This window comes from Rhizobium sp. M10 (genome assembly GCF_002531955.1).
In the GTDB taxonomy this organism is placed as follows: domain Bacteria; phylum Pseudomonadota; class Alphaproteobacteria; order Rhizobiales; family Rhizobiaceae; genus Rhizobium; species Rhizobium etli_C.
In genome coordinates this window covers 1-51,394 of sequence record NZ_NWTA01000032.1, presented here as the reverse complement: position 1 = coordinate 51,394, position 51,394 = coordinate 1, and the positions used below count along the sequence as shown (strand labels likewise).

At 58.6% G+C, this 51,394-nt stretch carries 38 protein-coding genes and 14 pseudogenes; 25 read left to right on the top strand and 27 right to left on the bottom strand.

Features of this window, described 5'->3' with window-relative positions:
- Window positions 1-859: 859 nt before the first annotated feature.
- From CO671_RS30330 to CO671_RS30310, 3 genes and pseudogenes are all read right to left on the bottom strand, one after another.
- On the bottom strand, window positions 860-1,570 hold the full coding sequence (locus CO671_RS30330; protein WP_097608936.1) for a nitrogen fixation protein NifQ: 711 nt from the start codon (window positions 1,568-1,570) through the stop codon (window positions 860-862).
- A gap of 517 nt (window positions 1,571-2,087) precedes the next feature.
- Window positions 2,088-2,684, bottom strand: coding sequence for a hypothetical protein (locus CO671_RS30320; RefSeq protein ID WP_011053448.1), 597 nt, complete (start codon window positions 2,682-2,684; stop codon window positions 2,088-2,090).
- A 1,264-nt stretch (window positions 2,685-3,948) separates the two neighbouring features.
- Window positions 3,949-5,138: pseudogene (locus CO671_RS30310) on the bottom strand (IS3 family transposase).
- Window positions 5,139-6,362: 1,224 nt separating this feature from the next.
- Between CO671_RS30310 and CO671_RS30305 the strand changes: the two are divergent.
- The 8 genes from CO671_RS30305 (at window position 6,363) to fni (ending at window position 16,049) form a co-directional block, all read left to right on the top strand.
- Window positions 6,363-6,542, top strand: a complete 180-nt coding sequence (locus CO671_RS30305; RefSeq protein ID WP_008536508.1) for a cytochrome P450 — start codon at window positions 6,363-6,365, stop codon at window positions 6,540-6,542.
- Between the two features lie 68 nt (window positions 6,543-6,610).
- Entirely contained in the window at window positions 6,611-7,891 is a 1,281-nt protein-coding gene (locus tag CO671_RS30300; protein WP_011053445.1) for a cytochrome P450, read from the top strand.
- 5 nt (window positions 7,892-7,896) lie between these two features.
- Window positions 7,897-9,498, top strand: coding sequence for a cytochrome P450 (locus CO671_RS30295; RefSeq protein ID WP_029875528.1), 1,602 nt, complete (start codon window positions 7,897-7,899; stop codon window positions 9,496-9,498).
- The gene (locus CO671_RS30290) at window positions 9,485-10,327 is read left to right on the top strand and encodes an SDR family oxidoreductase (protein WP_008536513.1); all 843 of its coding nucleotides are present in this window, start codon (window positions 9,485-9,487) and stop codon (window positions 10,325-10,327) included. Before CO671_RS30295 ends, CO671_RS30290 begins: the two co-directional genes overlap by 14 nt.
- Window positions 10,327-11,670: a cytochrome P450 gene (locus CO671_RS30285; RefSeq protein WP_029875527.1), complete on the top strand. Its 1,344-nt coding sequence runs from the start codon at window positions 10,327-10,329 to the stop codon at window positions 11,668-11,670. Before CO671_RS30290 ends, CO671_RS30285 begins: the two co-directional genes overlap by 1 nt.
- A 773-nt stretch (window positions 11,671-12,443) precedes the next feature.
- The gene (locus CO671_RS30275) at window positions 12,444-13,997 is read left to right on the top strand and encodes a hypothetical protein (RefSeq protein WP_011053441.1); all 1,554 of its coding nucleotides are present in this window, start codon (window positions 12,444-12,446) and stop codon (window positions 13,995-13,997) included.
- Window positions 13,994-14,896: a hypothetical protein gene (locus CO671_RS30270; RefSeq protein WP_008536520.1), complete on the top strand. Its 903-nt coding sequence runs from the start codon at window positions 13,994-13,996 to the stop codon at window positions 14,894-14,896. Before CO671_RS30275 ends, CO671_RS30270 begins: the two co-directional genes overlap by 4 nt.
- Entirely contained in the window at window positions 14,883-16,049 is a 1,167-nt protein-coding gene (gene fni, locus CO671_RS30265) for a type 2 isopentenyl-diphosphate Delta-isomerase (protein ID WP_016737499.1), read from the top strand. Before CO671_RS30270 ends, fni begins: the two co-directional genes overlap by 14 nt.
- A 188-nt stretch (window positions 16,050-16,237) precedes the next feature.
- On the opposite strand, the gene CO671_RS30260 is transcribed toward fni, so the two are convergent.
- Entirely contained in the window at window positions 16,238-17,167 is a 930-nt protein-coding gene (locus CO671_RS30260; protein ID WP_008536525.1) for a polyprenyl synthetase family protein, read from the bottom strand.
- A 251-nt stretch (window positions 17,168-17,418) separates the two neighbouring features.
- Between CO671_RS30260 and CO671_RS34380 the strand changes: the two are divergent.
- Window positions 17,419-17,628 (top strand): annotated as a pseudogene (locus tag CO671_RS34380) (IS6 family transposase); the annotation flags it as partial.
- Between the two features lie 603 nt (window positions 17,629-18,231).
- Here CO671_RS34380 and CO671_RS33510 read toward each other — a convergent pair.
- The gene (locus CO671_RS33510) at window positions 18,232-18,348 is read right to left on the bottom strand and encodes a transposase (RefSeq protein WP_008536526.1); all 117 of its coding nucleotides are present in this window, start codon (window positions 18,346-18,348) and stop codon (window positions 18,232-18,234) included.
- 32 nt (window positions 18,349-18,380) lie between these two features.
- Window positions 18,381-18,671, bottom strand: a complete 291-nt coding sequence (locus tag CO671_RS30255; RefSeq protein ID WP_008536527.1) for a hypothetical protein — start codon at window positions 18,669-18,671, stop codon at window positions 18,381-18,383.
- On the opposite strand from CO671_RS30255, the pseudogene CO671_RS34375 reads away from it, so the two are divergent.
- The 3 genes and pseudogenes from CO671_RS34375 to CO671_RS30240 all read left to right on the top strand — a co-directional run.
- Window positions 18,622-18,828 (top strand): annotated as a pseudogene (locus CO671_RS34375) (transposase); the annotation flags it as partial. The gene CO671_RS30255 and the pseudogene CO671_RS34375 overlap by 50 nt on opposite strands.
- 218 nt (window positions 18,829-19,046) lie before the next feature.
- The gene (tnpB, locus tag CO671_RS30245; protein ID WP_016737501.1) at window positions 19,047-19,397 is read left to right on the top strand and encodes an IS66 family insertion sequence element accessory protein TnpB; all 351 of its coding nucleotides are present in this window, start codon (window positions 19,047-19,049) and stop codon (window positions 19,395-19,397) included.
- A 59-nt stretch (window positions 19,398-19,456) separates the two neighbouring features.
- Window positions 19,457-20,871: pseudogene (locus tag CO671_RS30240) on the top strand (IS66-like element ISRel24 family transposase); the annotation flags it as partial.
- A 27-nt stretch (window positions 20,872-20,898) separates the two neighbouring features.
- On the opposite strand, the pseudogene CO671_RS30235 reads toward CO671_RS30240, so the two are convergent.
- Window positions 20,899-22,969: pseudogene (locus CO671_RS30235) on the bottom strand (recombinase family protein).
- Between the two features lie 376 nt (window positions 22,970-23,345).
- On the opposite strand from CO671_RS30235, the pseudogene CO671_RS30225 reads away from it, so the two are divergent.
- Both CO671_RS30225 and CO671_RS30220 read left to right on the top strand, forming a co-directional pair.
- Window positions 23,346-23,576: pseudogene (locus CO671_RS30225) on the top strand (transposase domain-containing protein); the annotation flags it as partial.
- Window positions 23,576-23,876: pseudogene (locus CO671_RS30220) on the top strand (hypothetical protein). The pseudogenes CO671_RS30225 and CO671_RS30220, both read left to right, overlap by 1 nt.
- Here the strand turns inward: CO671_RS30220 and CO671_RS33930 are convergent.
- Entirely contained in the window at window positions 23,851-24,042 is a 192-nt protein-coding gene (locus tag CO671_RS33930; RefSeq protein WP_170965075.1) for a hypothetical protein, read from the bottom strand. The pseudogene CO671_RS30220 and the gene CO671_RS33930 overlap by 26 nt on opposite strands.
- Before the next feature lie 1,555 nt (window positions 24,043-25,597).
- Here CO671_RS33930 and CO671_RS30210 point away from each other — a divergent pair.
- Window positions 25,598-26,101: a helix-turn-helix transcriptional regulator gene (locus tag CO671_RS30210; RefSeq protein WP_010069248.1), complete on the top strand. Its 504-nt coding sequence runs from the start codon at window positions 25,598-25,600 to the stop codon at window positions 26,099-26,101.
- A 517-nt stretch (window positions 26,102-26,618) separates the two neighbouring features.
- Here the strand turns inward: CO671_RS30210 and CO671_RS30200 are convergent.
- Window positions 26,619-27,562, bottom strand: a pseudogene (locus CO671_RS30200) (IS481 family transposase).
- 442 nt (window positions 27,563-28,004) lie between these two features.
- Between CO671_RS30200 and CO671_RS30195 the strand changes: the two are divergent.
- The 4 genes and pseudogenes from CO671_RS30195 (at window position 28,005) to hisC (ending at window position 30,932) form a co-directional block, all read left to right on the top strand.
- Window positions 28,005-28,511, top strand: a complete 507-nt coding sequence (locus CO671_RS30195) for a helix-turn-helix transcriptional regulator (RefSeq protein ID WP_004671987.1) — start codon at window positions 28,005-28,007, stop codon at window positions 28,509-28,511.
- Window positions 28,512-28,843: 332 nt separating this feature from the next.
- Window positions 28,844-29,086, top strand: a pseudogene (locus tag CO671_RS34610) (hypothetical protein); the annotation flags it as partial.
- Window positions 29,087-29,125: 39 nt separating this feature from the next.
- Window positions 29,126-29,670 (top strand): annotated as a pseudogene (locus CO671_RS30190) (adenylyl-sulfate kinase); the annotation flags it as partial.
- Window positions 29,671-29,828: 158 nt separating this feature from the next.
- Window positions 29,829-30,932 carry a histidinol-phosphate transaminase gene (hisC, locus tag CO671_RS30185; protein ID WP_008536542.1) on the top strand — a complete coding sequence of 368 codons (1,104 nt, stop codon included), beginning with the start codon at window positions 29,829-29,831 and terminating at the stop codon, window positions 30,930-30,932.
- A 431-nt stretch (window positions 30,933-31,363) separates the two neighbouring features.
- Here the strand turns inward: hisC and CO671_RS30180 are convergent, their stop codons facing one another.
- From CO671_RS30180 to CO671_RS30100, 15 genes are all read right to left on the bottom strand, one after another.
- Entirely contained in the window at window positions 31,364-32,302 is a 939-nt protein-coding gene (locus tag CO671_RS30180; RefSeq protein WP_008536543.1) for an SIR2 family protein, read from the bottom strand.
- Window positions 32,303-32,332: 30 nt separating this feature from the next.
- A complete protein-coding gene (gene nifT / locus CO671_RS30175) occupies window positions 32,333-32,545 on the bottom strand; it encodes a putative nitrogen fixation protein NifT (RefSeq protein WP_004678514.1) in 213 nt (70 codons plus the stop codon).
- Between the two features lie 4 nt (window positions 32,546-32,549).
- Window positions 32,550-32,867 carry a nitrogen fixation protein NifZ gene (locus CO671_RS30170; protein ID WP_008536544.1) on the bottom strand — a complete coding sequence of 106 codons (318 nt, stop codon included), beginning with the start codon at window positions 32,865-32,867 and terminating at the stop codon, window positions 32,550-32,552.
- A gap of 64 nt (window positions 32,868-32,931) precedes the next feature.
- On the bottom strand, window positions 32,932-33,138 hold the full coding sequence (locus CO671_RS30165) for a 4Fe-4S binding protein (RefSeq protein ID WP_008536545.1): 207 nt from the start codon (window positions 33,136-33,138) through the stop codon (window positions 32,932-32,934).
- 34 nt (window positions 33,139-33,172) lie between these two features.
- Window positions 33,173-34,651, bottom strand: a complete 1,479-nt coding sequence (gene nifB / locus CO671_RS30160; protein ID WP_096765018.1) for a nitrogenase cofactor biosynthesis protein NifB — start codon at window positions 34,649-34,651, stop codon at window positions 33,173-33,175.
- Between the two features lie 213 nt (window positions 34,652-34,864).
- A complete protein-coding gene (gene nifA / locus CO671_RS30155; protein WP_011053431.1) occupies window positions 34,865-36,553 on the bottom strand; it encodes a nif-specific transcriptional activator NifA in 1,689 nt (562 codons plus the stop codon).
- Window positions 36,554-36,773: 220 nt separating this feature from the next.
- A complete protein-coding gene (locus tag CO671_RS30150) occupies window positions 36,774-37,073 on the bottom strand; it encodes a ferredoxin family protein (RefSeq protein ID WP_004678523.1) in 300 nt (99 codons plus the stop codon).
- 12 nt (window positions 37,074-37,085) lie between these two features.
- The gene (locus tag CO671_RS30145; protein WP_008536548.1) at window positions 37,086-38,393 is read right to left on the bottom strand and encodes an FAD-binding protein; all 1,308 of its coding nucleotides are present in this window, start codon (window positions 38,391-38,393) and stop codon (window positions 37,086-37,088) included.
- A gap of 9 nt (window positions 38,394-38,402) precedes the next feature.
- The gene (locus CO671_RS30140) at window positions 38,403-39,512 is read right to left on the bottom strand and encodes an electron transfer flavoprotein subunit alpha/FixB family protein (RefSeq protein WP_008536549.1); all 1,110 of its coding nucleotides are present in this window, start codon (window positions 39,510-39,512) and stop codon (window positions 38,403-38,405) included.
- A gap of 15 nt (window positions 39,513-39,527) precedes the next feature.
- Complete coding sequence (locus CO671_RS30135) at window positions 39,528-40,376, bottom strand: electron transfer flavoprotein subunit beta/FixA family protein (RefSeq protein ID WP_004678528.1); 849 nt, start codon at window positions 40,374-40,376, stop codon at window positions 39,528-39,530.
- Window positions 40,377-40,552: 176 nt separating this feature from the next.
- Window positions 40,553-40,936 carry a nitrogenase stabilizing/protective protein NifW gene (gene nifW / locus CO671_RS30130; RefSeq protein WP_004678534.1) on the bottom strand — a complete coding sequence of 128 codons (384 nt, stop codon included), beginning with the start codon at window positions 40,934-40,936 and terminating at the stop codon, window positions 40,553-40,555.
- A gap of 339 nt (window positions 40,937-41,275) precedes the next feature.
- Window positions 41,276-42,472, bottom strand: coding sequence for a cysteine desulfurase NifS (nifS, locus tag CO671_RS30125; RefSeq protein WP_004678544.1), 1,197 nt, complete (start codon window positions 42,470-42,472; stop codon window positions 41,276-41,278).
- A gap of 969 nt (window positions 42,473-43,441) precedes the next feature.
- Window positions 43,442-43,759, bottom strand: coding sequence for an iron-sulfur cluster assembly accessory protein (locus CO671_RS30115; RefSeq protein WP_004678546.1), 318 nt, complete (start codon window positions 43,757-43,759; stop codon window positions 43,442-43,444).
- Window positions 43,760-44,287: 528 nt separating this feature from the next.
- Window positions 44,288-45,739, bottom strand: a complete 1,452-nt coding sequence (rpoN, locus tag CO671_RS30105; RefSeq protein ID WP_097608935.1) for an RNA polymerase factor sigma-54 — start codon at window positions 45,737-45,739, stop codon at window positions 44,288-44,290.
- A 75-nt stretch (window positions 45,740-45,814) separates the two neighbouring features.
- Entirely contained in the window at window positions 45,815-46,354 is a 540-nt protein-coding gene (locus CO671_RS30100; protein ID WP_004678566.1) for a peroxiredoxin, read from the bottom strand.
- A gap of 527 nt (window positions 46,355-46,881) precedes the next feature.
- Here CO671_RS30100 and CO671_RS34365 point away from each other — a divergent pair.
- Window positions 46,882-47,100: pseudogene (locus CO671_RS34365) on the top strand (cobyrinic acid a,c-diamide synthase); the annotation flags it as partial.
- Between the two features lie 57 nt (window positions 47,101-47,157).
- Window positions 47,158-47,247: pseudogene (locus CO671_RS33505) on the top strand (L,D-transpeptidase); the annotation flags it as partial.
- On the opposite strand, the gene CO671_RS30095 reads toward CO671_RS33505, so the two are convergent.
- Both CO671_RS30095 and CO671_RS33925 read right to left on the bottom strand, forming a co-directional pair.
- Complete coding sequence (locus CO671_RS30095) at window positions 47,237-47,953, bottom strand: Crp/Fnr family transcriptional regulator (protein WP_097608937.1); 717 nt, start codon at window positions 47,951-47,953, stop codon at window positions 47,237-47,239. The pseudogene CO671_RS33505 and the gene CO671_RS30095 overlap by 11 nt on opposite strands.
- Before the next feature lie 596 nt (window positions 47,954-48,549).
- A complete protein-coding gene (locus CO671_RS33925) occupies window positions 48,550-48,723 on the bottom strand; it encodes a hypothetical protein (protein WP_010009909.1) in 174 nt (57 codons plus the stop codon).
- A gap of 306 nt (window positions 48,724-49,029) precedes the next feature.
- Here CO671_RS33925 and CO671_RS30090 point away from each other — a divergent pair, with 306 nt between their 5' ends.
- The 4 genes and pseudogenes from CO671_RS30090 to CO671_RS30075 form a co-directional block, all read left to right on the top strand.
- On the top strand, window positions 49,030-50,208 hold the full coding sequence (locus CO671_RS30090; RefSeq protein ID WP_010009913.1) for a cytochrome P450: 1,179 nt from the start codon (window positions 49,030-49,032) through the stop codon (window positions 50,206-50,208).
- Window positions 50,209-50,228: 20 nt separating this feature from the next.
- Complete coding sequence (locus CO671_RS30085; protein WP_004678571.1) at window positions 50,229-50,483, top strand: ferredoxin; 255 nt, start codon at window positions 50,229-50,231, stop codon at window positions 50,481-50,483.
- Between the two features lie 204 nt (window positions 50,484-50,687).
- Window positions 50,688-50,930: pseudogene (locus CO671_RS30080) on the top strand (nuclear transport factor 2 family protein); the annotation flags it as partial.
- 1 nt (window position 50,931) lies between these two features.
- A pseudogene (locus tag CO671_RS30075) lies at window positions 50,932-51,144 on the top strand (transposase); the annotation flags it as partial.
- On the opposite strand, the gene CO671_RS34040 reads toward CO671_RS30075, so the two are convergent.
- On the bottom strand, window positions 51,072-51,394 hold a 323-nt coding region (locus CO671_RS34040), incomplete at its 5' end, for a hypothetical protein (protein WP_210201926.1). The pseudogene CO671_RS30075 and the gene CO671_RS34040 sit on opposite strands and share 73 nt — an antisense overlap.

Here is a 51,394-nt window from a genome sequence, read left to right as displayed (position 1 = left end):
TCGCTGAGTAAAAGGCAGGCAGCTCGCGCCGCCTCGCATGGCAATCTTCAAAACCCGTGCCATGTGGGCAGCAGCATATAAAACAGCTGTTTTGCTGATCTTCAGCTATTTAGTTCCGAACTTTCGAAGGCGGGATCGACAAACTCTTGTCTCGAAACCGCCAAACTGGACGAAGCGGCTGCGAGGTCTTGTCGGTTGGAAATCGCTTGCGTCAAAGATCAACAAATCTCGTCCGTATCCTTACATCTCAGGCGAGGGACAGAAGTAGTGTGGCAAGTCGTAGAGCCAAGCAGATCGGTACCGTCTTGACGGCCGATCGGCTTCGCACCACGCGTCGAATCAAGGCCGGATGATCAGCAGAACGCATATGAAGGCACAGTAGAGATTGTCGCTTACAACAAACTCGCTGTTATGCTGTCTCCATGAACAAATAGGGGGAATGCCGACAGCTTGGCAGCTGCAGTCTTGCAGGCCCGGATTGTTTCGCCATTGGCTGAGATTGACAACGGAGCCGGTTTCGATCGTCAGCGGGCCAGATTCTGAGGAAATGCTCGAAGGCTACAGCAAAGATCGTGAGCAAGCTATCAAGTTAAAGCGCTAGTCGCGGACGCTTTTTTCCGGCCATACGCTCAGCTCCGACAAATTGTGGATCGCGTAGTCGAATACGGCGAAGAGCTTAAGGCAATTTTAGTAGGTGCTATCAGAATTGACCGATGATCATTATCCGACGACGACATCACCGCTCATCTTTAGGAAAGTGGCATTTGCGCGTGCCCGCACAGTCGTAATATCGGGAGCAATAATCCCCCGTATCGGTTCAACGTCGCCGGACAAGCCCGCCAAGTTGCATCTGTGGCCTTCACGTTTTCAAGATCTCGCGCCCGACGAACTCTGCCGCTCCAGAAAGACTTCCGCTTTCCTCAGGGAGAAAGCATTCATTAAAATCGCCGCATTCCTTGCAGCTGGGAGCGCTACAAAGGGAAAAGCCTTCAGCTTCGCAAATCTTGCGGTAAAAATACTTCTTCCACCTCATGTTGTTGGTGTTGCCTGCCACCAGCGCCGGAAAATGCGCGAACAGCAATCTCCTAAGTTCGGCTTTGTCAAGCAAGCCGAGATCCCGCCAGAGGTGGTCTTCGCGCATGGAACGTCGCGCAATGATCTTAGCAAAACGCACGCCCTCAGGGTCGCCTGGCCGCACATGCCCTAGGAGCATATCGCGCAACAGTTGCTCCTCCGCATCAGGCACGCAATCACTCGCCTCTTGCAGGGCAAAAGCGCGGATAAGCCTTGCCGGGAAACTGCGGGCTGGTATATCCCGCAGCTCCCTAAGCGAAAGGCCGGTTGCCTCGGTCGCGGTGGCAGTCCCCATCTCAATTTCTTCAAGTGCGCGCGAAAAAACGCGGAAGAGCACATAGTCATCAAAATATAACTTGAGACCCATCTGGCATGGTCGGCTGAAATAGCGTGTTTGGCAATCGTCGCAGTGGTCGACGGCTATGCCGGTTTGACGTGCGGCGTCCGCAGCTGGCACCGCCACCGTCGAGACCCCGATGTGATGCACATTTGGCATGCGCTTCGTCGCTTTCTCCAATAATCGAATTCAGTTGGCTGCTTTGATCCCCGCAAGGCGAGCATTCAAAGGTTGTGCCAGCTTGAGCAAGTGACAGTTGAAGCCGGCTTTTCAATCACTCGATCGCCCGTGCAGCGGGGAGGCGATCCCGCCTCCCAGTTATCGCCAAACGGACAAACGCAGGCTTTCAATCTGCGGCGCCGATCGAGCAGTCTGAGTGTAGCAATCTGAGGGAAGATCAAAGATCAATTGCTGCGCAACGACGTGTTAGCCGCCGATAGAGTTATCATATGTCTCTTCGATAGTCCTCAGAGTAGTTGGAGACCGGCACTGAACGTCTTCCGACCTTCAGTGTTGACCTTTGTCCAGTTGAACGGGAGGCCTTCGGCAACGTAGTAAACGCCGCTTTGAGGCGTCAGCTTTCCGTTTCTCGAGCCCATGTCGCCACGCTCGCGGACTCTCAGCGAATCGGCGCGATAGAGTTCATTCTCCTGGATCCTATCATTCGTCATTGCGCTCATAGGAGCACCGGGGAGCGGCGATCAATACGCACTTGCAGGCCTTCCAGTGCGCCCGCAACGATGAGGCCCTTGTTCGCCACTCGGTCCATCGGAACAAACACAGGATCAAGCACCGGCCGGCAACATTCAAAACGTCGCGCGGCTTCCGTCATCGTTATTGACGGCGAACGATAAGGTTTACTACCATCGCCTCCCAAAAGCGCTATCTGCCCGGCAAGAGGGATCGGGTACCCGTCAAAGATCGTAAAGGCGGTTAACCCAACTCGCAAAGCTTCTTCGCCAACAAATAGCGAGTGCATGTCGTCGAAGCGGATCATCTGAATAAGATCACTGCCAATTAAACCGGCGATCGATGCAATGCTGTTGCGATCAGGGAGCTCAGCGGCGCGAAAGATCGCACTTTCTGGCTCCAACAGATACACAAAATTTTCCATATCCTTGCCTTCTAAATTCTTGAAAAGAGCTCGTGCCCAGCTGCTTTTGACGGGAGCGAAAGCGACTCGTGCATCAACTTGGGATAGCGACAACGCGCGGCAATATGCAGATTTCAGCGTGCTGTGTAAATGGTCCTGCGCCAATTCGGTTCGGTTCAATTCAAGCCAGGCTCCGGACGCGTCGCTCCGATGTCGCCCAGCCAGTTGATTCTATTGAGATATTTTAATGGGCGTGTTTTTATTCCGGCCAGCCCCCATACCAACTCCGGGCCAAACATGAACGCGACGATGTTAGACCATACCGGCAGCCGCGAGTCGACTAAGCGGGTTCAGCAATCGAACGCGGCGGCCATCGGCGTCGCCGCACGTATGGCTCGAATTTGTCCCAAATTTGCGGAACGGATCCCGACCTTGGGCAAACTATGCAAACGGGTGCGTGTTCCAAGTTTGACGAGATCTGTACGTTGTACGAATACCCGGCAGAATTAGAAATCATTTCCCATGCTGCAGACGCGAGAGCCTGAACTCGAAGCTAACGAGTGGAGCTTCTATCAAGGCACCCCTTACGACGTATAAAGCAGAAAGAAAATTTGCAATCGGCGAGTTCCATCCGAGCATCACGACATTTGGCTAGCGCAACCGGGGCAACAGCCGCGCTCACTGTTGGCTGACTTAAAGTGTGCTGAAAGCCGCGGTCGCGAGTTCGCGCTCGGTCCCCAGGCGTTTTCGGTGCCGCGTTTTTAGCGTTATTCAAAACGCGGATGATGGCATCCAATCAATCTATTTTGCCTGATTAGCGACCTTGGTGCATGACCAAGGTGTCTCACCAAACAAGCCGATCGCGACCTCAGCGGAGAACGTACAAAAATGCAATAGATAGGAAGCGGCAGATTTTATTGCGTATCCCGGAGAGATACTGGCGCCGCCTTGTTGCTCGCTATGGCGGCGGCCTTCGGAGTCTGGCGAACAGGATTTGCCGAGTCGGAAGCCGCGAAAGAAGAAGTCGTCACTTTGGCGTATTCGCGCTGACCCAACTTTTGGCAACCTATGGCACTCACGGCGAAGTCATGCACGTTCATAGCGTGGACGAATCGGGCGAAACGTCAGCGTCGACGCAGTTCAAGTATTGGACGAACGAACGGGAGCAAGGCTTTGTCCTTTAGAACTTTTTTTTGCATCCTGCTACTGGTCACGTGCACCAGCGCTGTTTCGGCCTACGCCGCGTCGCTTTCCATCTTCAAAGCGTTCGCCGTAACACTAGCGGCTTCGGTTTTCCTTCAGGTCGTTTATTTCTTGAGCCTGCTATTTATGTCCTTCCGGCCCACGCGCGAGAGCGACAGGTCGATACATTCAGGAACTCGGCAGGCAAACCAGCCACAAAAACATGATCGCGATGAAACTGAGCTGACCTGCCACTGAATTTTCATCCGGCGGCGATTAGAGCCTCGGCGGTTTTGAATACGCCAAGTGGCGCGGTGTGAGCAACCGGCGGAAACGCGAAGCCTTCATCTTGCGCAGCGTTGGAGCCGGTTGCGGCGATGGTCCCGGCATAATCTGCCGGGGTCTGATATCCGAGCGATTAGTGCGGCCGGAAATTATTGTGATCGTCCGCCCATTCGGCAATGGCGCTTCGGGCATGATTGAGGCCAAAGAACAGGCTTTCGTTGAGCAGTTCGTCGCGCATCCGACCATTGAAGCTCTCGGCATAGCCGTTCTGCATCGGCTTTCCCGGCGCGATGTAGTGCCAGTCGACTTTGTGATCCTTCGACCACGCGAGGATCGCATTCGAGGTGAGTTCAGTGCCGTTGTCGGAGACGATCATCCCCGGCTTGCCGCGTCGTTCGATCAGCGTCGTCAGTTCTCTGGCGACACGGCGGCCGGAGATCGACGTGTCCGGGATCGCCGCCAGGCATTCGCGCGTTACGTCATCGACGATGTTGAGCACGCGAAACCTCCTTCCGCAAGCGAACTGGTCGTGCACGAAGTCTAGCGACCATCGGGCATTGGCCTTAGCTTCGACCAGAAATCGGAGCACGCGTGCGGACAGCACGGCGTCTGGCTTTGCGCTTGCGGACAGAGAGACCCTCCTCCCGATAAAGGCGATAGATGCGATTGACCCCGGACGGTTCTCCCTCCCGCCGAAGCAGGACGAACAGTCGCCGGTAGCCGAAACGCCGCCGCTCATTGGCGAGGTCGCGCAGCTTCGCTCGCAACTCGGTTTCCGGCGGTCGGTTCGACTGATAGCGGATCGTCTTGCGGTCGGCGGATATGATCTGGCAGGCCCGCCGTTCCGAAAGACCCATGACGGTCTTCAGATGCGTGACGGCGTCACGCTTCGCGACAGGCCCTACCATTTTTTTGAAAGAAGCTCGCGGAGTGCTGCTGCGTCCAACATCTGCTCGGCGAGCAGCTTCTTCAGCCTGGCATTCTCATCTTCAAGCGCCTTCAGCCGCTTGGCCTCGGAGACTTCCAGGCCGCCGTATTTGGCTTTCCAGTTGTAAAACGTCGCTTCTGAAATCCGTGCTTGCGGCAAAGGTCGGCCGCCTTCGCACCAGCCTCCTGCTCCTTCAGCACCGCAATTATCTGCTCTTCGGTAAATCTCTGCTTCTTCATTCGTCCGTCCTTTGATGGGCCGGACTCTAATCAATTCTGGAGGAAATTCGCAGGGGCAGGTCAGAGCAGTCCAACGTCCCCCAGCTTGACCTAAGGCGTAAACGGCGCACCCCTTAGTTAGCGGTGTAGGTATTGACCCAATTCATCAGGCTAAAGCTCAATTCGATGTCATGGAACTACTCAACAACCTCCAGCAACCGAGGACCGCTTTCTTCACCACGGTGCGGCGGTCCATGAGATGCTGCATTGGTCTCCCGATTGCTTCATCTTCGGCAGGAGGCTTCTGGATTGGGCATCGTCTGGTTTAGAAAGCACCTCCGACTCAGGCGACTGTTGCCGACCGCCGCTCCTGATTAGATGACATGTTTCCGGAAGAGAACATGCTTCGAAATTTGAGCGTTTCCCGTTGCCTTTTCTACCTACGCCGATCGAGAAGCTCGACCGTCTCGGTAAGCGCGGGGGTGGAAACATTAAGAACAACGTCAACGAGATGACTACAAGCTCAGAACTTGCATTTGGCGGAAATAAGCTCCGCAAACTTTACTACCGGAGGGTCGAGGCGGGTCCAGTCTGATTTGCCCAGAGCCGGCGCTTTTAACGCGGCGGCCTCGGCGCAGTCGACGACGTTCCCGCCCATCGGACGAAAACTGGCGGGGCAACTTCGACGTCGAAGATGGCGCGGATTGTTGCACGAAAGCCCGCCGCGAGGGCATCCCATGCAGGTCGCCGACTATCGGACGCAGACCGGCTTAGAGCAGTCTTTTGTCAGACATGTACTCCGCGGTTGTCGGCATTGAGACTGAATGGCGGGAGCTTGACACTACGCGCTGCTACGAAACGCCTGCTGAACCCACGAATTCACTTCGGCACGCGATTTGCTCTGGTCACGGTATGTCGCCAATCGCAGCGCGATGGTCTTCGGGCGGCGCATCGCTGTTCGCGTCTCGTGAGTTCCGATGGTTTGCTGGGCAATGATAGTGGCTCGGTTGTGTGTGCCGGGAAAATGTGAGGAGTGTTAGATGCGATCTAGAGTTCTTCGTTTGCGACCCACAACAATCGCCCACGTCGCGAGCGGTACAGCCAAAGCGGCAGACCTTGAGCCAGGCGGGAAGCCGGGGGTGTGGGACTGGACTGGAAGTTCTGTTTGCGGACGGGTCGGTGGGCGGGTGCGGTCGAACCTGCTGCGCCAATTCCTACGGTCGGCCGACCTATGGCGATACCGACATGTTCGATTTCAACCGGCTGCAAAACCCGCACCTGCCGCTCGGCCAGGGGCCGCATCTGTGCCTGGGCGCTGCGCTGGCGCGCCTGGAATTGGGAAGTGTCTTCCCCCCGCCGTTCGTGCGGCCGGAGGATCTGGCGCTGGCAATCGCCGCAGAGGGCGTGGTCTACACGTTGCCTTAACTCATTTGCTGCCCGCAGTCTGCCCATCATCTTCCGCCCCTTCCGGGCTTAAAGAGTGAAGCGTCACCATGTCCGAACAATCCTTGCCGACGCTGCCGATGTGGCGGGTCGATCACATCGAGCCCTCGCCCGAGATGTTAGCGCTACGCGCCAAAGGTCCGATCCACCGCGTGCGCCTTCCGTCCGGGCACGAATGCTGGTGGGTGACAGGCTATGACGAGGCCAAGGCGGTGCTGTCTGACGCGGCATTCCTGCCCGCGGGAATGCCTCCGGCGGATTTCACCCCCGATTCGGTCATTCTCGGTTCGCCGGGATGGCTGGTCTCGCACGAAGGGGACGAGCATGCTCGGTTACGCACGATCGTGGCGCCGGCCTTCAGCAACAGCAGGGTGAAGCTGCTTACGCAGCAGGTCGAGGCGATCACCGTGCAGTTGTTCGATACGCTGGCGGTTCAGCCCCAGCCCGCAGACTTGCGACGCCATCTCTCCTTTCCGCTTCCGGCCAAGGTAATCAGCGCGCTGATGGGCGTGCCCTTCGAGGAACACGCCTTTTTCGCAGGGCTCTCCGACGAGGTGATGACGCACCAGCATGAAAGCGGCCCGCGCAGCGCGTCCGGCCTGGCCTGGGAAGAGCTCCGCGCCTACATCCACGGCAAAATACGGGGCAAGCGACAGGATCCGGGCGATAACCTGCTGACGGATCTGCTAGCCGCGGTCGACCAGGGCAAAGCGACCGAGGAAGAGGCGATCGGCCTCGCGGCGGGCGTGCTGGTGGCGGGGCACGAGAGCACCGTCGCGCAGATCGAATTCGGCCTGCTGGCCATGTTTCGCCATCCGCAACAGCGCGAACGCCTGGTCCGCGATCCTTCCCTGGTTGACAAGGCGGTGGAAGAAATACTGCGCATGTATTCGCCTGGCGCGGGGTGGGACGGCATCATGCGCTATCCCCGGACCGACGTTACCATCGCGGGCGTGCATATACCCGCGGAGAGCAAAGTACTGGTCGGCCTGCCGGCGACCTCGTTTGATCCGTGCCATTTCAAAGACCCGGAAGTCTTCGACATCGGACGCGACGCAAATCCCCACCTGGCGTTCTCCTACGGGCAGCACAATTGCATCGGGGCGGCGCTGGCGAGGCTGGAACTGAAGGCCATATTCGGTTCGATCTTCCAGCGCTTTCCCGCGTTGCGCCTGGCCGTGGCGCCCGAAGAACTGAAGTTGCGCAAGGAGATCATCACCGGCGGGTTCGAGGAGATGCCGGTGCTCTGGTGCGGACGCCCCCCGGCATCGCAATCTTCTCATTTGGCGGCGCCTGGCGCGCACCGGTCAGATCAGCCACTCGACAGGTAATCAAGATGGACGTGCAAGACACCACGGCAGCATGCCACGACGCCTTCGCCGAGCTGGCGTCGCCAGCATGCATCCAAGACCCGTACCCGTTCATGCGGTGGTTGCGAGAGCACGATCCGGTGCACCGCGCGGCGTCGGGCCTCTTTCTGTTGAGCCGCCACGCCGACATCTACTGGGCGTTCAAGGCTACGGGCGATGCGTTTCGGGGGCCGGCGCCATCCGAACTGGCGCGCTATTTCCCGCGTGCGGCGAGCAGCCTGTCGCTCAATCTGCTGGCGTCTACGCTAGCCATGAAGGAACCACCGACGCATACGCGTCTGCGCCGGCTGATTTCGCGCGATTTCACCGTGGGCCAGATCGACAACCTGCGGCCGAGCATCGCGCGCATCGTCGCAGCTCGCCTGGATGGCATGGCGCCCGCACTGGAGCGAGGAGAGGCGGTGGACCTGCATCGGGAATTCGCACTGGCCTTGCCCATGCTTGTCTTCGCTGAATTGTTCGGCATGCCCCAAGACGACGTTTTCGAGCTCTCAGCGATCGTCAGCGCCATTCTAGAAGGCCTGAGCCCGCACGCCAGCGATCCACAGCTCGCCGCGGCGGACGTGGCCAGCGCCAGGGTGAAGGCCTATTTCGGCGACCTCATACTGCGCAAGCGCGCCGATCCCCGCCGCGACATCGTGTCGACACTGGTCGGCGCACACACCGACGACGCCGATACGCTCTCGGACGCGGAGTTGATCAGCATGCTGTGGGGCATGTTGCTGGGCGGCTTCGCCACCACTGCTGCGACTATCGACCATGCGGTGCTGGCGATGCTGGCCTACCCCGAGGAGCGGCACTGGCTGCAGGGAGACGCCGCAGGGGTGGAGGCATTTGTAGAAGAAGTACTGCGCTGCGAGGCGCCCGCCATGTTCAGCTCCATTCCGCGTATCGCCCAGCGCGACATCGAACTGCATGGCGTGGTGATCCCGAAGGACGCGGACGTGCGCGTGCTGATCGCGGCCGGCAATCGCGACCCGGACGCTTTCGCTGATCCCGACCGCTTCGATCCGGTGCGGTTCTACGGCACCAGGCCTGGCATGTCGAGCGACGGAAAGATTATGCTGAGCTTCGGCCACGGCATCCACTTCTGCCTAGGTGCTCAACTCGCCAGGGTGCAACTGGCCGAGAGCCTGCCGCAGATCCAGGCTCGCTTCCCCACGTCGGCCTTGGCCGAGCAGCCGACCCGGGAGCCCTCAGCGTTCCTTAGGACGTTCCGCGCGCTGCCGGTGCGGCTGCACGCGCAGGCGGCGGCTGAGGTTCGCGTCGTGGTCGACCAGGACCTGTGCGGAACCACTGGTCAGTGCGTGTTGACGCTGCCGGGCACCTTTCGTCAGCGCGAGCCGGACGGCGTGGCGGAAGTGTGCATGGCGACGGTCCCGCAGGCGCTGCACGCCGCCGTGCGCCTAGCAGCCAGCCAGTGCCCGGTCGCGGCCATTCGGGTGATCGAAAGCGAAGCCGGCGATGACCATTGCACCAACCCCGGCCCTACGCCCTCTCCGGCAGACGCTGAGCGACATGCAGCGAAAGACCTACGCAATCCAGGAGAACATGATGGAACGATTTAAAGGCAAGGTGGCCGTGGTGACCGGCGCCGGCGCCGGGATCGGCAAGGCATGCGCCCTCGCCATCGCGCGCGAGGGCGGCAGAGTGGTGGTGGCCGACATTGATGGCCCCGCTGCCATCGCCTGCACCGCACAGATCGCAGCCGAAGCGGGCCAAGCGCTGGCCGTGGCCATGGACATCGCAGATGCGCAGGCGGTGGCAGAGCTGTTCAAAACGGCGAAGCGGCGCTTCGGTGGGGTCGACGTGCTTGTGAACAATGCGAGCGCCATGCATTTGACTCCGCACGACCGCGCGATCCTCGACCTGGACGTGGCGGTCTGGGACCAGACCATGGCGACCAATTTGCGCGGCACGCTCCTTTGCTGCCGGCAGGCCATCCCACAAATGATCGGCCGTGGTGGTGGCGCGATCGTGAACATGTCATCGTGCCAAGGGCTCAGCGGCGACACCGCACTGACGTCATACGCCGCGTCGAAGGCCGCAATGAACATGCTGTCGGCCTCGCTTGCCACCCAATACGGACACGCGAAGATCCGCTGCAACGCGGTTGCGCCAGGTCTTGTCATGACCGAACGTCTCTTCGCCAAGCTGGACGAGTGCATGCAACGGCATCTACACCGGCACCAGCTCCTGCCGCACGTCGGCCGCCCCGAGGACGTAGCCGCGCTGGTCGCGTTCCTGCTCTCGGAGGAGGCTGCGTTCATCACCGGCCAGGTGGTGTGCATCGACGGCGGCATGTTGGCGCATGTTCCAACCTACGCCGACGGTGGCAACAGCGCGGCTCGGCCGGCCGGTGACGCCGCCGAAGCAGCCGCAGCGTCGCATTGGTGATGGACATGCTGCTCAACCCGCTGAACCGCTGGCGCCGGCTACGGGACGACATCCCGGTCATGCCTGGCGCTTTCCCCCTGGTCGGGCATCTTCCCGCCATCGTCTGCGATCTGCCGCGCCTGCTGCGGCGCGCGGAAAGGACCCTAGGCAGCCACTTCTGGCTGGACTTCGGCCCGGCCGGACACCTGATGACATGCCTGGATCCAGATGCGCTCGCATTGCTCCGGCACAAGGAAGTGTCCTCGGCACTGATCGAAGAGATCGCGCCCGACATCCTTGGCGGAACGTTGGTCACTTTGGACGGTAGCGCGCACCGGCAGGCGCGCGATGGGATAAAAGCGGCGTTTCTGCCGAGGGGTCTGACCGAGGCCGGCATTGGCGAGCTGTTCGAACCAATTATTAGGGCTCAGGTCAAGGCGTGGCGCGACCGCGGTGAAGTCGCTATCCTGCCAGACACCCGCAACCTGATGCTCAAACTCACCTTCAGTCTCATGGGCATCCCCGCCCAAGACCTGTCGGAGTGGCATCGCAAGTATCGGCAACTGCTACAATTGATGGTCGCGCCCCCGATCGACCTGCCGGGGATGCCCTTGCGACGCGGCCGCGCCGCCCGCGATTGGATCGACGCGCAGTCGCGCCAGTTCATCCGGGACGCGCGCGCGCGCGCCGCGCGCACCGGGTTGATCAACGACATGGTGAGCGCCTTCGATTGCAGCGATGGCGCGCTCTCCGATGACGTCCTGGTCGCCAATATCCGCTTGCTGCTGCTTGCCGGCCACGAGACCTCCGCCTCGACGATAGCCTGGATGGTGATCGAGCTGGCGCAGCATCCAGAGCTGTGGGACGCCCTGGTCGAAGAGGCGCAACGCGTGGGCGCGGTGCCGACCGGGCACGAGGACCTGGCGCAATGTCCGGTCGCAGAGGCGCTGTTTCGGGAGACGCTACGAATGCATCCGGCTTCCTCGCTCGTACCGCGTCGCGCGATGCAGGAATTACAACTCGGCCAGCGGCGCATTCCTTCGGGCACTCATTTGTGCATCCCACTACTGCATTTCTCGACCTCGCCGCTGCTGCACGAAGCGCCCGATCAGTTCCGTCTGGGGCGGTGGCTGCAACGCACGGAGCCGATCCGGCCGGTGGACATGCTGCAGTTCGGTGCCGGCCCACACGTCTGCATGGGCTATCACCTTGTATGGCTGGAGCTGGTGCAGTTCAGCATCGCCTTGGCATTGACCATGCAGGAGGCCGGGGTGCGGCCGCGATTGATGAGCGGCGTCGAAAAAGGCCGGCGCTATTACCCGACCGCACATCCGTCCATGACAGTCCGCATCGGATTCTCATGAGCTGGGATCCTCTGCCCCGTGTCAAGAGGCAGCGGCGACGACGATGGGCGGCATTGCTGCACTCGGCGCGCGCGCGCGGTGCGACGCCGGCAGCACCGCGGCGGCTCGCCGCTCGCCGCGGCATTCTCTGTCAGGTAGAAGGAGATGAACAACATGCAGAAGGGTTCCACGCTAAACGACGACCGAACTGGCGTTTCCCCGTTCGGCGGATCGGGCGCGCAGGCGTGCGGCGGATTGCCGGTGCGCGCGTCCATAGGCATTGGCGCGCTATGCGCCGTCGCGGAGGATGCCGCGCTTTACTCTGTACCGCGCACTGGATCGCTATCGCGCCTGTTTCGGCCTTGTATTGTAGGTGGTCGAGGATGACACGCCAGCGGATGACGCGACGCTGGGCAAGCCCCCGGCAAGCATGCGGCGGAGAAGAAAGCAACCGGCGTGCCGATCACGAAGCTGCATGCAGCGCCCCAGTCAGTGCCGGGCCTATGGCCAGAGGCCGAGGAAGCCATCACCTCGCTGCGCCCGCGTGCGGAGCGGTTGGCGCAGGCCGTGCAGCGGGCCAAAAGGGTATCTGTTCAAGCACGCGCCGTGCGCATTGGCGCCGGTCCGCACGGAGGCGCCGCCGTACCGCTGCGATCGGCCGGCGGCACCGCTAGATGCTACATTGTGTTCGATTCCACGGCGCAGATCGGAGCGGTTGCCCACCGCGGACCGCCGCCAGCATAGGTGCGCTTCGCCGCGCTTCTCGTCAACTGCCTGCAGAGGGAACATCCCGCATGAGTGCGCTGTCCGAACAGATCCTTTCTGAATTGCGCCACTTGCTGAACGAGACGCGCGATGGCGGCAGCGTGAGTCCGTCCGTTTACGACACGGCGCGCGTTTTGCAGTTCAGCGGCAACGTCACCGGTCGGCAGAACGGATACGCGTGGCTCATGGCGCAGCAACAGGCCGATGGCGGGTGGGGAAGTGCTGACTTCCCACTGTTCCGCCATGTACCCACGTGGGCGGCGTTGCTTGCATTGCGGCGTGCCGATCCTCTTCCCGGCGCTGCGGACGCAGTTCAGGCTGCAACGCGGTTCCTCGAGCGCCAGCCGGATCCCTACGCGGATGCGGTGCCGGAAGACGCGCCGGTAGGCGCGGAGCTGATCCTGCCGCAGATCTCCGGCGAGGCCACATCCTTGGTGGGCGACGTGGTGTTTCCGCGCTACCCGGCGCTGTTGCCGTTGCGGCAAGCGTGCCTGGTTAAGTTGGGGACGGTGGGACCGCTGCCGAGCGGCCATCCGTTGTTGCACTCCTGGGAAGCCTGGGGGACGTCGCCGACCACGGCATGCCTGGACGACGACGGCAGCATCGGCATCAGCCCGGCGGCAACCGCCGCGTGGCGTGCGCACGCCCTCACACAGGCGAGCGCGCCACAGGTCGAGCGTGCCGACAGGTATCTTCAGGCCGCATCGCGCGCGGCGCGCAGCGGCATCGAAGGTGTCGTTCCCAGCGTCTGGCCGATCAACGTGTTCGAGCCATGCTGGTCGCTGTACACTCTGCATCTGGCCGGGTTGTTTTCGCATCCCGCGCTCGCCGAGGCGGTGCGCGTGATCGTCGCGCAGCTCGATGCCTGTCTGGGCGTGCGCGGTCTGGGTCCGGCCTTGCACTTCGCGGCCGATGCGGACGACACTGCTGTTGCGTTGTGCATCCTGCACCTAGCAGGACGCAACCCGGCTGCCAACGCGTTGCGCCACTTCGAAATCGGCGGGCTGTTCGTTACCTTCCCCGGCGAGCGCAATGCCTCGGTGTCGACCAACATCCACGCCCTGCATGCGTTCAGACTGTTGGGAAAGCCCACCGCCGGTACCAGCGCTTACCTTGAGGCCAATCGCAACGCGGACGGTCTATGGGACAATGACAAATGGCATGTTTCGTGGCTGTATCCCACCGCGCATGCAATCGCTGCGCTCGCGCAAGGCGCGCCCCAGTGGCGCGACGAGCGCGCGCTGGCGGCGCTGTTGCAGGCGCAGCGCGACGACGGCGGCTGGGGCGCGGGTCGCGCGTCAACATTTGAGGAAACCGCCTATGCGCTGTTCGCGTTGCACGTGATGGATGGGCGCGAAGAGCCGACAGGGCGCGCCCGCATCGCGCTGGCGGTCGCGCACGCGCTGGAGTGGATGCTCGCTCGCCATGAGGCGCATGAATTGCCGCAGACGCCGCTGTGGATCGGCAAGGAATTGTATTGCCCGACCCGGGTCGTGCGCGTGATCGAACTCGCCGGCTTGTGGCTGGCTCTTCGTTGGGGGCGGCGCATCCCGACCGAGGGAGCAGGAGGAATGGCGCAATGATCCCGACGGAAAGCGCGCTGCAGCAAGTACTGGAGTGGGGGCGTTCCCTGACCGGATTCGCCGACGAGCATGCCGTAGAAGCAGTTAGGGGCGGACAGTACATCCTGCAGTGTATCCAACCGAGCTTGCACGATATCAGCGCCCGCACCGGCCGAGATCCGCAGGACGAAAAGCTGATCGTGGCGTTTTATCGCGAGTTGGCGCTACTGTTTTGGCTCGACGATTGCAACGACCTTGGCCTGATCGCGCCGGAGCAGCTGGCCGCGGTGGAGCAGGCGCTGGGGCAGGGCGTGCCATGCGCGGTCCCCGGTTTCGAGGGCTGCGCTGTGCTGCGCGCTTCCCTGGCCGCGCTCGCCTACGATAGGCGCGACTATACTGAGCTTCTAAACGATACCCGGTGCTACTGCGCGGCGCTGCGCGCCGGACCCGCGCAGGCGGCGGGGGCTGAACGCTGGTCGTACGCCGAATACTTGCACAATTCCATCGATTCGATCGCCTACGCGAACGTGTTCTGTTGCCTGTCGTTGCTATGGGGGCTGGACATGGCGACCCTGCGCGCGCGTCCGGCGTTTCGCCAGGTGCTGCGGCTCATCTCCACGATAGGGCGCCTGCAGAACGATCTGCATGGATGCGCCAAGGATAGGGCGGCGGGAGAAGCCGACAACGCTGCCATCCTGCTCCTGCAGCGTTATCCGGCTATGCCTGTGGAGGATTTCCTCAACGACGAGCTGGTCGGCCATGCGCGCATGCTGCACCGAGTGATGGTGAAAGAACGCTTTCCTGCACCATGGGGACCGTTAATCGAGGCCATGGCGGTCATTCGCGCGAAGTACTACCAGACCTCGATCAGCCGCTACGGCAACGATGCGGCGGGGGGAGGCCAGCGTGCGCCGGCGTGAACGCGCGGGAGGCGGCGGCGTGCGCGCGGCGCCCTCGGTCCGATCCGACGCAACGCCAACGCCCAATACGGCGGATCGAGCGAGCGGGTGCGACGACGCCCTGACCCGGCGCAAGGACGACCATCTGGACCTCGTGCTGGATCGGCGAACGGCGCCAGCCACGGTCGCTGCCGGCTGGGAGCAAATCCGGTTCGAACACTGCGCACTGCCCGAGCTGGACCTGACGCAGATCGAACTGCGCACATCGCTGTTAGGCAAGCCCATACGTGCGCCGCTGCTGATCAGTTCCATGACCGGCGGAATGCCACGCGCAAAGGCCATCAATCGGCACCTGAGCGAGGCGGCGCAAGCCTTGGGGATCGCCATGTGCGTCGGTTCGCAGCGCGTGAGCCTCCAATCGCGCAATTCCCAGGGGCTGACGCGCGCCCTACGCCGCCTGGCGCCTGACATTCCCTTGCTGGCCAATATCGGCGCTGCGCAACTGCGCGAGGCCGACGGCCTTGATCTGGCGCGCCGGGCTGTCGATGCGCTGGAGGCTGATGGGCTGATCGTCCATCTCAATCCGCTGCAGGAAGTGCTACAGCCGGATGGCGACCGCGACTGGCACGGCGTACTGGCGCAGGTGGCTCGCGCCGCGCGTAGCGTGGGCGTGCCTATCGTGGCCAAAGAAGTCGGGTGGGGCCTGTCCGCCTCGGTGGCCTGCGCGCTCGTCGAGGCGGGTGTTGAGGTGATTGATGTCGCCGGAGCCGGCGGCACCAGTTGGGCCGCGGTGGAGGGCGAGCGCGCCCGCGATGCCGCCGGCCGTGCAGTGGCGATGGCGTTTGCCGATTGGGGGATCCCGACACCGGCCAGCTTGCAGGCGGTCCGTCGGGCACTGCCAACGGTGAAGCTTATCGCGTCCGGCGGGATCCGCGACGGCGTCGACGTGGCCAAGGCCATTCGCCTGGGTGCGGACATTGCCGGGCAGGCAGCCGGCGTGCTGCCGGCGGCTACGGTATCGACCGAAGCGGTCGTTGCGCATTTCGAGGTCGTCATCCGCCAGTTGGCCGTCGCCTGCTTTTGCACCGGCTCACCTGATCTGGCGACGTTGCGCCAGGCGCGCTTGTTGCCCTCCGCGCACTTGTTGCCCTCCGCGCATCCGCCAGTCGGATGATGCCGGCGTCGCCCGCTCTGTCGGCCGGCCCTCCAAGCTGGTTGCAAAAACCGTTAACGCTAAAGCTAGACCTCTAATCCACCTTGGCCCAGCGGTTCGATGCAGGGAACGAAATGTTCATGAAGCAGCTGTTGACGATGAAGCGGTAATGATGCCGCCGGCTAGGTTATGCGTACCGTAACTCGGGCTTACAAAGGCGCGCAATCCAGCGCCGTTTGTTGAATCAGACCGGCTTTTCCCGGTCCAGCCACGCCTTTGCAAAGTGCATGATTAAGCCAGTCAACGAAGGACCGTTTTTGAGGGCTGGCAGGAATGGTGTCACCTATCTGTTCGAGATACGCATAAAATCTGGCGGCTGCGCTGTCCAATCCTTGGCCGCGAACGATACTGGGTCGATTCAGCTGCGTGTCCACGGCAGGCAATTTGCCAAGCACTTCTGCGCGGCCGACTGTATCTGCGATGTCGTCGGCGATCTGATACGCGTGCCCGAGCAATTCCCCCACCTTAGACCATGGGGCCGGATCTGCACCACTTGCCAGGGCACCGCAAGTGGCCGCCGCGACAAAGAGGGAGCCGGTCTTGTAATGGTGATAGCGGTCGATTGGGACGTGCGTCATTGCCTCCATCGACTGTCCGGCGATCAGTCCGTGACTGGGGCCGACCGCCTCCGCAACCACCTCGATCATGCGCGCGCCCAACTCAGGTGTTAGCGCAGCCTGCAAGCTGAGGTATTTGAAAGCCATCACAATCAAGGCATCGCCGGTCAAAACGGCGATAGGCTCTCCGAAAAGCCGGTGCACCGTTGGTCTGCCGCGGCGTAGCGCCGCGTTATCGAAGCAAGGCAAGTCGTCATGCACCAACGAGGCACAGTGCAGCAATTCAATTGCTGCCGCGGCTCTTGTCGCCAGCTCAGGATCTTTTTCGCCGCACACATAGGAGACTTTCAAGCAGAGCTTGGGGCGCATCCGGGAGCCCCCTGGAAACACTGCCGCGTCCAGCGCTCCACGCAGGTGAGCCGGCGCAGCCGGACTTAGAGCAGTATCCATGGCAGCTCGCAGCGCTTGCTCGATGAGCTTGTCGCTATCGCCAACCACGTCGGCTTGGTGATTCGAAATCATATCGCATCTCCACTTTTGAGACGAAAACGAAAACGGGCCTAGTCCAACCGGTGCCAAACAAAAGGCCGATTTCGCTGTGTCTCTTCAGGTTCTAAGGCACCGTTAAGTTTAGCGGATTGCGGCGGCCAACATGCGGCACCGGCGTGACCAATGAAACCGTGTGCCAGTGGGAGCCTTAACTCGGCAAGGCGATCTCCCACTGGAATCCCTTGAAGCAGTCTCATTCGTGGCGACCTGACATCTGAACGTCGGTTACTTCGATCGCGCGCGAAGAACATTGGCTCCGGCGGCGCTGTCGGCCAGAATGGCATCGCTCTCAACGTCTTGGTCCAAAGCTGAAGAGGCTCCCGCGCTGAGCAGTGGCTGGTGACAAAGCTCTTTGGATCGGCTGCACGCCGCCGCGCGTGATGATCGCTGACGAGCTCCGTTCGTACGGTACGACATGGGCGAAGATGGGCCTTACATCTAAAGGTGTTGGTCATCGTCGATAGTAGCCACTGGAGCTTGGACCGGAACCATTGCTGGCAGAGATCTGGGCTCCTACAAGCAATTGGTGTGCCACCAGATCATTGTTAGTGAATGTTTCAATGGCGACAGAAGGCGTCTTCCGGTGCTCACCGTGTGTCGGGAGTCGCGGATTGTGCCACTCCGCCTAGTATTTGAACAGCGTCAACCTTGCGAGCGATCCGTCCGAAGGCCAACCCAGCATTGGAGTGATTTGGGTTGAGGTCACAATGCACGTCGGCGCTTGCATCATGCCAGCCTGTCAATGTGCGCGATCGCACACGACTGTCAGCTTTGCGTCAATTACGATCGAACCGATGCTTTTGACGTTTCACGAGGTTACGCTGCCGATAGACCCAGCGTGAGAAGACGACTGAGCCTTCCAGTTGTTCTTCGGCGCGATGTTGCCGAAGCCTTACACTCGACCGGCTTGGCGAGGATTTCAGCGCTGCCGTAGCCCTTGTCGGCCGGCAGGAAACCGCTTCGAAAAGTCGGTCCCCTACCGCCTTTTGCTAGCGGACTAAAAGGGCGGAGCAGGTGGATCTATACAGCGCTTTCTTTCAAAGCCCTGGTTGCGCCTTGTGTTCGTCAGCGATCAGGAGCGCCTTCGGCTCCACATGCTTGGCGACGGCCGCCCATGCATCCTTGCCGTTCTCGTCCAGGATCACCCGCGTCACCGTTCTGTTCGGTGCATGGCGGTTGGCCTCCCTCAGCGCCAGAACTCACATACGCTTGCCGTTCTGATTTTCCTTCTTGCGCCCGTCCTTGCGCTCTTCCTTCTTGTCACCTTGCGGAGGACGCCGCCCACATACTTGCCGTCGATCTGCACCGTACCGTGCAGCTTGATCGCATCACGGCGAAGGTCGGCTGCCTCCCGGAGCTTCTGCAGCAGGAAGTAGGCGGTCTTGTACGTACCCATCCGGCGAAGGCCGTCTGTCCTGACTTGCTGATTGGCTTTAAGTCCATGCCTTATGTCATGCGCTACAATCATTTCCCCCATTGAGGTCTTGTCCGTCGACGATCTTGGTCGCCGACGGGATTGGTCGGACGAAGAGAAGGTTCGGATCGTCGAGGAAAGTCTACAAGGCTTTCGGAAAGGCTCGGTGACGGCGCGGCGATATGGATTGTCACGGTCATTGTTGACCCGTTGGCGTCGGGAATACCGTAGTGGTCTTCTGAGCAGTTCCGCTACAACGGGCTTCGTGCCACTTACGATTTCGCCACCGGCGGCGGCATCTTGCGAGGTAGCCTCACGGCCGCGATTTGAAGACGACATGACGATCGAGATCGGCCTGCCGAATGGCCGACGGCTGACGATCCCAGCCTCGCTTGATCCGACCATTCTTGCCCGCCTGTTGCCCGTCGTGGATGGGTCATGATCGCGTTTCCCGCGGGGGTAAAGGTGTGGATCGCGGGCGGGGTGACGGACATGCGTTGCGGCATGAACAGCCTGGCGCTGAAGGTTCAGCAAGGTCTTGGCCGCGATCCTCATGGCGGCGAAGTCTTCTGCTTCCGGGGTCGCAAGGGTGACCTGATCAAGGTCCTCTGGCATGACGGCGTCGGCATGTCGCTTTACCTGAAGCGGCTGGAAGCTGGAAAGTTCATCTGGCCGGTCAGCCAGAATGGCTCCGCCGTGCCTGTATCGTCGGCGCAGCTCGGCTATCTCCTGGAAGGGATCGACTGGCGCAACCCGCGCTGGACGCAGCGGCCTTCGAAGGCAGGCTGACCGCCTGCATTCCTCTGTTTTTGTTGGGCTTTCGGCATGCGGCATGGTAGCTTTCGGCCATGGATGATGCTGCTTCGGAGATAGCCAGTCTGCGCGCCGCGCTTGCGGCATCGGAAGCGCGTGCCGCCTCTGCCGAGGCCGACCTCGCACAGGTGCGCGCGGTCGTGACGACGTCTGAGGCGATGATCCGGCATCTCAAGCTCGAGATCGCCAAGATACGTCGCGAGCAGTACGGCCAGAGCTCGGAGCGCCGCGCCCGGCTGATCGAGCAAATGGAATTGCAGCTCGAAGAACTTGAAGCCGACGCCACCGAAGACGAGATCGCTGCGGAACGCGTGGCGACGAGAATCACAAATGTCTCCGCTTTCGAACGCCGCCGGCCGGCCCGCAAGCCGTTTCCCGAGCACCTGCCGCGCGAGCGCCTGGTCATCGATGCCCCGTCGACCTGCACCTGCTGCGGCTCGCACCGCATCGTGAAGATGGGCGAAGACATCACCGAGACGCTGGAGATCATTCCGCGCCAGTGGAAGGTGATCCAGACGGTGCGCGAGAAGTTCACCTGCCGGGACTGCGAGAAGATCAGCCAGCCACCGGCCCCTTTCCATGCGACACGCGGGGATGGGCAGGACCGCACCTGCTGGCGACGATCCTGTTCGAGAAGTTCGGCCAACATCAGCCATTGAACCGCCAGGCTGAGCGCTACGCCAGGGAAGGCGTCGCTCTCAGTCTCTCCACACTGGCCGATCAGGTCGGAGCCTGCACGACGGCCCTGCAGCCGATCCATGACCTGATCCGTGCCCATGTTCTGGCCGCCGAGCGGCTGCATGGTGACGACACCACCGTGCCGCTTCTGGCCAGGGGAGCAACAAAGCAGGCGAGACTCTGGACTTACGTCCGCGATGACCGCCCTTTCGCGGGCGGCGCGCCTCCCGCCGCACTCTTCCACTTCTCTCCCGATCGCGAGAAGACCCACCCCAACACGCATCTCGCCGGATGGCACGGCACCCTGCAAGCCGATGCCTATGGCGGCTACAACGACCTCTATCGTGCCGACCGCCGCCCCGCGCTGGTGATCAGCGCACTTTGCTGGAGCCACGCGCGGCGCAAATTCTTCGAACTCGCTGACATCGCCGGCAACGTGCGCAAGGGCAAACCTGCCCACGAGATATCGCCCGTCGCGCTTGAGGCCGTTGCCCGCATCGACGCGCTCTTCGACATCGAGCGCGGCATAAACGGAATGCCTGCCGAGGATAGGCTCGCAGCGAGGCTGCAACATGCTCGCCCGCTCGTCGAAGAACTGCACGATTGGCTCATGGCCCAGCGCGGGCAAATGTCGAAGCACAACCCCGTCGCCAAGGCGATCAACTACATGTTCGAGAAGGAGGGTCGCTGGGAAGCCTTCGCCCGGTTCCTCGACGACGGCAGACTGTGTCTGACGAACAATGCCGCCGAACGAGCCCTGCGCGGCGTTGCCGGACCTGAGTCATTGTGCACTCCCTCTTTAAGTATCTGTAAACATTGGAAGCGTCTCGGTGTCAGCAATACGACACGGGCGGCCCTTTCGGGCTATCGCGGCTTGGACGGTTGCCGAAGTCAGATTGCTGGCCCGGATTTGATACGGCGCGCCGGGAACCACCTGCTCGGCAGACAACACGTTCGTCTTGATCAGGTGGCGTATTCGGTGGTTGGTCACGCCCAAAACCGCCGCCGCCTCTGTCATGGTCAGCCATTCGCCCTCTTTATCGGCTGATTTGTACGCGTGAATGGCCCGGACCCGCCTTACTGAAGCGACCCGGTGTGCAGTCCAGGTTTTTCCTTGCCCCGTGGGCATTCCCATTCGATTGAGCGACGCGGCGATATGTTCATCGGACCAGCGTCCTGCCATGCTCCGCATCACTGCCAAAGCATCTTCCGTTGTGGCGCACCCGTGTTCAACCGTCTGGGGCTTGCGAACCTTGAGCTCCGAATGCTGACCGCCTTTCCAATGGATGGTCAGCACCACGTCGCGCACCTCATCATCGACATCGACAACAATGTCGGCGATCAATGTACGTAGCAGTTGCTGGCGCACGCGCATGGTGACATCCGGCGACTCCCAGGCCGCCTGCAGATTGTCGGCGAGGTTTGCGAAAGTGGCCTGGGTCAACTTCGATGGTTGAAGGACTTTCGGTAGGCCTGCGCACTTCCAGATCACGGACGCGGCGTAGCGCCGTTTCCCAATTCTTCTCAAGCTGTGCAGCTATCAGGCGGTTGTCGGGATCGCATGCCGCATAGCGGCGCTCGGCGAGGCTAGCCTCGTAGCGGGCCTGTTGTAGCTCCAGATCGTGAATGTGGCGCTGGTCTTCCTGTCGCTCCCGGTGCATCCGCTCTGCTTTAAAAGTCGCCTCGATCGCTAATGGTTCTACCGCGCGCAACAACTCGCGCGCAACCGCCGCATCGACCTTCGAGCCGCCGAACGTCATGCAACGGGGCAAGCCCATCATCAGGTTCTGTTTATAGCAGCGATAGACAGGATTTTGTGGATTTCCCGTATAGGCAACACTCAGTCGCCGTCCAGACCGTCCGCAGGTCAGGAGACCTGATAATAATGCTTTGCCGCCGCGGCCCGATTTAGTCCCACCCGATCGGCCATAATTATTGAGGGCCAGTTGCTGTTGGTTACGCTCGTATTCGCCCCAACTAATTTAACCTTCGTGATGGTCCCGGATCATCACCTCCCAGGTACCGACGGGCTTGCCGTGCCCGTAACTGCGCCGAGCCCATCCATCGACGATGGCAGTCCGCTTCTCGCTCTTCCCATAGACGTAAACGCCGGCGTAGAAGGGGTTTTTGAGGATGCCGATCACATTGCGATAACGTACTGGCATCCATACGAAGTTGGTCATGCGCCCTTCATCCGACGGCCGAGGGAAGTGAATGTGATCTTTCGTCATCGACAGCAGCACCTGACGCGCGCTTCCAAGGTCGTGGAAGCGGGCGAAGATGGATCGAATTACCTCTTGCAGACGCAGATCAGGATCGAGCCCAAGCCCGGCCTCCCGATGCCAAATGTAGCCGAACGGAACAGAAAGTCGCAGTTCGCCACGGCGCGCCTTCGACCTGGCGGCATCGAGCATCCGGGCTCTCAGCACGCCCAGTTCGAACTCGCTGATACTGCCCTTCATTCCCAGCAGCAGCCGATCGTTGGGTCGACATGGATTGTAGACGCCGTCATGGTCAATGACGCGGGCTTCGACCAGGCCGCACAGTTCGAGCAGGTGATGCCAGTCCCGACCGTTGCGCGCAAGCCGTGAAGCATCGAAGCAGAAAACGGCACCAACTTTGCCGGCGCACAGTAGGGCGACGAGACGATCGAAGCCCGGACGGGCGACGGTTCCGCTGGCAGAGCGCCCGAGGTCGTCGTCGATCACCTCGACGTGGCTGAAGCCGTGGTGTCGCGCAATGTCAACAAGATCATACTGCCGTCGCTGGCTTTCCAGATTGGTTATAACCTGCGACTGAGTGGATTGCCGCACATAAACGACGGCCTTGCGCGCGAGCAGCGCTGTCGGAATCAAATCAGTGATGGTCATCGTTGAGCTCCTCGAATATCAGGTCGAGCTGCCGGCCCGACGCCGGCACCAGCGTATTGCGGGATCTCATCATGGTCCTCCTGAGTGATTCTACGTCCACTTCGGAAGGGTGCCGCTTTGCTGCCGCCAGAGACCAGCCTGTTCAATTCGATTAGCGTCGCAAGATCGACGCGTGGCGTTCCCATGGTCATGCCGCGGCAGACCACGGGATCGATCATCCACCCTGAGATCGCGATGACGACACCTGTCGGCCCCAGAACCTTCAAAAACCGGCCTGTCGCTCGTTCTTCGACGCGACGAATGGAAACCTTCTGGCCAAAATATGGATGCCAGCGATAGTGAACCTCGACTTCATCGCCGACATGGGCAGAATGAACGGGGCATTGCTCTCGGAAGAAAGGCATGGCTATTCGCCGGTTCCCAGCGCGGAGGCGAGCGTGCTGCCTTCATGTATTCCCTAATCGTCACGGCAAAGACGAACGATATCGATCCGCAGGCCTGGTTGGCGGACGTGCTCGCCCGCATGCCTGGCATTCCCGTATCACGGCTGCCGGAACTGCTGCCGTGGAACTGGCCCGCCGGAAGCGCCCGGCAGATGGCGGCCTGATGGCGCGCCCGACGCATGTCTACACGATCAACTACGTCGCCACGCTGATTGGCGAGAACCTCGAACTCATCCAGGAGGTCGCCAGCAACTCCGACAACATCGACTGTGGTGAGATGATCCATGCCCATGACGGCAGCGAAGAGGGCATCACGACCTTCACCGACCGGGGCATCGAAAGCTTGAAGGAGTTCCTCGCCGATATCCGCACCTGGGAAGGAGGTGTTCGGCAGTTCCTTGTCGACGAGCAATGCGATCGCGACAAGATTCGAACGCATCATGGCAGACGAGCCGAAATCATAAGTGCCGCGGCCTTCGCCGGATGGATACTCTTGTACTGGACGTTGACCTTGCGGCTCAGATGGAGCGCCGCCATGCCCTTGGCGGCCGTGATTCCTCCCAGATTGCCATGATGATCTTCTTGAATGAAAGCTTGCGGTCGGCGAAAACCGAAAATTCGGCGCGGCATTCCGGCTCCGAGCATCAGAACGACGACGCCGTACGGCGCCAGGCAGCCACAGCGAGGGCAATATGGCTTCCCGACGTTCTTGGGCCAACGGAAGTCGACGAACAGGCCGTAGGTGTCGTCCTCGGCTGCCCGAAGCCTCTCTCGGGTCAGGCCAGGCGCACTGGTCGTATTTCGAACCTCCGGTCTCCTGCGGAGAAAGCGTCGTAGGAATTCGGTCTCAGGATGGAATTCGCTCCTGCAGCATGTTCAGGCTTCCGGTCCATACGCGAGACATAAGCAGACAACTCCGTCGTAAGGACGGAAGCGAAAGGTCAGTGCTCTATTCGTATCGATTTGAACATGAAAGGACCCTTACCAGGAGAACGAAACCACGTTCAGGGGTTAGCACTTTCGTAAGGTTGTCAAACCCGTGCCCTTATATCGGGAGAAAATTCAATGTCTCAGAGCCAGACTACCCAGCGCAATCTATAATCCAGTTCAGTGAATGGGTCCAGATCGTGAGAGCTGTCTTCGGGTGACCGCGCCTCATGACGACTATTAACGACTCGTTCCCAACAATCGAACATCCGCAAGGTAGATTCACGTTCGAGCATCTTGTGCCTACCTCTGTATGCCTTACTGGGCAGGTAACATTGCCGTTTCAGGCCCTGTCCTGACCTCTGGCCTTAATGATCTTGTTGTTTATTACCTTTTCCCGAGCAGATCAGACGAACACAACGTAGAACTGGTGGTAAAAAGCGCTGATCAGAAAGAAATTAATTTCAGCCGCATCAAGCGAAGGTGTAACGTCTGCCAACTCGTAAAAAAGGCTCATTTCCAGCAAATAAGGGTGCCCTAGAAACAAAAAAGGCCCCCTAAAGGAGCCTTCCCATGGCGTTTCCGCCGAACGCGTGTGCCCTACCGTGGTGTACCGACCTCTAAGGGTGCACCTGCAACAGCGACCTTTCGGAAGCCTCGTTGTCTGCTGCTCACAAAGATATAACCCTCACGGTCGACTATTTCAAGCCCTTTGTGTGGATGCGATAAGGTGGCGGCTTCGTTTAGCAAAGTTCACGTTTGTGGCACTTGCTCCATGATGCCGGAATTTTCAGAGAGCATCGAACCTACACGCTAGCGGGAGCGGTAACCGATATGGGTTCTTGGCTGAGTGATTTCCAGCACGGCGGAGCTTTCCCAGCTAGCCAAATGGGATATCGTGGGACGGGGAAATGGATCGGTTTTCGAGGATTATGTCTTATCGTCCTCAACGAAGACCGCTTAGAAGATGTTGAGCATTGAATGTGAATTTTCGCTCAAATTCGACGCAACCTAGATGTTTCAGTGGCGGGTGCGGCCATAGCCGACTCATCTTTCATGGAACTGGGCCACCGGTCTAGCGAGACTGTTTTGAATGCATTCATGAAGCAATTTGGCTAAACTCTCAAATATTTGCTATAACGCAAAAAATGCCCAAAATGGGTATTTAAAACGGTTGTAGTGTGGCGATGACAAGTGGTTCAAATCGGTTCAGGTTGGCTCAAGCCTACAACGAGTGGCAGGAAAACAGGGACGTGCGGTGACGGAAGATCTAGCAAGCTACAGAAGTTCGAGAGGCCTCGTCAGCACCGCCGATCCGGAGGTTGACAAGGCGATCTATCGAAAGCCAGGTTTCGGCGGCGAAATTACATCGTTGGGTCACATGGAGGAATTGATCAGCGCGTTCCTGAAAAAGACACGCGAAGCGCAGGGCCTGTCTCGCGCAGACGTTGCTCCAATGCTTGGTCTGTCCATCCCTGTATACGGACGCTACGAGCGGGCATTTTCCAAAATGACTGTTACTCGGATGATCCATCTGTGTGAGATTCTTGGCTTCATGCCTATCGATATGATCTTTGAAGCTGCGCCACATCTTTGGGGCCGCACATCGGAGGAGGCCGAGGATTGTCTCACACTGGCGAGGATTCTTAGGAGACTTCCGAACGGCACGACGCGCGATCTTATTCGGCTCCTGCAGCGAATGATCCCCGATGACGACGAGAGCGACAGAGGTATCAGTGATGTAGCGGAGCCCGTGAAGTGAGCTGGGTTTGTCTATGACGCCCCGACCAGTAGTTAGCAGTATTGGTGATAGCTGTCGCAGCCGACGCGCTGTCGTCGGTGTGCAGACACCCGCAATCTCACAACTTAGTTTTTCACTCGAATTTCCGTCTGATCAACAATACGCGCCGATTGCGCAATTTTTCGATCTTTGGTTGGCGTTGATCTCGCTCGATGCTCGAGCGATTCGTCGGCGAGCGACGCCAAGTCTATTTGCATGCGCTTTGCTTCGACAGTAGGGTCTGTGTTAAACTCCCTCGTTGGGTTTTCCCGCTCAATGCCATGTGGGTATTCGAGCTGCCGGCGCGCATGCTTTGATTTCGATTGCTGAATCTAAGCCCGTCCTCTCCGCGCCTCCGTTCCATCGCGCCGATCCTTTTTGCCATTCGGCTCGGAAACAGCCTTTTGACATCACGATCAGGTTCCGCGAAAACGGGGTCGAGTCGCTGAGACTGGAAACGCTGTTCATGGCTGTCGCCGTTCAGAGGTAAGGGCATCGCCTAGGTGTTTAGTCCCGGCATTTGATGGATGGGGTCGATGATGAATCGATCCGGCTCCAAAGTCCATCGTCTACAGATGAACTCGTAAGGCGTAAGGCCCTTTAACGTCTTGAGCCGGCGCCCGAAATTGTAGGCGTCGATAAAGTCGGCCAGATGTTTTTTCAACTGCGCATGATCGTCGTAGTGGAAGCGCTTGACGGTCGCCTCCTTGATCGTTCGGTTCATCCGTTCGACCTGTCCGTTGGTCCAGGGATGCTTCACCTTGGTCAGGCGATGCTCGATGCTGTGATCGTCGCAGACCCAATCGAAGATGTGCTGGAAGGCATTTCGATCACAAGCTCGGTTGGTGAACTGAATGCCATTGTCGGTCAAAACGGTGTGAATGGTGTAGGGCACTGCCGCGATCAGATTGCGCAAGAACTGAGCGGCATTCATCTTGCCGGCTTTGGTGTAGAGTTCCGCGAACGCGAACTTGGATGTTCGGTCAATTGCGACAAAGAGATAGAGCTTGCCCTCAGCCGTCTGCACCTCGTCAATATCGATGTGGAAGTAAGCGATCGGATAGCTTTTGAACTTCTTCTTCGGCTCCTTGTCGCCTCTGACCTCCGGCAGACGTGAAATGCCGTGGCGCTGCAAACACCTGTGCAACGACGAACGCGTCAGATGTGAAATGGTCGGCTGAAGAGCGTAGAGGCAATCATCGAGCGGCAGCAACGTGTGCCGGCGGAAGGCGACGATAGCGGCCTCTTCTTCGAGGGAAAGGGTCGTCGAGTGCGGGTCCTTTGGGCCTGTAGGAAGGTCGACCAACGATGTCCGCTTCTTCCATTTCGCCACGGTTTTCTGGTTGATCCCGTATCGCTTCGAAAGCGTTTTCAGGCTCTCTTCACTATTGCTCGACGGATTGCCTCTGTCGTCGTGGCGCTCCCGTGTAGAACCTGGCCCATAGTGCTTCCCTCCATGCCAAGGAAAATATTGCACCATCAAATGCCGGAACCAAACACCAGAGCAGCCAGCGCGCGGAGCCGTGATTGGTCTGCCGTGAACCGAGAGCTCCACGTGCAGGACAAAAGGCCACCATGCCCGCACACGACGTCCCGGGAGCTAGACGAGGAAATGAAGCGACCGTTATCACCAAAATCACTGAGGGTCATAGCCAATTTGGCGCAAGTGGATAATCCTTGCGTGAAGCGATTTCGGTATGATCTATGTCTATGTACTTGCGATCACTTATATATTTTGGTGAACGATAGCTATCGGGTGAGGTCCGCGTGGCCCAAAATGCGCCAAATTAGATCGAAACGAAACATTGGTGGTTCCAAGCACATCACTTTCCGTATAAAGAGCTTTGGCGCATTTACCTCAGTCGGAGCAATGTCAGGACCACCATTGAAGCAATGGATTAATGAACTCGGTTTGCAACAAGTCGATGATCCAGGCATAGACAAGCCGGTCTATCGAAAACCTTTTGACGGACGGATTGCACTTAGCGCCGAACTCGAAAACTTGATCAGCATCAGCCTTCGCGAAGCCCGCGATAAGCGAAAACTCCCGCGCTCGAAACTGGCGCCCTTGCTTGGCATCACTAAGCAGGTCTACGGCCGGTACGAAAATGGAGTATCCCGCTTGACCGTGAGCCGACTGATTCATCTGTGTGAGGTTTTGGATGCCACTCCGGAAGAGATTATCGCCCCGGCGGCACCTTATCTTTGGGGCGAAACTGAAACCAAAGCGGTTCTGCTGCTGGCTACTATCGTGAAGTTGCGGACTTTCGATGAAGAGATCTTGCAAGATATTTTCAGCTTACTAAGCCGCATAGACGAGACCGGTAGCGATAGCGGCGATCGTGCCATGAAAGTCGCGTCTACCAGCGCCACTGCAGACGATCGCGAATAGGACGTAGATCGCTAGCTTCAATAAACAGAACGTGCGTCCCTGATGAAGTTCCATCAGAAACCGCGAAGGACTAGCTGGCGACCGTTCATCGCCACTCCGGGACATAGGTGGGTAAACCGGGGAGGGCGCAGTTGGGTCAACTGGTCCAACGCATCCCTGCTTTCGGCCGCTGGAGGGGACGCGCGGTCGTCTTTACGCCGCGAGTGCCAGGGAGGTCACGTCAAAGTCTAAGAAACCCGTATATTCGACATACAAAGCATCGATAATTCCATTCATACAATCCATTTTACCAATCTCCCGTGATGATGCATTAGGAATGATCTCAGACGCGAGTGACGGCGAAACATTTGACGATCCGGACTGGCTATAGCGCGAACCCGAGAGCAACGGCGCCGACATGCATCGGGGCGGCCACTGCTTCGATCGCACAGTGCGGGCTTCAAAAACAGCAGCAGGAAATACCAAAGGAGGTCTTTGCATGTTCTGAGGTGCGGTGGAAGCTGTGCTGGGAAAACGAGCTGGAACTCATCGACCACGTCGATCCTCCCGAGCTCTTTCGCAAAGCCCAAGGGCCGACCGGGGTCTTCAATTTCAGTGGCAGCCAAAGCTGGGCAAGGCGCGCCGACAACCTGCATTGGCAGGCGACCGACGCTGACAAGGGCGCGCGCGGCGATGAAGAGTCAGCAGCCAGCCGTCCTTTTGTTCACTGGACTTTCCGGCTCCGGCAAGTCGACAATCGCCAATGCGCTCGACCGGCTGCTGCATGCCCACGGGAAGCACACCTACATCCTCGACGGCGACAACGTGCGCCACGGGCTCAATCGCGACCTGGCTTCAATCAACCCGATCGCGTCGAGAACATCCGCCGCGTTGCCGAGGTCGCCGAGCTGATGGAGGAGGGGAGCTTATTGAAATCCTCGTCGACACGCCGCTTGAGGAATGCGCGCGACGCGATCCGAAGGGGCTTTATCGGAAGGCGCTCGCCGGCAAGATCGCCAATTTCACCGGCGTTTCCTCGCCGTACGAAATCCCTGAGGGCGCTGAATTACATCTCGAAACGGTTGGCCACGACCCTGCGGCGTTGGCGTTTGAGATCGAACAGTTCCTCGAAAGGCGAATGGAGCAAGTGACGCATGAGTGTGAGAGTGGGGAGGCTTGACCATTGGCGGCTTGAAGCGGCCGCGGCGGTCCTTGGCCTATTAACTACGCGGCGACCGTAGCAGCCCGCAGGCGGCCCGCGCCAACGTCCGATGTGGCTTCAACAGGAGACGGCCGATCACGCGCTCACGACTCGGCTTACTGAAACGGAGAAAAGATATGGCTGATGCAAAGCTGCAAGCCGTGCTTTCGGCTCTTTCGCCGATGGCGAGACAGCTAAATGCGCTACCCTCCAATCAACCGGGGCGAGATGCGAACTGCGTTAAACTAAACACGAATGAGAATCCGTTTCCGTTGCCGATGATGGTGTTGCAAAGTGCGCTGGCGGCCCTCGAACGGCATTATCTGTATCCCGAAGATGACAATCTGAGCTTGCGCGACGCAGCCGCCAGCGCGTATGGCCTCTCCCAGGATCAGGTGGTCGCCGGGAACGGCTCGTCGGAGCTGCTTGGGCTCATCTACAGAGCATTCCTCGACCCGGGAGATAGCGTTGCGATGATATCGCCAGGTTTTTCCTTTAACCGCAAACTGGCCAAGTTGCAGGGTGCCAGATTTCTCGAAATCGAATGGGGCGAGTCTTATTCTCTGCCAATCGAGCAGCTGCTTCTTGGTCCAGCAAAAGATGCAAAATTCATACTGCTGGCCAATCCGAACAATCCAACGGGAACATTCGTTCCGGTGGCTGAAATCGACCGCCTCGTCGCGCAATCGGACCAGTTGATAGTGGTGGATGAAGCGTATGTCGACTTTGCACCCGATGATGCCCTGCGCCTAGTCGATCGTCATCCAAACCTTCTAGTATTGAGAACACTTTCGAAAGGCTTTGCAGCCGCGGGAATTCGCGTCGGTTTCGGCTTTGGTCATCCCGAACTTATTGGGAGGCTACGCAACCTGCAAAATGTCTTTAACATGAACGTGATCGGCCATGCGGTGGGCATTAGTATCCTTTCGCACCGCGCCGACTACGACGAGAACCACAGATATATTAAACATGAAAGACACAGAACGACCACTGCCTTGTCTCAATTGGGCTTTTCTGTCATTCCCTCCCACACAAACTTTTTGCTAGCTCGGGTGCCACCCGGACGAGATGGCAAATGGTGGCAAGCGTCTTTGGATAGGCAGAACATACTTGTAGCCGTCTTTCCCGATGCCGGTTTGGAAAATTTTATCCGCGTCAGCATCGGCACCAGAACCCAAATGGACGCGTTCCTTTCAGCCGCCAGGGACATCATTTCTGGAAGTATGAAGACGCAGAGCTAGGCGGTTAGAATTATTGGCCACACTGCTTGTCACTTGGAAACACCAAGTATCGAAGTCCATATTGTGGGATAAAGATCACAAATAAGCGCAAGACCGTAAAGCGTGTGCCGTCTCGATCCCGTTGATTACGCGTGTTATTGGCGCACGAGTGGAGCACCCGGTGGCCGATGCGAGGCTTATTTCTGGCGATTCCGGCCGCGGCTCTGCCGCTGTATTGGGAATGGTTAATCGGTCCTTCGATTGACATTGAGTGAACAGTAATCTGCGGTCGTCGCCGATCTTCCGTCGATCACCTGCGACAGAACCTCGATCCGCTAAAGATCACGCTCGCTCATCGCCATTGATCCCACCCGCAATCCCCCACGCCAGCAAACGTGGGCAGTATGGCATTCGAACTTGGCAGAAACAGAACGTTTTCAATCTGCGGCACTCTAGCCGCTACAGAGATTCGAAGCGGAAGCCGTGCGGCCATGGTCACCATCCGCCTTGCTACCAAATGGTACAAGCAGAGCCGCGGCTTCGCCGATCGGCAGGTCGACCACCGTGATTCCGCTTGCTGCAAGGAAACGGCGCTCGTTTTTGGTAAGGCCTTCCGCATCAAGTACTGCAAAGTGGGGGCCGTGAGAGCGCTTGATGATCTGTCGAGCGTAGATCCGGAGCATCTGATCGTTGAAGCGGCAGCCAATGAAAAGAAAACCGCGATCTATACGCCGTTCTTTCACCATTCCAGGTATTGGCGTCTGGATATCGATTTCGGTTAGGACTTCCACGTAATCGGAATCGGACACCAGAAAGTTCGAAGCTGGTATAACACTGCCGTACGGCGCATAGAGGACCGTCTTTGGCGCTGAGACGCATTCGACGTCTCTCCCGGACAGATCGTAAGTTTTTGTCCAAATGTCGCCGCCGCCGTTTGCACGCGTGACGCCCTGAATCTCGACGACATCCGTTCGACCGGTCTTCGCGAAAGCCGCACGCATTGTCCCGTCGTACCAGCCGTCGACGATAAGGGAGAGCGGCAGCGTTGCGAGCCAGTCGTGGAGGGCGGTCGGCGCCACGGGTGCTCCAAATATTTCTGCCATCCAGGCCTGAAGCGTCCGGCGATGCCGTCGCTGTTCAATAAACTGCGCGACTGACCACATATTGCTGCGTATCCTGGAAGGGGCAGGTGTGCGTTCGTTGAGTGCCGCGGAGACGGCTTCCGGGGTGTCCGGTACAGGTGGTTCCGTGGATTGCAGCCGAAGGAGATCTGGACCGAGATAGGGAACGATCCGATCCGCAGCGAGCGCTTCCTGGAGCAGCCTAAGTCTTTTTTCGGCGTCACCGTTGCGAATGATCAGGAGACGGTCCGAGGTTAAAATTTTGTTCATGCTGGTTTCTCTTACCTCTCGTTTGCAGCATCAGTCCTCGTCAGGAATCTTCCTTGCGTGGACGGTGATCGGCAGAGGCGTATCCCGCGATAGCTTGGGCAAGACGAGTCTCCAGCCGTTCCTGAGAGTGATCGTGCCGCCCCACATGTCATCAGCCTCGACATCTACGATCGGCTCTTCGAGATCTTTCTTTGGTACGTAAGCCGACAAGCCGGCGCTCGTTCTGCGAATCATTATCTTCATGTCGCTATTCCTTCGTTGGGGGCCCCGCGATTTCAGCAGGGCCGCAAGCAGCGGCGTTGTCTAGACTCGTCAGTTCACGGGCACGCATGCCGACGATAGTGCCACGTTCGACCCATTCGACGGCATAGATGTAAAACTGCTGGAGAAAGGTGCCGATGTCGCGCACATAGCCTTCGTCGCCCTTCCGCACCAAATTTTCGCCAATTTTTTTGCCAGCATAGGTGCCGTCATTCTTTACGTGAAGTCTGGCCCGCACCCGCTCGCCGGGTGTAAATCGTGGAGGCCTGTGAATTTCGACCTCCTGTTCACGTCCAAGGCCCATGGGCATTCCTCCTTGCAGGATGTCATTGAAGGCTTCTCCGCAGGAGCCCCGACCATGCTGAAGGTCAAATCGCAGGTGCGGCGGGGACGCAGGTCTTCGGCACGGGGCAAACCTCCGCGCATTGCTGCGTTTCGAAGGTACCCTTGCATTCGGTGCATTTTTCCGGGTCGATAACGTAGATCTCACCTTTGAACCTGATCGCACCGGAGGGGCATTCGAACTCGCAGGCACCGCACTGGGTGCATTGGGACGCTATGATCCTGAAGGCCATTTTTAAACTCCTGAAGATGTTGGATTAAGAGCGCTCACGCCGTCGCCGCTTGTGGTTCGACGCCAAACTTGGCGGCGTAGAGGGTGCCGATGGCGGTCTCGATGTAGTCATAGCAATAAGCATCCGTTGCCCGAACCCCGGCCTCCATGAGCTTAGTCTTAGGGCACTCCCCGATCTTGGCGCATAGCACGACGTCAATACCGACCAGCGCAGTTATGATGCCGTCGAGGGTGGCTTCCTCGCCCCTGCCTCCGAGGCAATACTGTTCGATCTTGCGATGCCCGACGTAGGTGATGCCTCTCGACGAAGCTTCGTATACTTGGAACTCCTTCGCATGGCCGAAGTGCTCGTTGATGCGACCGCCACCCTTTGTCGCGACCGCGACGTGGAGGGACCCATCGCCGGCTGCTTTGACTGTCTCGATTGCCTCGCTCTTGGCGGTCGCGTGATCGCCGCGTTCGCGGGCGATCACTTCCCGATAGGCCTCGCGCTTACGGGCGTCATAGGTGATCTCTCCGGGAAGCTGGTCGAGTGCGAACTCCTGGCCCCGATCATCCCCAAGCAGGCCGACGGCATCGGCCCTACACTGCCGGCAATGGCGCATTAGCTTTGCGCCGCCTTCGAGACGATCCTGGAGCGCCTTCAATTCGAGCGCCCGCGGGCCGCGCTGTCCGGTCAAGCCGTAGTAGGTGCCATGGGCCGGATCGGAAATAAGCGGCATGACGTTGTGCAGGAACGCCCCCCGCTCCTTGACCCATTTATTTACCTCGACCAGGTGTTCGTCGTTGACACCAGGAATCATCACCGAATTGACTTTGGTGATGATGCCGCACGCGGTCAGCATCTCCAGGCCCACCATTTGCCGCTCGTGCAGAATTCTCGCAGCTTCGATGCCGGTGTAACGACGGTTGCGGTAAAAGATCCAGGGATAGATCTTTGCGCCGATTTCAGGGTCAACCATGTTGATCGTAATTGTCACGTGATCGACATTCATGTCGACAAGTTCGGCGACGTGATCCGGCAGCGCAAGCCCGTTGGTGGAGATGCACAGCTTGATGTCGTGGATCTCCCCCGCAACTCGTTCGAACGTTTCCTTTGTCTTCTTCCAGTCGTAACAGGCATCGCCCGGTCCGGCGACACCCAGCACGGAAAGCTGCGGCACTTCGTTGGCGACGGCAATGACCTTGCGCAGCGCCTGGTCTGGCGTCAACTTTTCCGAGACGACCCCAGGGCGGCTTTCGTTGGCGCAGTCATATTTACGATTGCAATAGTTGCACTGGATATTGCAGGCTGGTGCGACCGCGACATGCATGCGCGCGAAATAATGGTGAGCCTCTTCTGAATAGCAGGGGTGGTTTTTGATCTTCGCCCAGATAGCCTGGTCCACGTCGGCCGGTTTTGTGGACGCGCCACATGACGAGGATGTGCAGCCACTCGGTTTCGCGGTCGCCAGCAATTGATCCAAGGATGTCGTGCTGGTCGCACTTTCAAGCGAAATCATCGGTGCGGACATTGAGTGCTCCGTTGCTAGTTGACGTCGCCTTTCAAAACGCAAAAGCCATGCCATCCCAAGGACGGGATTTGCTTTAAGAATTTGCATTTATTGCCCGATTCCGACCGTGTTCGGACACAGACTTGTCAAGCTTCCGACAGTCGACAAAAGAGTTGTCCGTAAGCCACCAAACCAGGCATTGGAGATCGAGAAGGTCCAACATCACCCAGGCGCTTAAAGCTTTTTCACCTCGATGCGATGCTGGCGTAGAGCATAGCCGACCTGACGAGGCGTAAGGCCGAGAATACGAGCCGCTTTGGCCTGAACCCATCCGGCCTTTTCCATCGCCTCGATCAACCGGTCCCGTTGCGTGAGGCGCGACTCCATTGCGGGACAACCGGAACCGTGCGGATCACAAGCCTTGACGGAAGATACCTCGTCCGACGCACCGATGCTCCCGCCCGAGCGCGGCGATGAAGTCGGCATCACATTGCTCCGGGCATGCCCATCGACGGTGATGCCGCCGGGCGACCCGTCGGTTTTCCAGAGGAGCGACGAAAGGCACTGGCTGTTCTTGCAGGCAAAATCAGACGAAACGATCGAGCTTGAACGCGCAAGGGTGGCAGTCCTTCGCACGCAGTTTTCGAGTTCCCGGACGTTACCTGGGAAATAGCATTGCGACATCACCTCGATCGCCGACGACGAAAACGTCAGCTCGCGTTGGTTCTCCTTGTTGAATCGGTCAAGAAGAGCGTTCGCAAGGCGTGGAATATCGCCGGGTCGCTCTCGAAGCGGCGGCAGGACAATTGGAACTACGCTGATGCGGTAATACAGGTCGGCCCTGAATTCGGCGTTTGCAACAGCCATCTCGAGGTTCTTATTCGTGGCGCATATGAGCCGGACGTCGACCGCAAGCGTCTTGGTTCCGCCCACCCTCTCCAGTTCGCCTTCCTGCAGGACGCGCAGCAGTTTGGCTTGAAAGGCGGGCGAAATCTCGCCAATCTCGTCAAGTAGAAGCGTTCCGCCATTTGCCAGTTCGAAGCGTCCGGCGCGCTGCGCGATGGCCCCGGTGAAAGCCCCTTTTTCATGCCCAAACAGCTCCGATTCCAGGACGCCTTCGGGCAGCGCGGCGCAGTTCAATTTGACGAACGGCTTGTTTTTACGAGGGGAAAGTTCATGGATCGCCTGTGCAAAAAATTCCTTGCCGGTGCCGCTTTCGCCCCGCAGAAGCACGGTGGAATTCGTCCTCGCCACCACCGAGACGGTTTCAACCACCTGCTGGAGAGCCGGGCTATCCCCGATAATCCCGTCGATTTTGACGGGTGGATGTCGGCCCGGCGCGCCCCTTTGCGCGATGATCGGCTTCTCCGGTCTCTCTTGTTCGCCGATAGGTCGCCGACCCTCCAGGTTCAGGAAACGATGAAGCCTGATCGTCCGACTGACCAGATTGGCGACCATGGTCAGAAAGCGAACGTCCTCGTCGGCGGGGAAGGGGGCGGCGTCGTTCCTGACGCGATCGATCGATATTGTGCCAAGTATTTTATTATCGGCTTTTACCGGAACGCCAATAAAAGAAATTGGGACGGTGCCGCTGCTCCAAGGCGGTTGCGGCTCAGCCTGAAATAATTCGGACTTGCTGACATCCTTTACGATTAAGGGCATACCGGTCGTCGCGATATGGTCGATTACGGCCTTAGGTATAACGCCTCGAGCGGCTGATTGAGAGGATGGGGGGATGTCGCCAGTTGCGGCAATCTCGGGCTGACCTTCAGCGTCTAGAACAACGATTGCTCCGCATCGAATCTGCAGAAAGGAAGAGAGGACGTTCACGACGTTGGCAAGCGTAATCTCTAGCCGGGCGGGGGCAGTCAGTACCTTTGATATCTCGTAGATTCCGCTGCGCTGCGTGCCCGCTTGGCGCATAGGTCCAGCAGGTAGCGCAGATAGGGGTTCCGCTCCATCGACCGGTCGGGCGGGCATGTGGGTCATTATATGGCCTTGGGTTGTCTAACGTTTCTTATCACCCTTGCTTGCATGTATATATAGTAATTTCTAATACCAATCTGCAACGCGCACCTCTGCAAGTTTCCGATGCGCCCGTCTGCAAACCCAAGTTGGTTCTGAATCGTGGAGTTGCAAACCTTTATCCGAACTTGAAGAGAACGCCGAAACCGCCTCTCGGATAGTTCCACTCGATATCTCCACTTGCCTCGCAGAGTACGCGGCACGTGCCGCACTCCATGCACCCGTCGGCGATAACCTCCACTTGGCCCTGGTCATTCAATTCGTAGCACTTGGCCGGACAGACACTTGTGAGGGCATACAGATTTACGCTTGGCCAATCGTGTGGACGCACCCTAATATGCGGGCGTCCGGCATCGACCACGTATCGATTTTGGTAAAGCTTGTCCTCTACGCGTATGTTCGTCACTGCAACCGTCATCTCATCTCTCCTTTATCGCCACGCGCGCGCCAAGCGAACCGCGTCACCAAACAGCCCCCAGCGGGAGCGTGCCTTGATGAAGGTGCCCGTGGTCGCCCGTTCCTTGTCGATCTTCGGGGTGCCATCGACTCGCACAAAGTTCTGTGCGGCCTGCGACAGCAACCTTGGATAAGTCGTGAAGAAATTGCGGGAATTGGTGTGCAGCAGGGCAGGCATGTCCTTGTATTTCCGCAAGTCTTTGATAACGAACGACTTTTCAAGCATCGACTTGTAAAGGGAGAGGTTCTCCTTGACCATCGGCTTTTTGCGATTCTTGATCTGGACGATTGCTTCGCCGGCGATGCGCCCCGACGTCATGGCGAGGTTGGACCCCTCGCGGTGCACCGCATTATTAAGTTGTGCCGCGTCGCCGACGACGACCCAGCCGTCACCAAAAAGCTGCGGAATTGCCTTGTAACCACCTTCTGGAATGAGATGCGCCGCATATTCCTTGACTTCCGCTCCTGCGATCAGCGGCTTTACCGACGGATGGCTTTTGAATTTTTCGAGCAGATCATAAGGACTTTCCATTGTTGCCGCGAATTCGGAGACAAGGCAGCCAATGCCGATCGAGATCGATTCTTTGTTGGTGTAGAGGAAGGCAAGCCCGGCCATGTTGCGAGAGATCGTGCCAACTGCCTCGATGACGCAGCCTTCATTGGCCTGGAGGCCGAACCGCTGGTCAATTACCTCTTCGGCCAGGAAATGCATTTCCTTGACGGCGAGCGCGACAGTTTCCGGTTTTGGCGTGTCACGCAATCCAGCACGCGTGCCGAGCAGCCCATTGACGCCCTCTGCGAGAACGACCACGTCAGCAAGAATCACGTCGCCGGCGCGGTCGGTGCGAACGCCAATCACCTTGCCCTTTGGATCACGAACGAGTTCCGTCACGGTCGTCTCGCATAGAAGCGTCGCTCCGGCCTCGCGCACCTTGCGTGAAAACCATTTGTCGAATTGGGCGCGAATGACCGTGTAGCGATTGTGTCTCGACTCGTTGAAGTCGTCCGACCGGTATTGCATACCGATGTGGGACGAGTCGTCCATCATCCAGAAGCGCTGCTCGACTAAGTGCCGCTCCAGAGGCGCATCATCCCGGAAATCCGGCAGGATTTTCTCCAGCATGTCCGCGTACATGATGGCGCCCTGCACATTCTTGGAGCCCGGATACTCGCCACGCTCCAACTGCAGCACCTTCATGCCGCGGTTCGACATCGTGTAAGCAGCTGCGTTTCCGGCCATGCCGGCCCCGATAACTATGGCGTCGAAGTTTTCCTCAGTCATGGGGCGCCCTCAGTTTGCAAGCTTATCGCGACTGTGCGGCGACAGTCGATGGGTGAAGAGTTCCGTTAATGACGGCAGTAAACGGATCGCATCGGTGACGACGCCGAGGTGGGCGAAATCAAAAATCGGCGCGTTAGGATCGGTGTTAATGGCTAAAATAAGATCAGCTCCCTCGACGCCAACGCGATGCTGGATGGCGCCGGAAATGCCGGCTGCTATGTAAAGCTTCGGCCGGATAGTTTTGCCAGTTTGGCCGATCTGCCGATCAGCAGGCATCCAGCCCTTTTGGACGAGGGGGCGCGAACAGCCATAATCGGCCCCGATCGTCCGCGCGAGTTTCTTCATAAGCTTCACGTTCTCCACCGCGCCGAGACCGAGGCCTCCAGCAACCACGACGTCCGCATAGGCGAGATTCGCCGTCGCCGACTGGCCATCGGACAAGAAACCGAGGACCTTAGTGACGATCTCTTCCTCGATCATCGACACTTTGTGTTGAATGACGCGTCCGATCTTATTATTCCCGCGCGGAGGCATGGCCATGACCCTCGGCCGGACCGTTGCCATCTGCGGCCGGCAGTTGAGCGTGTAGATCGTGCAAAGCAAGGAGCCGCCGAAAGTCGGCCGGGTCGCCGCAAGCGAGCCGTCCGCATCCACATCAAGTTCGGTGCAATCCGCCGTGAGCCCTGTCAACAAGGTCGTCGCCACGGAACCGGCAAGGTCGCGCCCGAGCGTCGTTGCCCCTAAAAGAAGGATTTCCGGTTTGTAGTTAGTAACCAGATCCGTCAATGCTTTGGTGAAAGGCTCATTTCGGTAGTCGGCGAGCAGTGGGGCCTCGACGAGGTAGGCCAGGTCGGCGCCATAAGCAAAAGCCTCGGCGATGGCAAACCACGTGGCCTCTCCCGGTGGTCCGAGAACGACGCCGGCAAGCTGGACGCCCAGCTTGTCGGCGAGCTTGCGGCCTTCGCCGAGCAGCTCGAAGGAGACGGGATGCACCTGATCGCGCTCCAGCTCCATGAAGACCCAAACGTGCCGATGGTCCTTAAACTGATCGGGCAGCTCTTTCTTCATGGCGGCACGGCCAGCGGCTGGAGGAGGGCTCTCTCGATTCGTGCTCAACATCGTCGCTCCTTGCCTTCATTCGCCGTCAAAGGCGAGTTCGCTTTCGAGCGCCGGCTGGCGCAAAAAGATCCCAGCGATCAACTCCTCCGCGAGATCGCGCGGTGTTTTTTCCGCGGTGTCGATCTGCTCCGCCTTTTCCGCCCGCTCAGGAGGGGCAAAGACCCTCTTAACGACGGTTGGCGAGCCACGCAGGCCGCACTTGGTGAGGTCCTCTATGCCAGCGTCGGCCGCATTCCACTTCACGATCTGGCTGCGCGCGGCCCGTAGCGCGTCATCGAGCGAGCCGCGGCGGATTTCGTTTGTGCCTTCGAGCATTGTAATTAGGCAAGGGAGCTTGCTCATCAGCGTCTGCGTGCCCCCTTCCGAGCGGCGCTCCACCGTAATCTCGCGCCCATTGATGTCGACAGAGACGATTTTGGCAACGTAGGTGAGCTGCAGGAGGTCGAGGCGCTTGGCGATGCCAGGCCCAACCTGGGCGGTATCGCCGTCGATGGTCTGTTTGCCCGTAAAGACGATATCGGGCGTACCGAAGGCCTCTCCGATCTTCGCGATGGCTCGCGAAAGAGCAAACGAGGTCGCCAGAGTGTCGGAGCCGGCAAAATGACGGTCGGTCAAGAGTACGGCGCGGTCGGCGCCGTAGGTGAGCGCCTTGCGCAACGCGTCCTCTGCCATGGGCGGCCCCATGGTGAGCACGGTCACCTCGCCGCCATGGCGGTCGCGCAACTGGAGCGCCTCTTCAAGGGCGAACAGATCATAGGGGTTGATGATGGTTGGCACTCCCTGACGCATGATTGTGTTCGTCACCGGATGCACTCGTATTTGTGCGGAGTCCGGTACCTGTTTGATACAGATAACTATGTGCATGGCGGTTTCTTACTCCCTCCCTCTATGGGTGGCGGGCTTGTCAGTACACATGCTTGCGTGCATCATTCGTGCCAACCGTTTGGCGTTCTCTATCACATTGAAATGGCTTCGATTCCGACGTTGCTAGCATATGACTGAATTGTAAGCTTCCCGACATTGTCGTGTCGCAACCGTGCTCACTTCTTTTCGAACGGCTTCAGGAAAGAGTCTAACGGGACAACGGTGCGGCCGGGTGTGACAGGTCTGTTCGGATTGTGGTCCTTGAGCACCTTGAAGACCCGGTGCGAGAGCGGCGCGGAGGTCGCGAAATCACAGTAGGCCCTTTCCAGTATGGCACGGGCACGAGCAGCGATTACCCGGTCTGGGAGATGGGAGAAGTCCTCTGCCGCGAGGTATTGGCCCATACGCTTCATGATATGGAGTCGTGAGACATCGAGAACCTTCGGGTCATAGGGGACCCCTAGGGCTTCGAAGAACTCCTCCGCAGCCGAGAGAGATTTCAGCCGATTGAGGATGTCTTTGACATCGACGGGACTGCTGTCAGCGGAGCAACGGCACATAAGATTCCCCCTGGTCGTGAGCGGTGATCGCGAGATCGTTCTCCCGTAGCTTAAGCTGCAACGTACGGAATGCGTGGTTCGACGCGGCTAGGCGCAAGGCAGTCGCGTTGCAACTGGAGTCGGCATAGGCTGGTGGTCGGATGCGATCCACCGATGGTGTCGAGAGATTGATTAAGATGATATGGCGCTGGGCCCCCTCCATGAACACGCATGGGCGGTGAACCGGCGATCTATGTGACTGAGAGCCCCGGCTTTTACCTGATCGTTCATACGATGCCGGTGCCGTCATGCAGGTCGTATCGGTGAAAAGGAATTGCCGTTTCATGAGCGTGCCTGCTCCTACTCCCCTGAACGAACCCGGCTGCTCGTGTCGGCCACGTGGCCGGAACGGGATTGGCTCCGGAGCCTTTCAACGATGCCCGGTAAAACTTCGAGCACCCGGTCGACATCCTCGTCACAGTTATCGCGCGAGAACGAGAAGCGGATTGTTCCGTGCGCCATAGCATGAGGGATATCCATTGCCCTCAAGACATGGCTCGGCTCCAGCGAACCGGAGGAGCAAGCAGAGCCGGAAGAGCAGGCGATGCCATAGCGGTTGAGAAGAAGGAGCATACTGTCTCCTTCGACACGTTGAAAGGCGATGTTCGCCGTGTTCGGCAACCTCTTAAGCCTATCGCCGGTTACGAAGGCGCCTGGAACACGCTGGACAATGCCGTTCTCCAATCGATCTCGGAGCGACTTTAATCGGGTGCTCTCGTCGTCTATTGATTTCAGGGCGAGTTCGGCAGCCTTGCCTAAACCGACAATCCCGGCCGTATTTTCTGTCCCTGCGCGTCGGTCGCGCTCCTGATGACCTCCCTTGATCAGTGAGGAGAAAGATAAGCCCCGCCTGAGATAGAGTGCACCAATGCCTTTTGGTCCATGGAATTTGTGTCCGGACAACGAAAGCATGTCGATTGCAGTAGGTTGGAGGTCCATTGGAACCTTGCCGACCGCCTGGACCGCGTCGGTGTGGAAAAGTGCACCGATTCTCTTGGCCATCTCGGCAAGCTTAGCGACCGGGAAAATGGTTCCCGTCTCGTTGTTCGCCCACATGATCGAAGCAATCGCTACACGATGAGTGAGGGCGGTCTCATAGGCGTCAAGATCGAGACGTCCATGTCGATCCACTGGGATCCTGTGTACCTTAATGCCGCGCGTCTTCTCCAGATGGCCGCAGAGTGTCAGCACCGCTGAATGCTCGACTGCGGAAGTCACGATCTCTGTGCGCTCAGGCATCACCTCCAGCGCCGAAAGGATCGCCGCATTGTCGCTTTCCGTCCCCCCCGAGGTGAACACGATCTCATGATCGAACTCGGCGCCGATCAGCGCTTGCAATTGCCGGCGCGCCTTCCTCACCGCCTCGCGGATGGAGGAGCCAAAAGCGTGCGTCGACGAAGGGTTTCCAAACTGATCCGCAAAGAACGGCAGCATGGCTTCAACCACTTCAGGATCGACTCTGGTCGTTGCATTATTGTCGAGATAGATCGCTCTCATGGGTGGATCTCGACTGAGGGGAAGCGGTGACAATGCTGCGGCGTCTTGCACATGCTGTTGTTTGCTAACCTCGGGCAAGCAGCGCGGGGTGGAGTCGTGCGATGGCGCGTCACGCGATCTTGTTGGCATCGATAACGTCGCATCGCCGCCATCAGTAGGAAGGGAAGAACGTTGTGCGCTCGCGCCTTTTCCAACGGTTGGATTCGCCGCGGCTGCTTAACTAGATGGGTCGCCAGCTTAGCTTGTCGCTGAGAACTGAACTGTTGCAGGCTGCGGCGATTTTTAGACCCTGTCCTACGCGATTGCCGGCTACAACATCGATTTCGACCCTGCCAATTTCTCCAGGCCTCAGATTTCTGTTGTGACGGTCTGATCGTCCTCCTCTGCCGGAGCGAGGCTTTCGACGACCAGTACTGTATAAACCGCTGACACGTCTTCGACGGCTTGAACGAGTGTCGTCCGTCTACTGCCAGATCTAGCGAAGTGAGCGACTTGGTCATGAAATCAAGCCTCTTGACACGCACGCGTCTTCGCTCACCTTTCCTCGGCGCGGAACTGCTTGCAGAGGGAGCGTCTCCTTTGGAATCCTGGCCCGGATGCCCGCCAAAAAATTTTGCTGCCTCAGGATAATCCGTTGATGAGCAGACCTTTTTCTCCGGCAGCAAACCGCTTAAAAAGCCTGCTGTCTCCTGACGGACGGTTTGAGGCGCTTCGGCGGGCTTTAGGGTTATGAGTTCGGCCAGCGCTGGCGAGAAGGCGGTCGCTGGGTTGGAACGCAAGGACGACGGCGTCACCAGAAACGCTTCCACCGTTGGATCGACTCCAATTATCAATTCAGGCCCTCTACCGTAGGAAACTGCCGCGGTCTCGCTGAGGGGATTTTCCTGCACGCCGTCGTTCTTCGGATTGAAAAAGGAAACCATGACCTTTTCGCAATAATTCCGCATGGCTCTCTCGCTTTCTCGGTGATCAGCCGAAGGATTTGCCGCAAGTGCAGTTCTGGTGCGCATTGGGATTGTCGAAGACAAAACCGGAGGTTTCTGGTCCCGTCACGAAGTCGATCGTCATGCCGTTGATGTGTGCTTGGGAGTCTGCGTCAACGAACACCTTGACCCCATTTGTTTCGATCACCGCGTCGCCCTCGCCCTGGACGCTTTCTAGCCCCACCAGGTATTTGTAGCCGGCGCATCCACCTGCCTCGACCGCGATGCGAAAGCCTTCCGCCTGCTCGGCTCGGGAAAGCGTTACGTTCATGATGGCGGCGGCATTCTCTGTGAGCTTGATCATGGGATGATTCCTTTTTGTTCGATGGCGCATTTTCGGATTACCGTGCATGCGTCGTGCCAAGCGGTAAGGAAGGCCAAGAGTTCGATCAGCCCGCGTGTTGTATTCCTGCGTCGTCGAACATCGGAGATCTCGAAAGCGCGCCAACTCCAGAACGTCTGCCCGCGTATCTCCGTCTATCATTTTCGGTTGAGGCTCTCGTTGCCGCCGCACCGAAATCCCAGCGGTTCGGCGAAAATGAATGGGAGGCGACAACTGCTTCTAGATTTGTCGCTTGCGCGACATAAAAATTCTGCACGAGTTTCGTGATTAACCGCTTAGCCCCTAAGCGCTTGGGCTATGGAACAGACATCTAATCTTTTCTAGAACGTTAGCTTAAGCGGCCGGAACAACTTTTGAAGCTCCCGTGACGAGGCTGCGGTCGCCAGCCCATATGAAGTCGATCCTCCATGGAGAGGACTAAGCACAATGTCACATGTGCCTCAGTTCCGCGGTTTTTGGGAAAAGGGCATCACCTACGGTACAAAGGACTTATCCCTCCGCGGCCGCCAGTACAAACCGTTTCTCCCGCCGTCGTTGCGCGGACGAGGGGATGTTCATCGCCTCGCGATATTTGGCGACTGTGCGGCGAGCAATGTCGACGCCTGTTTCCTTGAGCTTGGCAACGATGCCATCGTCGGACAGCACATCATGGAGCGTCTCTGCGGCAATAAGTGCCCTTATCTGATGGCGCACAGCTTCGGCCGAGTGCGCGTCACCGCCTTGTGAGGACGGGATCGCGACGGTGAAAAAATACTTGAGCTCGAACACGCCGCGGGGCGTGAGAATGTATTTGTTCGACGTTACCCGACTTACAGTGGACTCGTGCATGTCGATCGCGTCAGCGATGGTCTTAAGATTGAGAGGGCGAAGATGAGCAATGCCATCTTCCAAAAAGACATCCTGGTGGCGCACGATTTCGGTCGCCACCTTAAGGATCGTCGTGGCGCGCTGATCGAGACTCCGAACCAACCAGCTCGCGCGCTGGAAGCATTCGTTCAGGAATGACTGATCTTTCGAGCTTTGGGCGGTTAGGCGAGTAACTTGCGCAAAATAGGTTTGGTTGATCAGTACCTTGGGCAAAATCTCCCGATTAAGCTCGACGTGCCATCCGCCTCCCGGCGAGGGTAGGACGAAGACGTCGGGTATGATGGATTCCGACCTTGCGGACTGGAACTGGTTTCCAGGCTTTGGGTCAAGTGCACGAATTTCGTTCAACATATCGAGAAGGTCGTCTTCATCGACCCGGCAACGTCGCTTCAGTGCTCGAAAATCGCGTCGCGCAAGCAACTCGAGATTTGCGACCAGAGCTGCCATGGCCGGGTCGAACCGGTCTCGTTGGCGCAACTGAATCTCGAGGCATTCGCCCAGACTTCGCGCAAATATGCCCGGCGGGTCAAATAGCTGCAAAGCCTCAAGAACCCGCTTCACTCCAGCCTCAGGGCTATTTAGCCTCTCTGCTAGCTCCAGAAGGTTCACTTGCAGATACCCAGTGTCATCCAGATGGTCGGCAAGCGCGCCAGCAATCAGCCGCTCCTGGGGTGTGAAGGCAGTGAGGGCGATCTGATGGGCGACATGTTCGTGCAATGTCTCAGTTGAGGCGGCGAACTCATCCAGGGAAGGCCTTTCCCCCGGCGAAAGGTTGCCTGTGTCACGGATTGATTTCCAGGGACTAGACAGCTCAGGCATGTCCGTCCTGGCCGGTCCATCAACGTGGTCTTCGCGTGCGCTGATATTTGGATCATCCGCCGCAGTTGGCGATACGCCAGAAGCCCCGCCGTCATTCGACGCCAGGTCGAGAAATGGGTTCTTCTCGATTTCCTGTTCCACGAACTGATTCAGTTCGGTGTGCGCCAGCTGCAGCAAGCGAATAGACGCGATGAGCTGGGGCGTAATAACCAGCGATTGCTGCTGACGCTGATGAAGGCTTGTAAAGGACTTCATGGTTCGAGCAAAACTCCTATCGTTCGGCGCAGGTGTGCACGACAAGTCGTAGCTGCTGGTCGTTGGCTTCAATGCTCATACGAAGGCTGGGGCCTTAAGGCATTTCAAAATGTTTTGCGGCGAAGAAACGCCATACGGATCGGTTGCGCAGTTGTCGCCAAAGCCTTCTTCCTCGAACCACCCCTCCACGACGCCATTATTGATCACGGCAGCGTAGCGCCAGGAGCGCAGACCGAAACCGAGATTGTCCTTGGCGACGAGCATACCCATTTTCCGAGTGAATTCTCCCGAACCGTCCGGGATAAGCTTGACATTTTTCAACCCCTGAGACTTGCCCCAAGCATTCATGACGAAGGCATCGTTGACGGAGAGACAGTAGATGTCGTCAATGCCATTCTTCTTAAACTCGACATAAAGACTTTCGAAATCAGGCAGTTGGAAGGTGGAGCAGATTGGCGTGAAGGCGCCCGGCAGCGAAAAAAGGATTACCCGCTTACCGCTGAAATAGTCGTCGGTCGTCTTGTCTTCCCAGCGGTAGGGGTTGGGACCGGATATAGACTCGTCGCGAACCCGCGTGCGAAAGGTGACAATAGGGACCTGCTTTTCCATGGTCATCAATGAAGCTCCTCTAGGAAAATTTATTTGCGGCCTCTCAGTCACGGCTAACACGAATCCGACCTCGGCCCACACGCCAGGGCAAGCAAGCGTCATGCCATTTGGCCTGAAGGAGATGGACTTGCGGTCAGCACAGGGCCTTCGTCGCCGCACTCGTGCGCTGCTCGTGCGGGCGAGCGAATTGTGAAGCCGTTGTGCCGCGCTGACGGCCGGGCGCTGTTTCGGCTACTTCCGACCGCATCTCGATCAAGGTTTCTCTGCCGCCTTTTAGAACCTTAGCATACTGCCCGCCAGTCCGGTCGCGGCGGGAAGGCGCGGGTCACGAGGTTTGAGGTTCTGCTCGTGCGTATGTCTACCCGCGCACGTTTTCTTGTTTGAAACTGCACAAGAAAGTTTGAGGTCCGACAAAAAGGGGGCGCCAGGCTCGGACCGCGCATCGAAAAATGGTGAAACGCAAACGGCTCCGATAATTTCGTCACAGAAGACGACGATGGCGGATATCCGCAGGTTGGGGGCGTGAAGAGCTCGCAGCCGCCAATATCGATCGGCTGATGCCGACCGGCACCCGGGTCGCGCTATGTAGCCTTTGGCCTACGAGCATTTGTTGCTCGGCTGACGTCGCCGCGGAGCTGATATTTTGTTCCTCTCACCGCTCACCGCTCAGCTCGCTGGCGACCTGCTGGGCGCCCGGCGCCGATGGCGACGCCACCCACCTGCCCGGCGGCTATCCCGAGCTGCAAGCCGGCGGCTCCGGGACTAGAAGTTTTCTCGCCCGGAATGCTCGATGTGGTAGCGCCCGGCACGTCCGTCTGCATCCCGACAATGCCGCCTAGTTCTTTACGCTGGCGCGCCAGGCTGGCCTTTCCAATACGCGGGTGGTAATTACCCGCTGATTTTCTTTGCGAGCGCATCCATGTCGGGCACGGTGATATGCCGGATGTTCTCGATGCGGATGACGCCCTCTTTGCGAAGCCGGGTCAACTGGCGGCTGACGGTTTCGATCGTCAGCCCGAGAAAGTCGGCAATCTCGGCACGCGATAGCGGCAGATCGAAGGCAGTGCTCGTCGCCGTCTCGGCGTGGGCGGCAATGAGGTGGAGCAGGCTTGCGACCTTCTCCTCGGCGGTCCGCCGGCCGAGCGTCAGCATCCATTCGAGCGCGGCATCCAGCTCATTCAGCGCCTGAGCGTGCAGGCTACGCTGCAATTCCCTAGTCTCCAATATCATGCGTTCGAGCAAATTGCGGGGGAACACGCAGATCTCCGCATCGGTCGCGGCCTCGGCCGACAGCGTGCTTTCGCGCACGAAGGGGCGGCCGACGAAATCGGGGGCGAATTGCAGGCCAACGATCTGCTGGCGCCCGTCCGACATCACCTTGCAGAGCTTCACCACGCCGCGCGTGATGTTCGAATAGAAAGAGTTTTCCGATCCTTGTGCAATGATCTCGCAGCCTGCGTCGACCTTGCGGCGCAGCGAGTGGCGGCCAAGTTCGCTAAGCTGGCCAGCCGACAAGGCGCCGCAAACGACGCCGTGCCGCGCCTGGCAGGAACGGCAAGCGACGGAAGTGCCAATCACGAGAACCTCACTGCGTGCGACGTCCATGTCCTGATCCCTTCGAAAACCGCCTATGCCGGACATGCCCGAGACGACCACGCGGCCGTTGCGACTTCGGCTATCCCTATTTCTTCCAGCGCGTCTTTGATGGCTATCAATTTCATCGGGATTGCGATTTGATCCAGATCAAATCTCCGTACCCACGCTCTTGCCGTGCCAGGCAGGGTAGTTTGTGGATTTGTTTCGGACGGCATTTTCGGCCCGCCGCTTGAGCGGGCTTTCTGCGGCCATCGCCTTCCGTCTCGGCGGACGGTAGGCCACCATACCCATTGCTGTCAGGCAACACCCAATCGGCAGATTGCCGCCGACTCTTAGGGTGGTGTCGTCGGGCTGGTAGAACTGACATTCAGGACAAAGGAGTAGCACGCTTCGAGCTGTTCCCGGAATTCCGCCGCTAGCTCGATGCCACAATTCAAAGCTACCCACCCTCAAGCTATCCCACTGCATCGCAGTACATCAGGACATTCGTTACTCGTCGCGCTGTCTCTGGCCCCCGGCTGTGGTGGCTGGAAAAAAGTCGCACCTGAATAGATGGCATCCGGCACCTGATGTCGGGTTTTGTTAGATACGCGACACGGCCTTGATCAGCCAATCTTTAGTTCTGCCTTGAGCCAAAGCGCTGAAAGGCAATTGAAAAATTTCTTTCCGGCCAAATCAATCAAATTGGCATGAACTTTGAAGTTCTTCTTGCGGGGCGGCAAGGACTGTCGGCCGGTTTCTTTGGTGACCGCCATGGAGCGGAGGAAATCAAAATGCATCTGTGCTCAGAACGCATTTACCGGAAGAGAGGTACCCGTGAAAATCCGATGTCGACCGGAAGGGCGGGCGAGGCATCCAAGAAATTTCGACTTCGGCCAACAAAGCAGCGTGGATTTCGAGCCGCACGGCGATCTGATCGCTGCATCGCATGTCATTGGCGCCTCGCGCTGCTGAGATTGGAAATCTGGCGCTCAACGATTTTGCTCGCTCCCTCTCCGAGGAGAATTCGTTCTCGGCGAAGGGGCTTTGATGACAGGAGAAAAGCAGTGGCTACCATTAGGGTTCCAGAACATGTCCCTCCCGAAATGGTGAAGGACTTCAGCCTGTTCACGTCGCCCGGCATGGAGCGCATGCCAAATGGGGATCCGCACGCAGCTGTCGCTTGCCTCCATAATGGACCGAGAATCTTTTATTCTCCCTGCAATACGCGCGATGGCCGAGGTACCTGGGTCATCGTTCGCGCTCAGGACCAACGCAAATTGCTGCAGGACACCGGAACCTTTTCCAGCCATCGGAGCCTTTTCGCCTCGGCGCTTGGCGAAAACTGGCCGCTGATCCCGCTTGAACTCGACCCCCCGGCTCACAGCGTGTTTCGCTCACTTCTCAATCCGCTGCTTTCGCCCAGGCGGATAATGGAGCTTGAACCGGCGGTCCGTGATCGGGCGATTGCGTTGATTTCCAAGATTTCCGCGTCGAGCACAAGCTGCGACATCTTGACGGACTTCGCCTTTCCTTTTGCGGTTAGTATCTTCCTCCGTTTGCTCGGCTTATCCGATGAGCGCCTCAATACATTCGTGGGCTGGGGGAAGGACCTGCTCCACGGCGACGGCATCAGACGAACCGCAGCCGCCCGAACAATTTTGGCGTTCATCGATGAACTTGCAGCGATGCGCCGCAAAGAACCGGCCGACGATTTCATGACCTTCGTCGTGCAGGCAAAGGTCGACGGCCGCCTGTTGAGAGACCAGGAAATCCATGGAATAGGCGTGCTTCTATTCGTCGCGGGACTGGACACCGTGGCAACGGCGATCGGCTTTGACCTGGCCTATCTCGCGCGCAATCCGACAGAACAGGAATTGCTGCGGAGCAAACCGGATCGAATTGTGCTCGCAGCCGAAGAACTGCTTCGCGCCTATTCGACCGTGCAGATGATCCGTGTGGCGACGAAAGATATCAATTTCGAAGGCGCGCCGATCCGTAAGGGGGACTACATTTCCTGCGCCACGATGATTGCCAATCGTGATCCGGTGGAATTCGAAAATCCGAACACGATCGATTTGGCACGAGAAGACAATCGCCACACCGCTTTTGCGTACGGTCCCCATCGCTGTCTTGGATCACACCTTGCCCGGCGAGAGATCGTCATCGGCCTGGAGGAGTGGCTGTCGCGCATCCCTGACTTCCGTATCAAGGATGGTACGGCGCCCATCACCTATGGGGGCCACGTGTTTGGAATGGAGAATCTGATCCTGGACTGGTCCTGATAATTGAGAGGAGGAAAGACATGGAGTACCGTATGCGCGTCATAGTGCACACTTCCAAATGCCAAGGTCATGCAAGATGCTGGGCCCAAGCGCCCGAAATATTCAATCTTGACGACGAGGGATACATACTGCCCGGTGCAATCGATGTCGAGGAGAGGGACGAACTGTTCGCGTCGCGAGGCGCTCGATCCTGCCCTGAACGTGCGCTGGAGATAGATTGCGTTTCGGATGCGTTGCTCGATCGCCTTTTGTTCAACCAACATTGTGGGGGTTGAAACGCAACGCAACTGGTGCATGACGGCGCCGTCGCTGTCCAAACACCTTACCCGCAGCTCTCCCATTGATGTCTACTTCTAAGGGCAGTTGTTTACATGCATGCCTAAGCAGAGGGAGGGTTTTTCCTTACGTCAGCCGAGCAGTTGAAAGCTGGCTGCGTCACTGGATGGGTAAGCGCCCCGATATCAGATGTGCGACAAGCGATGAAACACAAAAAAATTACCGAATTGCTCGACCGCGAGGCGCTCCGCGACTGCCTCTATCGGTATTGCCGCGGGATAGACCGCGCCGATGAAAGGGCGCTGCGCAGTTCCTACTGGCCCGATGCACGTGACAATCACGGGACCTATTCCGGTTCGGCCGAGGGCTTCATCGAGTTCGCCCTTGGTGTCTTCAAGACGGGACCGCGCAACATCCATCAAATCACGAACATTCTGATTGAGTTCAAAGCCGACTGATAATGCTTTCATCGAAGCGTTCAATGGCCGCTTCCGTGCAGAATGCCTGAACCAGCATTGGTTCCTGACCCTTGCGGATGCCCGCGAAAAGATGGAGGATTGGCGTAGATACTACAATGAGGAAAGACCTCATGGTGCGATCGGCAACAAGGCGCCGATCTCGTTGGTGAATTCGGGAGGCGCAACCAGCCCGCCTCCCTGAATGAAGCCGGAAAACTCTAGCATCCGGTGGTCCAACGTTTGGGAGCGGTTCAAGACCGCCGAGGCTCTAATCGCCGTCAGCGGCAGGTCAGGATCGAAAGCTTCAACATTTTTCGATTGGGAGCTGGGTGCGATTGTCTCCAGTTTTCGGATCCGTTGTCCTGCTGATAGTCGCGGTCGACCTAGCGGTGCAAGTGATGCCATCACGACACCGTCTGTCGGCTTTGTCTGATCGGCGACATTAGGTTTGT

Coding starts and splice junctions, on each gene's coding strand:
- CO671_RS30330 (WP_097608936.1), bottom strand. CDS start 1,570: ATGCCAAATGTGCATCACATCGGGGTCTCGACGGTGGCGGTGCCAGCT.
- CO671_RS30305 (WP_008536508.1), top strand. CDS start 6,363: ATGTTCGATTTCAACCGGCTGCAAAACCCGCACCTGCCGCTCGGCCAG.
- CO671_RS30300 (WP_011053445.1), top strand. CDS start 6,611: ATGTCCGAACAATCCTTGCCGACGCTGCCGATGTGGCGGGTCGATCAC.
- CO671_RS30295 (WP_029875528.1), top strand. CDS start 7,897: ATGGACGTGCAAGACACCACGGCAGCATGCCACGACGCCTTCGCCGAG.
- CO671_RS30290 (WP_008536513.1), top strand. CDS start 9,485: ATGGAACGATTTAAAGGCAAGGTGGCCGTGGTGACCGGCGCCGGCGCC.
- CO671_RS30285 (WP_029875527.1), top strand. CDS start 10,327: ATGGACATGCTGCTCAACCCGCTGAACCGCTGGCGCCGGCTACGGGAC.
- CO671_RS30275 (WP_011053441.1), top strand. CDS start 12,444: ATGAGTGCGCTGTCCGAACAGATCCTTTCTGAATTGCGCCACTTGCTG.
- CO671_RS30270 (WP_008536520.1), top strand. CDS start 13,994: ATGATCCCGACGGAAAGCGCGCTGCAGCAAGTACTGGAGTGGGGGCGT.
- CO671_RS30260 (WP_008536525.1), bottom strand. CDS start 17,167: ATGATTTCGAATCACCAAGCCGACGTGGTTGGCGATAGCGACAAGCTC.
- CO671_RS30255 (WP_008536527.1), bottom strand. CDS start 18,671: ATGGGGGAAATGATTGTAGCGCATGACATAAGGCATGGACTTAAAGCC.
- tnpB (WP_016737501.1), top strand. CDS start 19,047: ATGATCGCGTTTCCCGCGGGGGTAAAGGTGTGGATCGCGGGCGGGGTG.
- CO671_RS33930 (WP_170965075.1), bottom strand. CDS start 24,042: ATGCCGCGCCGAATTTTCGGTTTTCGCCGACCGCAAGCTTTCATTCAA.
- hisC (WP_008536542.1), top strand. CDS start 29,829: ATGGCTGATGCAAAGCTGCAAGCCGTGCTTTCGGCTCTTTCGCCGATG.
- CO671_RS30180 (WP_008536543.1), bottom strand. CDS start 32,302: ATGAACAAAATTTTAACCTCGGACCGTCTCCTGATCATTCGCAACGGT.
- nifT (WP_004678514.1), bottom strand. CDS start 32,545: ATGAAGATAATGATTCGCAGAACGAGCGCCGGCTTGTCGGCTTACGTA.
- CO671_RS30170 (WP_008536544.1), bottom strand. CDS start 32,867: ATGGGCCTTGGACGTGAACAGGAGGTCGAAATTCACAGGCCTCCACGA.
- CO671_RS30165 (WP_008536545.1), bottom strand. CDS start 33,138: ATGGCCTTCAGGATCATAGCGTCCCAATGCACCCAGTGCGGTGCCTGC.
- nifB (WP_096765018.1), bottom strand. CDS start 34,651: ATGTCCGCACCGATGATTTCGCTTGAAAGTGCGACCAGCACGACATCC.
- nifA (WP_011053431.1), bottom strand. CDS start 36,553: ATGCGCCAAGCGGGCACGCAGCGCAGCGGAATCTACGAGATATCAAAG.
- CO671_RS30150 (WP_004678523.1), bottom strand. CDS start 37,073: ATGACGGTTGCAGTGACGAACATACGCGTAGAGGACAAGCTTTACCAA.
- CO671_RS30145 (WP_008536548.1), bottom strand. CDS start 38,393: ATGACTGAGGAAAACTTCGACGCCATAGTTATCGGGGCCGGCATGGCC.
- CO671_RS30140 (WP_008536549.1), bottom strand. CDS start 39,512: ATGTTGAGCACGAATCGAGAGAGCCCTCCTCCAGCCGCTGGCCGTGCC.
- CO671_RS30135 (WP_004678528.1), bottom strand. CDS start 40,376: ATGCACATAGTTATCTGTATCAAACAGGTACCGGACTCCGCACAAATA.
- nifW (WP_004678534.1), bottom strand. CDS start 40,936: ATGTGCCGTTGCTCCGCTGACAGCAGTCCCGTCGATGTCAAAGACATC.
- nifS (WP_004678544.1), bottom strand. CDS start 42,472: ATGAGAGCGATCTATCTCGACAATAATGCAACGACCAGAGTCGATCCT.
- CO671_RS30115 (WP_004678546.1), bottom strand. CDS start 43,759: ATGATCAAGCTCACAGAGAATGCCGCCGCCATCATGAACGTAACGCTT.
- rpoN (WP_097608935.1), bottom strand. CDS start 45,739: ATGAAGTCCTTTACAAGCCTTCATCAGCGTCAGCAGCAATCGCTGGTT.
- CO671_RS30100 (WP_004678566.1), bottom strand. CDS start 46,354: ATGACCATGGAAAAGCAGGTCCCTATTGTCACCTTTCGCACGCGGGTT.
- CO671_RS30095 (WP_097608937.1), bottom strand. CDS start 47,953: ATGGACGTCGCACGCAGTGAGGTTCTCGTGATTGGCACTTCCGTCGCT.
- CO671_RS33925 (WP_010009909.1), bottom strand. CDS start 48,723: ATGCATTTTGATTTCCTCCGCTCCATGGCGGTCACCAAAGAAACCGGC.
- CO671_RS30090 (WP_010009913.1), top strand. CDS start 49,030: ATGGTGAAGGACTTCAGCCTGTTCACGTCGCCCGGCATGGAGCGCATG.
- CO671_RS30085 (WP_004678571.1), top strand. CDS start 50,229: ATGGAGTACCGTATGCGCGTCATAGTGCACACTTCCAAATGCCAAGGT.